The sequence below is a fragment of the Okeania sp. SIO2C9 genome, from assembly GCF_010672455.1.
Taxonomy (GTDB): Bacteria; Cyanobacteriota; Cyanobacteriia; order Cyanobacteriales; family Microcoleaceae; genus Okeania.
On record NZ_JAAHGO010000001.1, the window covers coordinates 171,266 to 228,936 of the forward strand.

A 57,671-nucleotide genomic window follows, 5' to 3' on the forward strand; every position below is an offset into this window, starting at 1 on the left:
CCTTTGATTACTTTAACTTACCAGTACAAAACTTTTGTCAACTAAACAGCAAGAAATAGATATTAATCATATTCTTAAAGAAACTCTCTTCTCTGTTTGCGCAGCATTTCGCAGGAATAGAAAACATAATTGCAGTAATTGTGGGGGTACAACTCAACTTGTTTGATTTGTTGCCTAGGTAAGAATTTATATTTAGCTGGCGCACAACTTTCCTAAGGTCATGCTACCACAAACGTTAACCCTCCACGACATGTTTGCGCAGCATTCCGCAACGAAAACGCCTAGCGTTGCGTCAGCACTCGCAACAATCTCCCATTATAATCTTTAGATTTATACGGTGAGAGTGTCAATAGCTTGATACTATTGCATTAGGAAAATTTCATAGCGGGACTTTGATATTTTTGATGGTAAAAATGGCTTCCAACTCAACGGTAGCAAGGAAAATACGAAACTCAGGCTAAAAATTGCTCTTTGCGTAGCATGACCCAGGAAAACCTAGTGCCGCTACGCGGAAGTTAAAAGTCAAAATTCATGCATCGAGTGCGTAATTCTGAGGACACCTCAGAATGTAAGACGCATATCTGACAGTCAATCATTTTTGATTTGTAATTGTTTTGGGATTTTGTAACTGGTCAGTTATTTCCGCCATCCTGCACTAGATATATCAAGAAATAGGCTATTTTGACGTTAAAGTATTATACAGCAAGGGTTTAATACTTTTGGCGTTTTTTGCTAAAGTCCCAATAGTAAAAAAAAATTCAGAAACAGGAATATCTAGAGAAAAGTACATCTAATGCTGGATTAATCTGGGATAATTTGTCAGCAAAATTATGATTTCTCTTTTGATATTAAAAATCTAAATAACTAAAATCTATTACTCTGGCAACCTTGCTCTTAACACAAAATAACCAATGAATCGTATAGTGGAATTGTGGACAAATTTCTCAAAAAAATATGAAAGCAATTACAATCTTGGGATCTACAGGGTCTATTGGTACTCAAACCTTAGATATTGTTACTCAAAACCCAGATAAGTTTCGAGTTATTGGGTTAGCTGCTGGAAGCAACGTAGAAATGTTAGCCCAACAAGTACGACAGTTCCGCCCTGAAATTGTTGCTATTAACAATGAGTCCCAATTTACAGAGTTAAAAGAGGCCATTGCTGACCTGACACCTCAACCCATATTGCTTGCAGGCCAAGATGGTGTCATCGAAGTTGCTAGATATGGTAATTCAGAAGCTGTAGTAACAGGTATTGTCGGTTGTGCTGGTTTATTACCTACTATTGCCGCTATTGAGGCCCGAAAAGATATTGCTTTGGCAAATAAAGAAACACTTATTGCAGCAGGCCCAGTTGTTAATCCCTTAATTGAAGAACACGGAGTAAAATTGTTGCCTGCCGACTCAGAACATTCAGCAATTTTTCAATGTCTTCAAGGTGTACCTAAAGAGGGTTTACGTAGAATTATTTTAACTGCTTCTGGTGGTGCTTTTCGAGACTGGCCAATTGAGAAATTATCAAAAGTCAAAGTGGCAGATGCCATTAAACATCCTAACTGGTCAATGGGTCGTAAAATTACCGTGGATTCTGCCACGATGATGAATAAAGGTTTGGAAGTTATTGAAGCTCATTATTTGTTTGGATTAGATTATGAAAATATTGATATAGTGATTCATCCTCAGAGTATAATTCACTCTTTAATTGAGTTACAAGATACTTCTGTTTTAGCTCAGTTGGGTTGGCCAGATATGCGTTTGCCTCTACTTTACGCTTTATCTTGGCCGGAAAGGATTTATACTGATTGGAAACAATTAGATTTAGTTAAAGCTGGTAGTTTGACTTTTAAGGAACCCGATAATTTGAAATATCCTTGTATTCAATTGGCTTATACTGCAGGTCGTATAGGTGGTTCGATGCCGGCGGCTTTGAATGCCGCAAATGAACAGGCTGTGGCATTATTTTTAGAAGAAAAAATTCCTTTTTTGGATATTCCTAAGTTGATTGAATATGTATGTGAAAAGCATAAGTCAGATTATCAGAAAAATCCTAGTCTAGATGATATTTTAGCTACAGATAAATGGGCAAGAAAAGAGGCTGTAGCTGGAAGCTTGATAGTAGCTAATTCTCTAAAAAATGTATTAGTTAATGTTGAAGAAAAGCTAGCAAATGCAGAAGAAAAAAAAATCGAATATGATGCATATACAGAAATAAAAAGTGAAAATGATCAGCTAGGATTTAATGATTTTTATAAAAAGGGATTAGTAGAATATGAGCAACAAAATTATCAATTAGCTTTGGCAGAATTTAATCATGCAATAGATATAGATAAAAGTAACTCAGATGCTTATATTTATAGAGGTGATGTTAAAGAAAAATTAGAAGATTATCAAGGAGCAATTGATGACTATAACCAGGCAATTAAATTAGATGCGACTCATCCAAAAGCTTATTATCGACGGGGAAATGTATTGCGAAAAGTAGGAGATAATTGGGGGGCGATCGCTGATTATAATCAAGCAATTAGACTCAACCCAAATTATACATCTGCCAAACATCGTAGTTATGTTCGTGTTGATACAGGAACGACAGAAAAATTTATGCAAGAGTGATCGGAATTTTGAATTTTGAATTACCTCTTCTTATAAATTAAGAGCATTGGAACAAAGAATTTTTTTTCTTTTTTCTCTATGAATGGAGAGCGCTTTATACCTGAATTTTTCGGTAACAAATTAATCAGCTCAACAGATTTTCCAAAAAAAAATACTTAGGCAGATTCAGATTGAAACCTAATTAATAAAATACTGTTTAAATAGCTACAGTAGTGAGAAAAATTTTGATTAAACTCCTGAAAATTTATGTATGAAATACAAAGAATTTCGATCAGAAAATTCTTTCCTTTGTTCGCAAAAATATAATATAAAATCTATTTCATTCCATCTTGGACTTTTGAATTGCACATACAATTATGTATAACATATCTGAAAACATAACCACAGTAATAGTCGCTTTAATTATTCTGGGAATTCTCGGGTGGGGATACAACAGAGCAAGACCTTATGGTAGAGTAGGCATTCTAGCCTGGTTACAATCAGTAGTATTAATGTCACCTTGGCTACTATTTTTTGCTCTATTTGCTGCCGGAATTTATCTTAACTTAGTATTTGTTCTATTTTTGCTCGTAACTTGTACAGGATTATACATATATTTGGGACGACAGCTACGAACAATAGCAGCTAAAGATGCAGAAAACCAACCCGGTCTCAAAACCCTCGGCGACTCCTCACAACTATCTAGCAATGAAGAAGAAACTCAACTAACCCAGGATAAAATAGCAAACACTGAACCACAAAAAGAACAAACTCCAGAATTTCTCCCTATTCCTAGTGAAGACCTCCAGAAAATCAAAGATATTTTTGGTATCGATACTTTCTTCACCACCGAAACTATTCCTTATCAAGAAGGAGCTATTTTCAAAGGTAACTTACGGGGAGATGTAGAAAAAGTCTATACTAAATTATCAGTAAGTTTAAAAGAAAAACTAGGCGATCGCTACCGACTATTCCTCATAGAAAGTCCTGAAGCTAAACCAGTAGTCATCATTTTACCAAGCAAAAATGACCCTCAACCTGCTACTACATCCCAAAAAATTCTGGCAGTTGTGCTGGCGATCGCTACTATTGCTACCAGTTTTGAAGCAGGTGGTTTGTTATTAGGGTTTGACTTTTTCAACGAACCCACACGGTATCCAGAAGCATTACCCATTGCACTTGGTGTATGTGCAGTTTTAGGTATTCACGAAGTCGCCCATCAAATCTTGGCAAAACGTCACAATGTTCGCTTTAGTTGGCCATTTTTTCTCCCAGCTTGGCAAATTGGCAGTTTTGGGTCTGTTAACCGTTTCGAGTCAGCGATACCGAATAGGAAAGTGCTGTTTGATGTAGCTTTTGCTGGACCTGCTGCTGGAGGAATACTTTCTTTGGCAATGCTATTGGTGGGTTTGTTGCTTTCCCACGAAGGTAGTATGTTTCAGATGCCATCCGAATTTTTCAGAGCTTCTGTTTTAGTGGGAACTTTAGCACGGGTGATTTTAGGTTCGGCGGTAAATCAAAATATAGTAGATGTTCACCCACTAGCAATCATAGGTTGGCTGGGTTTGGTCATTACAGCGCTAAATCTTATGCCTGCGGGTCAGTTGGATGGCGGTAGAATTATTCAGGCAATTTATGCTCGGAAAGTTGCAGGTAGAGCAACATTTTTCACTTTTGTAGTTTTAGTCATTGCTTCTCTGGTTAATCCTTTAGCATTATATTGGGCGATTATTATTTTGGTATTACAGCGAAATTTGGAACGTCCTTGTTTAAATGAATTAATCGAACCTGACGATCTAAGAGCTACTTTGTGTTTGTTCGCTTTGTTTATGGCGATCGCTACTTTATTTCCTTTAACTCCTGCTTTAGCTGGTCGTTTAGGGATAGGTGGTTAAGTTGAAGTCAGAAGTTAAAAGTTAAAAGTTAAACACAGGAGTCGGCATTCCCATGGAGCCGAAACTTTGCCTGGTTCCGACCGCTTTCGACTAGCCTCTTTCAGAGGAACTAAAGCTTTTTCCTTCCGAATACTGCCTAAACATGTCGCGCAGCGTGAACACCAGTTGTGCGGTAGCAAAACGTCGTCGCGGGGTCGAATCCGCATTTATAGAACCCATTTGGTATTTTTGCCTGGGATTAAGTTTTTGAGTTACTAGTCGGGAGTGCAATAGAAGTAATATAGCAATGTGCGCTGGCATATTTACAAATTACAGGAGGTGTCCAATAGCTAAAATCTTATATTATCAGCTTTTTATCCCCCCCCTGTTGCCTGTTGCCTATTGCCTGCGCACAGCGCTATACAGGAAAAAGATTGAAAAATGCTTCCTTATTCCTCTACTTTTCAGATTAAAATCAGATTTTTCCGGATCGATCTATACTTCCTTACTTAGTTTAGTGGAAAATTACCAACATTTTCATTGTTGGAAGCTCCTAAGAAATCGCGCGCCAAAGGAATTTCGGTTGCATCCTCACAATTTTTGTGATATATTATAAAGTATAAGGGGTTGTTCGGCTATACCCATGACTTTTTATTCAACCAAAAGATAGTATAGTGAGCGCGATCGCGAATGTTGTAGAAAGGAAAATCAATGTAAAAGATACGCTTAGGGGATCTATAAATAAATGTCTGCGCCTTTATAACAAAAATAGGAATAACTACCGCGTTCTCCTACAGATAAAGAGTGTGGAGACCCACCCCTAACCCCTGCCAAGAGGTAGGGTCAATTTATTGTCACGCTTAGAAAAATTGTATCCTTTGAAATTTCGTACATCTTCCTAGGATTAGTTAACTAAAAATATAGAGTCGCACATATTTTCCCCAGGCAAAAAATTAGCCCTGCTCCCAAGAGGGGAATATCTAGAAAGATTTGGTAATGGCGCTCGTGAAGAGAACATTTTTTGGTAGTCCTGCATACTAATGGTATACAAGGAACAAGGGAAGCTTGGCACGGGAGCAAGATGCTCACACTGCCGTACCTCGTAACAAAAATAATGCAATGCACGACCATGACAATGCACCACCACCCATTTTTTTATACGGAATAAACCGATTTTATATCAAGTCCATAAGTTATACTTAAACGGAGAGGGTGGGATTCGAACCCACGGAAAGTCACCCTTCAACGAATTTCGAGTTCGCCGCATTCGACCACTCTGCCACCTCTCCATAAAAAGTCAAAAGTCAAAAGTCAAAATTTCAAAGTCAAAAATGATAATTAAATTTCGATCTTCAGAAAATACACATTCTCATATTATATAGCTAATATGATTGATTTGTAAAAAATTCTTAATCTATAGCACTAGGCAAATAGGTTATATCAAATCCGCTATTATTCGGTATAAAAAAATGTTCCATCTTCACCCAAAGCCCAAATAATTCAGAATTCTCTTCTCTCCTGAATTCTGACTCCTGAATTCTAATTCACTATCTTAATTACACTAATGCTACATATTAATTACACTAATACTACCGGATTTGATATGACGATGGCCGTTTTTCCTAGTTTTGGTGGAGTTACATTTTGGACATTTCAATTTGGAACATTTATATCATGTCCGGATAAGAGCGTGATAAAAAAACTTTCTCCTTCTCTTCTTCTTTCTTTCCTCTTGAATTCTGTTTGCGGAGCATTCCGTAGGAAATTCTGACTCCTGAGTAATTTATTTATAACTGTTCAACCGGACATAATACTATCATTACTTTTCAGCAACACTCAATTTTGTAGTACAGTTTTTGAACTGTCTACTCCTACAATGTTATCTTGTCAATCTCAAAGCTTATTTCAGCGTTTTGAAAAAGCCAAAATCAGAGCGATCGCTTGTGTATCTGTACAGACTGTCACTCTACTATCGTGTTTATAAATTTATACACCTAGAATTATAAGAAATCAGCAAATAATTGTTGATAGAGGTGAAAATGTTATAACTAGAAAAGATGAGTCTGGTTAATGACAATTATGTTGAATTTTAGACTAATATCATGTCCGGATAAGAGCGTGATAAAAAACTTTCTCCTTCAAATCCAGTTCTTCTTCTTCCTTCTTCTTTCTTCCCTCCTGACTCCTGACTCCTGACTCCTGACTCCTACGCCGTTATTTATTTATAACTGTTCAACCGGACATGATATAACTATTTGAATTTTGGACAAATCACCTACTGATTTAAGCTTGAATTGAATGATTGTGTATTGTCATTAGCTACGTCCAGCTTTGCTTAACGAATAACTTTTAAGTTTCTTATGTAAAAGAACAATGAAATCACAATTAATTAACAACAAAGAGCTATCATCTCAGCAAAAAAATGAGATGTATTTACTTCTTTCGACTCATTTTGTAGGAGTAAAAAGAGATGTTTTTGATGAAGATTTAGCAGAGAAAAATTGGATACTTCTTCTCAAAGATAAAAATTCTCATCAACTGCAAGGTTTTTCTACTTTATTAATTTACAATACTGAATTTAAAGGAGAAACGATATCGGTTGTTTATTCGGGAGATACAATTGTAGACCCTTCCGCTTGGTCTAGTTCTGCACTATCTAAAGCTTGGATCGAGGCGATAGATTTATTGAGTCAAGAGTTTGCTTTAGGGAAATTGTATTGGTTGTTAATTTGTTCTGGATATAGAACTTATCGGTTTTTACCTGTGTTTTGGCAAGAATTTTATCCCAGATTCGAGCGGGAAACTCCAAAAGAAATTCAAGATTTAATCGATTTTTTGGCAGCTAAAAAATTTGGCAAAAATTACGATCGAGAAACCGGAATAGTTCGCTTTCTTCATCCCCATCAACTGAAAGAAGGTTTAAAAGGAATACCTCCTGAACGATTGAATGACCCTCATATTAGCTTTTTTAACAACAAGAATCCTTGTCATATTAATGGCGATGAATTGGTTTGTTTGACTGAAATTTCTCTAGAGAATTTAACAAAAGCTGGAAAGAGAATGTGGAAAAATAAAAAGACATCTCTGAAAAAGAATAGATTTTTTGCAGTAGCAGGCAGCAGGCAACAGGCAACAGGCAACAAGGAAGAAAATTTATGAAATAAAGACACAAAATAGGCAACAGGAAACAGGCAACAGGCAACAGGCAACAGGGAGGAAAATTTATGAAATAAAGACACAAAATAGGCAGCAGGCAACAGGCAACAGGCAACAGGCAACAGGGAAGAAAATTTATGAAATAAAGACACAAAATAGGCAGCAGGCAACAGGCAACAGGCAACAGGCAACAGGGAAGAAAATTTATGAAATAAAGACACAAAACACGATCCATAAGTATAATTTCTGGAGATGTCTAAAGTAAAAATCAGAATTATTTGAGTAGTTTAAGCAGATGAAAGAGCAATTGAAAGTTTTTAATAACTCCGATTGTTTTATTGAGGGATGGTATTGGGCAATTCCGGCAAAAGAGTTGGGAATTGGCAAGATAAAAGCAGTTAGTTTGTTGGGCAAAGAATTGGCGATTTTTCGTAACTTTGAAAAACAAGTTATTGCTGTTGATGCTTATTGTCCTCACATGGGGGCACATTTAGCAGAAGGAAAAGTGGAAGGAGAAGGGATAAGATGTTTTTTTCACAATTGGAAGTTTGATAATGAGGGTAAATGTATTGAAGTTCCTTGTTTAAATAAATCTTTACCTGTTAATTTACAAATCCATCCTACAGCAGAAAAATACGGTATAATTTGGGTTTGGACAGGAAAAAAATCACCAAAATCTTTACCTTTTGTCCCAGAATTAGAAAAAGAAGAATGCGATATAATAGTCGCTAATAGCTTTATTAAAAATTGCCATCCCAACGTATTAACAATTAACGCGATCGACGCACATCATTTTAATACAGTTCACAATTTACCTCTAGAAATAAATTTCGACAAAGAAGAGATCAATGAAAATGCGATTGCTTTTAACAATACTACTAGAGGAGGTGACGATTCTTTCTTAATTAAACTGATTCGTCCTTTTTATCGCAACGAAGTTACTTATAAAATCTGTTACTGGTACGGTAGTACGGGTACTGTAACGATTGGCCCTGACTTCCTTCATTTTTATATTATGTTTGCTTTGCGTGGGTTGGAGGGAGGGAAGACAGCAGGAAAAACAATCTTGATCGCTAAAAAACGTTTTGGGTTACTGGGATGGTTATTTAATCGGATTGTACTTTGCTTAACTTGGTTGGTAGGAAATTATTTTGCTAAAGGGGATACACGGATTTTTCAAACCATTAAATTTAATTTACAAACTCCGACACCAGCGGATCGAGCTATCGTTGATTTTATTAAACATACTGAAGCTCAACAAGCTTTAAGTTGGGGAAGTTGGGGAGAAGTTGATGGTTTCAACAATTAATAATTAATAATTAATAATTAATAATTAATAATTAATAATTAATTAGTAAGATTTGACATGGGGACGCGGAGACGCGGGGACCTGGCGTGTCAGTGACACCCTATCTCGCTATCTCTGTGTCTCCGTGTGGGGAGTGTGGGAAGTACAGGATTTAAAAAATATGGGGTTGTAAATATTCTCTGACGACAATGAATTAGCCTTGCTTTCAACAATTAATAATGAATAATGAATAATGAATAATGAATAATTACCTCTCCTTGAAAAGAAGAGGATTGACTAATAATGAAAAATTTTCTTTATTATCCCCTTACAGCGGTTTTCATTTGGGTAGACCACAGTAGGGACGTTCCATGGAACGTCCCTACAAGGTTTGATGTGTGAAGATGTGGTTCATCAATTTGAAAAGCGCTGTAAAAGGGGAGGCGCATACCCACAATTTTTCGGTAAAGAGGGAAATGAAAAAAAATAAGTTTATGATGAAAAAAAATATAGCTGGTTTTGATTTATCTCAGACAAAATGCGCTAAACTTAAACGCATATTAGATTCTCGGTTAGATAAGGTGTTGGCGGAGCCTAGCGACAGCAGTAATCACATTTACTGGGATGCTGGTTATTTTAATTTAGACAATAGCACTGTTTTTCAAAATGCTACCCTCCAGCAAAAGAAAGACATTCTCAAAGTAGCTAGTCGAGAGTTGTTAGAAGAAGCTTATTTTATCGAAAAAGCTGGAATGGGTTATATGGCAAAAATGGTGCTATTGTCGGAGACTACAGAAGAAAGGATGCTTTATTCTCTATTTGCTGCCGATGAAACTACTCATTTAGCTAAGATTATGCCCTTTCTCGAACGCATCCCTCTAGATACGGACGATCTTTTTTTACAGTTATTGGGGGATGTCGTCGAAAGTGAGGATAAAAGTGTAATTTTATTTGTACTTCAGGTGGTTTTAGAAGGATGGGGTTTGAGTCACTATCGCAGTTTAGCAAAAGGTTGTGGCGATCGAGATTTAAGTATTGTGTTTCGCAGTTTTTTGGATGATGAGTCTCGACATCATGCTACTGGGGTAACTTTATTTCAGCAACAACATCTTGATTTGAGTAGTAGAAGGGCGATATTAGAAATTCTAGCATCATTTTTAGAGATGATTCGGGTTGGTCCTCAAAGAGTCTTAAGTGCTGTTGAGATGGTTTTGGGGGATTTATCTCGATCGCAAAAAATCAAGTTATTTGAGGAGTTGGATGCTGAAAGTCATAGCAGTAGTCGTTTGAGTATACTTCGTTCTTTAATTGGTCAGGAAGGAAGTGTATTTGTGACTGAATTGGAGGAAAAAGGATTATTTAGTGCTTATCAAAATAATTGGGTCTAAAACCCCACCTAAGCAAAATGTTTTTGGAGACTTGCTCAAATCCCCGTTACAAAAACAACTTCTGACTGTGATGAAGTGTGTCTTACATTCTGTTTGCGTAGCATTTCCTCCAGAAAGGGGACCTCAGAATTACACACTCGCTTCTGACTTCTGTAGGGGTGATTCGCGAATCACCCCTACAGACTTCTGACTTCGTTATCCTGCTCATTTATGCATTTTTTAGAATTTTGTGTTATGAATAATATTTTCGAGGAAGTTAAGGATAATCGTTTGCCTTGCGATTCCTACGCAATGGGGAGTAAACACCCATTCTATCACAAGTTAAAAGTTAATTATAAGCGCAATCGTAAACAGGATTGTACTGAATTGTTGGATGCTGTTGCTGCTGATTTTTGTTACCAAGATTGTCAAAATGAGTATTGGCATCCAGAAGAGTTTTCTTTACTTTATGGAACTCGTTTATGGCAGCAATCTAGTCCCAGTCAAAGGATTATTTTAAATCAGCTTTATTGGGTAGCTTATTATTCTCAAATTATTTCGGCTGAAATTGCTACTATTTTTTTTAATCAGACTAGCGCTGCTGGGCTTTATGCTCAGGAAGATTTTCGTTTAGTTTGTGATACTTTAGATTTGGAGTCCAGTCAAGAAAGGGCGCATATTAATGCTTTTAAGATTATTTGTGAACGAGTAGAAGCTAGTTTATTTGGAAGGCGTATTTTTTCTTATCCGATGCGATCGCCTTTTTCTGAAACTATGATTTTTGCCGATACTAATCGGTTAAAAAGTTGGTGGAAGAAGGTACAGTTACATTGTTTTGGTTTGCTTTCTTCTGACAATACTTTTTTAGCTTGTCAGTATTTTACAGTTCGCGGACTGAGAACTTTAAATGGGAAAATAGTTCAGCATCAACTCAGTCGTTATTATCAAAATTATGTGGATAAAAATCAAGTACCGATTCCGAGCAAAATTTCTTATTATCATTTTCTTGATGAGAGTTTTCACTTTAATAGTTCGACTATTATCTCTCAAGATGTTATAAATTGTTTGCCAAAACCGACTAAATTTGAAAAAATGGTAGCTAATTTAGGAATAAGAGGTTGTCAAAAAGACCACTATCATTTTTCAGTAGCAATTAACGGGATTTTTTGGTACGATCCGGCACTATATTCAGCGATTTATCAAGTTCTTACAAGTAATATTTTTGGCATGGACTCTCGCGAAGCAAAAGAAATAATGTTGGCTTGTTTTACAACAGAATCGGAAGGATTATATAGAAGTTATAATACCCATAAAGAAGCTGTCGAATCTTACAAGGTTTATATCGAATCTCTCGATTATATCTGGCCGAGTAATCGAGAAATGTCTTTAATGAGTTCTAACTCTATAGATAAATATTTGGCAGTTCAAAAACGATTGTTTTCTAAATGGGAAAAAAACCATGAAAATCTTTAATAATTGGGATGTAGTTGCTAAAGGTTGGTATATTGCTTGTCCCAGTCAAGAAATACCTTTAAATAAGGCAAAATCTGTAGAAATTTGCGGGCAAAAAATTGTTTTATTTCGTGGTGAAGATGGCAAAGTAAATGCAATAGAAGCTTATTGTCCCCATTTAGGAACGGATCTAGGAATTGGCAGAGTAGATGGAAATTATATTCGCTGTTTCTTTCACCATTGGGCGTTCGATGGCGCTGGTAATTGTCAAGATATTCCCTGTCAAAATACTATTCCTACTCGAGCTAAGTTACAAGCTTATGTTACTGATGAAAAATATGGCTTTATTTGGGTATATCCAGATAAAGAAGCTCCGGCAGGAGTAACAGAATTTGATGAATTAAAAGGTAAAAAATTATTATCAGTAGCAGACAAAGCATTTACGCGCAGTTGTCACCACCATATTTGTATGATGAACGGTATCGACTCACAACATCTACAAACAGTCCATAAGATAAATATCGAAATGGATTTAAAATTGCAGCAAAATCGAAGGGGAAATATTATTGATTTTACTCTCAGTGGCAAATTTCCTAACCAGACTTTTAGAGAGAAAATCGGACGGAAATTTTTAGGCGAAAATTACGAATATACGATGAGATATGCTGATGGTTGTATGGGACTTTTAACCATAATGAAAAATGTGAAATTATTTCCTCAGTTACATATGATTTATGCTTATACTCCTCTCGATGGAAAGACTCGCATTCAACCTATTTATGTTACTGAAAAGCGCGGAGGTATATGGGGAAATTTAGTTGCGAGATTCTTAATTTTTTGTACTCGACTTACTTATTATGCCTTACGAGATGAAGACGGACAAATTTACGATAATATTCGTTTTAATCCAAATATTTTGCTCGATATAGATACACCATTGGCAAAGTATATGGAATATGTGAATAAATTAGATATATCTCTCTGGAGTAAATTTAACCTTGAAGAAGGCAGAAGGCAGAAGGCAGAAGGCAGAAGGCAGAAGGGAAGGAATGAAATTAGAAGGTAAAAGGTTTTCGACAACTAATTATCCGGATTTGATATAAGGGAAAATAGCAAAATATTTCCGCTCAAACTGAAGGAGAATAAAAATGAATCAAAATACTTACAATATCAGCTTTTCAGATACAAAATATCCAACTTTAGCCTTAGAAAGAGACTCCCAACTTTCCCAACATCTAACAGTACAAAATTCTCCCGTATTATTTGGATGTCGAACGGGTATTTGTGGAACTTGTTTAGTAGAAGTAGAAGGAGATATCCCACCACCAAATTCAGAAGAATTAGAAATACTAGAAATATTCTCACCCGGAAATAAACAAGCAAGACTAGCTTGTCAAATAAAACTAACAAATAACATCAAAATCATTGAAGAAGGAAGAGGGAAGAAGGAAGAAGGAAGAAGGAAAGAAGTAAGGAAGGAAGGAAAGAAGGAAGAAAAAGTGGATGGGGATAGTCTCTGATCGGCCACTCCGCGTCTTATAACCCCAACCAATTTTAAACACTCCCATTGACGGTGGGATATTAAACCCAAAAGAAAAATATGAAATTTGAAGATTTTTGGTATATAGTTGCATTAAGCAAGCAACTTAGGAAAAATCAAGTATTAAGTCGAACAATATTAGGAGAATGGTTAGTAGTATTTCGTGACGAAGATGGTAAACCAGTTGTGTTGCGCGATCGCTGTATGCACAGAAATAATCGTTTATCTTGGGGTAAAGTAAATGCAGGTAAGATTCAATGTCCCTATCACGGTTGGGTGTACGATGGCACTGGTAAAGTTGTCTCTGTACCTGCAGAAGGGGATAATTTTAAACAATTAAACTGTCGTAGTGCAAAATCTTATCAAACCAGAGAAGAAGACGACTATATTTACGTCAAACTTTCAGATAATAACGAGTTTAATCCTTTTCCCATGCCTTATTACCGTCAACCTGGTTGGGAAACTGTACGAGTAATTAATCGCTTTCACAACAATATTACCAATTGCGCCGAAAATTTTATCGATATTCCTCACACTGTAACAGTACATCCGGGGATATTTCGCAACCCCCGGAAACAAAAATTAACGATGACTGTGGAGAGGAAAAACGGATCGGTATTTGTCGAATATCTACAAGAGACTAATAATTTAGGATGGTATGCCAAATTTCTTAATCCCAGTGGTGCAGAAATTCAACATACAGACAGTTTTCAAATGCCTAATATTACCAGTGTCGAATACAACTTGGGAAAAAATAGAAGGTTATTTATTACCAGTCAATCTATTCCCGAAACAGAGGACTCTACTTTAGTTTACACCGACGTTACCTATAACTACGGCATTTGGAATAAAATTGCTCGTCCTTTTGTATATTGGACTGCTCAATATATTATCAGTCAAGACGTGCAAATTTTGAACCTTCAGCAAGAAGTAATAAAAAAATACGGGACTAATTTTGCTAATACACCCGCAGATACTATTCACATTTTTGTCGAATCTATTATTGATAAAATTGCTATTGGAGAAGATCCTAGACAATTAGCAAATAAAGCAGTAAATGTAAATTTTTGGGTTTGAAGAAGAAGTCAGGAGTCAGGAGTCATATCAAATTCGGTTGAATACTTATCATATATTTGGGGGTGGGAAGTGTGGGGAGGGTGGGGAGTGTGGGGAAAAGGGGAGGTCGAGAGATTGAAGACTCCGAAAGTGTGGATAGAATTATAAACATAAATTTTTACCGAAAAATAAAGGTTTAAAGCCTCTCCTTTAAAGGAGAAACAAGAAAAACTTTTCCTTTGATTCAATCCTATCCGTTTTCAAGAAGAGGTAATTATTAATTATTAATTATTAATTATTAATTATTAATTATTGAAGACTACCTCCTCTATAATTTCCATTTCTCCTGTCTCCTGTCTCCTGTTTCCTGTCTCCTACCACTCATACTTTATTCAGCAAACCCTATCTAAAAATGATTGTTTTTATTACTTTTTGGGTTTTGACGATTTTAACTTTAACTCGTCAAGATGTATGGAAAACAAATTGGCAAGATTGGTTGCTAGATATGACTGGATTATTATTTCAGGGTTTGGTCATACCAGTACTACAAATTACAGTAGTTTACCAAGGCTATAAATTTCTTCTCCCTCACTGGGAAAATAGTATAAATATTACTTCAGTCCCAGCTTTTATTCTCAGTTTTGTGTTAATAGATTATCTCTATTATTGGAACCATCGTCTATTACACAGTTCTTGGTTTTGGCATCTGCATAAAGTGCATCATACTGTCACTCAGAGAAATGTTTTTGGAACTTCTAGAAATACTCTATGGACGAGTTTTTTCATTATCTATCTTTGGGTACATTCCTTATTTATTTATCTACTAATAGATCCGAGTTGGTACATTTTAGGAGTTAGTCTTACTTCTGCTTTAGATTTATGGAGGCATAGCGAAATTGAACCGAAATCTAACAATTTTCTCGCTCGCTTTTTATCTCCTTGGTTGATACTTCCTCAAGACCATGCTTGGCATCATAGTAATAATCCCCAAATAGGTAATTATGGTGCTAACTTAAAAATTTGGGACGTAATTCACAGGACTAATTTTACTAGCGATAAACCTCCTCAAAATCTGGGAATTACAACTCAACTTACTCTTAAACAAAAATTATTTTTTCCTTTTAAATAGCTATCAGCTTTTAGCATTCAGCATTCAGCATTCAGCATTCAGCTTTTTGACCTTGGGTTAAATCCCCAGCTTCTATAAGCCGGATAGTTTAATATCAAGTCTCATTAATTAGCCATAATAAATTAACTATCGGGTGCATCTCAATTTTGAATAGAGCCAAAAATTTATCGCTTTTAGGCAACAGGCAACAGCTCATCTGGCAACAGGGAATATATAGGAAAAAAGTATTTTTACAAATATGAGATGCACCCTAGCTATCTTTAGTCATCTTTTAGATGACTTCTGCTTTGAGCCAAGAAATTTATTTCTTGGCGGATGACATAGCTCGCCAAGGATTTCAATCCTTGGCTAATAGTTTAAGTCATCTTAAGATGACTCTTGAGGAGTGGTTAATCAGTGTTTGATATAAGAGGGATATCCCCTCTTAAACATAAAAAAATACTAATGCTGAGTGCTGAGTGATATTTCATTATTAATTATTGAAACATGACTTTATTAAGTATCCTACTATCTTGGTTTCCCAGTATAATAATCTCCCTCGCAATCGGTTCCTTTATCTCGATTTGTTTCCATCCTAATTTTTTGAATATATCTTGTCTAATTTTTATTCTTTACGGAATACCTCTAATTATCTATCGAATTCATAATCTTTTTTATCCCCTCGAAGCTGGAGTAACTTATTTATTAGACAAAAAATATTCACCTTGGTGGGGCAGTCATCAAATTCAAACAATATATATTGCCTTTCCATTTTTAGAAACATTATTACGTCTCATCCCCGGATTATTTTCAATTTGGTTACGACTTTGGGGCGCAAAAATTGGTAAAAATATTTATTGGACTCCGAAGTTAGAAATAGCCGATCGAGGATTAATTGAAATCGGCGATAATGTAATTTTTGGCTACGGAATAAGACTCTATTCTCACGTTATTAAACCTAAAAATAATAACCTAATGTTGTATGTCAAAAAAATTAAAATAGGCAACAATGTCTTTATCGGAGCTGGTTGCCGTTTCGGCCCCGGTGTCAATATAAAAGATGAAACATTTATCCCCGTAACTACAGATTTATATCCCAATAAAAATGCGAATATTAATTAACTTATTAGCTAAAATATTAACCCCTACTGCCAACAAATTTGAGCAAAGTTTGTTAAATTCAGAAACAACACAAAAAGCAGTTCAAAAAGAAATATTCGATCGCTTTATAAATAGTGAATATGGCAAATATATCGGCATAAAATCTTTAGAAGACTGGCAAAATATCCCGGTTGTCAACTACGAAGATATAAAACAATGGATCGAACCTGGTAAAAATAAATTATTAACCCCAGAAACAATCATATTTTACGAAAAAACATCGGGAAGTAGAAGTCAAGCCAAATTAATCCCTTATACAAAATCTTTACGAAAATCTTTTAATCAAATGTTTTGTATTTGGGCACAAGATTTGATTAAAAATGGTCCCAAATTTACTACGGGAAAAATCTATTTCTGTATCTCCCCTCAATTAGAAGAAAATCAAGAAAATTTAGGATTAGAAGACGATTCAGAATATTTAGATTCTTGGTTGAGATTGTTTTTGAGTCCTTTTATAATCTTCTTGCCAAAAAGATTCAAAACAGTAGAACAATTTAAAGAAAAGCTCTGCCTTAAACTCCTAGAAACAGAAAAATTAGAAATAATATCAATTTGGAGTCCGAGTTTCTTAAAAATACATCTCGAATATATTCAAACCCATCAAAAAAGATTAGCAGAAAAATTAAAACATCGTATTTCAGAGAAACGTTATAAATTGTTACTGCGATCGCCAATTCCTTGGACAAAACTCTGGCCACAACTTAAACTAATATCCTGCTGGGATAATGCTTCCTCGAAGGAACAAGCAGATTATTTACGAGGATTATTTCCAGGAGTAATGGTACAAGGCAAAGGACTGCTAGCTACAGAAGTACCGATGACTGTACCCTTAATTAAAGCTTCTGGATGCGTACCATTATTAGATGAAGTATTTTTTGAGTTTGAAGGTAGGGATAAAAATATCTATCCACTGCATCAACTAGAGAAAGATAAAATATATTCCGTCATTATTTCCCAAAAAGGGGGATTATACAGATATCGGAGTGGCGATCGCGTATTAGTTACAAAATTTTACTTGAATACTCCTTGTCTAGAATTTATAGGTAGAGAAGAAAATACTAGCGATTTAGTGGGAGAGAAATTACATGAAGATTTTGTTGCAGAAGTAATTAGAAAGTTATCAATTACAAAAAGTTTTTTTAAGAGTCTAATTCCCATAAATAGTTCTCAACCCCATTATGTCTTAGTAGTCGATAGCCTTGACGAACCCCGATCGGAAATTGCTAAAAATTTAGACCAACTTTTAATGCAATCGTACCATTATCGTCAAGCTAGATTATATGGCCAATTATCACCAGCAAAAGTTGTAGTTTCTCCTGATATGCTAGAAAAAATTTTACAACAAAAAATAGCCTGTGGAAAAAAATGGGGAGATATCAAACACGAAATTTTAATGACTACGGCCTATCTTTCAATAATGGATAATTGATAATTAGGGTTTGCTGATTAAATACCAAAGCATTGGGTGATATAGGTTTTAGCGTTTTTCGATTCTAAAAAAGTACCAGCTTTTCGCAAGAATAAGCTCGTGCATGCTAGTATTTTGGGGTGATTATGGCAGAAAAATTGAGAGACAAAACGCCCGCTCCTATCTCCTCGTTCCCAAGCCATTTCTCCTGTCTCCTGTCTCCTGTCTCCTGTCTCCTACCCCAACAAAAAGACTTTCCATAAGCAGACCCTAATTACCTCTTCCTTTTAGGGAGAGGATTGAATAAAAGAAAAATTTTTTCTCTCTTGGTCGATTGGATATGGCGCAGGTTTCCTCGCCATCACCCGACCGCTTGTTTCTCCTTTAAAGGAGAGGCTTTAAACCTTAATTCTTTGGTAATGTGTTCCTCGAGTATTTTCCTGCTTCATAAAACTGATATAAAACGTCACATAGCGTGACATTTTAATGTTTACTTCCTGCTTTCCTACGGAATGCTACGCAAACCACCGGAACTGTCGGCAGCAGGACCTCCACAGGCATTAACGGTCAAGCCGACCGCATCTGTTAAATTAATTGAGGCATTCAAGTCTCGGTCTAGAGTTTTTTGTTGATTATTTAATTTGAGTTTGGTTCTAATGGATTTCATAGAGATTGAGGGCATACCATTTAAATAGGATGCTTAGATACGTATTATATCGTTATTCGTTGATTAAGTCAATGCTCTTCTATCCTGGTCATATAGATCAACAGTCTGAAATTCTTATCTGTGCTAGTGCAGGATGGCGGAAATAACTGACCAGTTAAAAAATCCTAAAACAATTACAAATTAATACTTTTAACTTTTGACTTTTGACTTTTAACTTCCGCGTAGTGGCACTAGCCTGCTCGTTCGATCAAAGTAGAGAACTATCAACCTTATCTGATTCTAAAGTAGTTTGAAAGCCCGTAGCAGGAGTCCATTGAATTGCACCATCACGACCAGTCCAAAATAGAAGAATATCATTTTCCTGGCAAAGTTCAACCATATCTGGATGGACAGAATCAGACGAAGCGATCGCTACTTTTGGCCGAATAATATTTAACAACTCTGGATTTAGTTTATTCCCAGACCACCAAAGCACCTGAGTCTGCGGAAAACTTCTTGCCGATAGTAACCGACTCTGTTCGGGCAATTTCACATCTCCCAATAATAACCATTTTTGGCCATGAATCAGAAATTCCACGATTGGGGTCTCAGAATTAATTAACTTCATCTGTATCGAACCCAATTCAACAGTTTGATTATTTACTAAAGTATAGTAATCAGCCCGACTAGCTCCCACAGCATCTAGCACAGGTTGGTTGTTAGTTTGATAATTCTTTTCATCATCAGCTTCCACATCATAAAATATCTTCACTCTCAAGGTATTCAAAATATCTGACCAACCACGACTCAAACCTTTTTGAGAATGAAGGGCAATAGACCAATTAATTCTATTAATACCTTGCTGGCGTAAAAATGGTAATACCATAAACCTGGCCGTATTTTCACCTCCAGAATTAATCAAAGTTACTTTCCGTCCATCTTGAATCACAAACACTGGTTCCTCAGATGAATCAAGAATCGTAGCTTGAAACACAGAAGCTCGAGTATACCAAAGAGGAATAATAATGATGGCGATCGCCAAAATCACACCCCACTGCCAAGACTTTAGAGAAAACTTTTTCTTTTTTCTCTGATTCGCTTCTGGCGGTCTATTCCTCCACAACCATATACCACAAATCAACCCATAAAGCACAACCAATTGATAAATTGATATAGCACCCACCGCCACTTGATTTCCTGGCAACACGCTAAAAAAATTTACCACCTCTATTAAAACTCTGACTGGAAAATACAATATTCCAGCAATAAGACTACCTACATAAGGAGAAATCAAAGCCACGATGGCGCTGATAAAACCCCCCAGTGTAATCACCGCAACCAAAGGTGCAGTAATAACATTCACAAAAATAGTATAGGGAGATACAACATGAAAAACATACAGTAATAGAGGTAAAGTCCAAATAGAAGCAGCGATCGGAATAGCAACTAGAGATGCAATACCAGAGGGCAACCAATCCAAATATTTCATTAATGGTGGTGCTGTTACCAACAATCCGAAAGTTGCCAAGAAACTCAACTGAAATCCTAAATCCCAAATCCATAAGGGATTAATTAATAGTAGAAAAGTTGCAGCCACAACTAGAGAAGCTAATGGTTGAACTTGACGTTGGGAAACGATGCCAACCAAAGCAGCTAACCCCATAAATGCTGCTCGTAATACTGAAGGCGAAATACCTGCTAAACCAACGTAAATAATTAAAGTTAGGATGCCAAAGCTAAATCTTGCTCCGGGAGGCAATCTTTTAGTCAAAGTCAGCACCACACCTAAAATTAACGAAATATGAAAACCTGATGCTGCTAATACATGAGCCAACCCTACTTTGACAAACTTGTCTCGTAATTGATAAGATAAATCTACAGCTCTACGTCCTAATACCATTGCACTCACAAGGGGACCCTCTGGTACTCCCAATGAACTCACATGAGAGCGAATAATTCGTTGGCGTATCCGACTTAATCCCCAAGTATTAGTCTTTTCTTGGTTAGTGATGGTGAGTTTATAACCTGTAATGCCAGCAAAAGCACCTTTTCTACCCAAGTAGGCACGAAAATCAAAACCTCCGGGATTAGTTGCTGGTGATGGTTTGTATAAAGAACCAGTAATTGCTACCGCTTCACCAGGATAGACACCTGTTGCATGTAATAGGGGAACTGTGACATAAAGTTTGCCTGTAACGTCTTGGTGTACATTGGCCGAACCATCAGTACCTACTATTTCACTAACTTGAGTGACATTTAGCCAAAGTTGTGCTTTTTCTGAGCGAGTCTTGCGGGAGAGAGAAAGCACTTTTCCACGAACAGTAACTACTTGTTGTTGGGAGTCACCATCAACGGGAATAATTTTACTGACATCATCTATTGATGGTTGGGGTACTCGGACTGAAAAATAAATACTAGCAAGAAAAGCGATCGCTCCAGCGGTGATCCACAACCAATTGGAATTTAGCAGAGATTTTCTCGTTCTGTTTGGGAGTAAATCTGGAAACTGCCCATTTCTGAGTAAGTCTTCAGTATTAATTTTTTGCTGAGAAGTTGCTATGATTTTAGTAGACCTTCGTAAGTTTTGTCGATATCCTTGTTGTACGATAATTGCTAAGACTAACCCCACAGTTAGCATACCATATATACCCCAAGGAACAATGGTAGATACTAGCCCTAATATGTAAGCTAGACTGATGACGATCGCTACAGCTTGATTCATATTTCATTGAAGAAGGTAGAAGGCAGAAGGTATAAGGCAGAAGGGAATATTGCTTATGGATAGTCAACTAAGGCCACTTCGTGTCTACAAACCCCACACAATTTTGGCGTTGCTGAATACTGGGATGATTTTGGCGCTCCACGGAGACACGGAGACAGGGAGACACGGGGATTATGGTTTGTGCTCTGGTGACAAAATCATCCCGCAATTATGCAATGCCCAATTTTAAGCACCTCCGTTGACGGTGGGGTATTAAACCCGCAAAAGAAAAGATCAAACTATTAAACCTAAATTTGAATTTGGCAAAATCTCAAATCCTTTTCAATTAATAGACATCTCTAGAAAAGAGGGATTAGGCAGTAGAGAGAAAGAATTAATAATTTCTTTGTGAGAATTAATTTTATTTTTGATTTTTGGAGATGTCTAATAGTTAAGCGTTTCATCTCGAAATCACCATCCAATAAAAATTATAGCCATACATTAGCAATGCTTTAGAAAGATTAGTTCTCTAGGACTTACCGAATAATTAACTAATTAATAATTAAATAATTCGCGCCTTGAAGCCTCCCCTTGGATAGGGGAAAAAAGCGGTCGTTTGCGGAGCAGTCCGTTAGGATGGGATGGCGAGGAAACCTGCGCCATATCCAATCGACCAAGACAGCGGTCGTTTGCTTTTGCTTCGCAAAACTGGCGTAACGCAACGCTGACGCGAAACGCGACAGCGGAACGGAGTTCTCTCTTCGCAGCTTCCCCGTTGGGTGGGATGGCGCAGGAAACCTGCGCCATATCCAATCGACCAAGAAAAGAAATAATATTTCCTTATATTCAATCAAGAGCGGTTAAAACCCGAGGTAATTATCAATTATCCATTATCAATTATCCATTAATGAAGCACTTCAAGGTATTTCCGTCATTGCGACCGATAGGGTTTGCGGAGCATTCCGGAACGGAAGGCAATCTCCAGTCCTAGTTTTTCGTACCTCATGCGTAAGTCCTAATTTAGATAGCTAAACCAAGTCTTAGACCCAACACTGCATGAACAAACATGATACAAAGTGCAATGCTACCAAGGTAAGCGTGAGTAGTACGTAATACAGCTTGATTTCCACCAAATTTTGTCAGGGAGATAAAACCATTTGTTGCTAGTAGGGATAATACTGCCGAACCAGTCCAAAAATGAGGACTTTCAAACATTTGCTGTTCCTGCATCACTAGAGATAATATTCCACCCGTATAACCTAATGCCATAAATAAAAACATAAATGGTGCCATCTTACGGTGGTTAGAGGCACTTTCAACAGCTATGGCTTCATCAGTAACTACTCGTCTACGCCATCCAGTAAAACCTACAAAGCTACCCATAACAAATACAACGATCGCCATCATTAATGGATGTCCCCAATGTACAATTGGTTCTGGTGTACCGAAATTGCGGAAGATGTCAGCTATTGGTTCTAAATATTCTCTGATTTCCATTTCTTTCTCTCTGGTGGTAGTTTTTGCTTTCTTGTTCAAAGTTTAAGTTTATCAAAATAATTGGGTCTAATATTATGTCTCTTTGAATAACCACAACAGGACTTACGCAAATTCACCTTATAAAACGCCATTTGTAGGGGCGAATGGCATTCGCCCTCAAATGTTTTCGGAGGCTTGCTCAAATTCCCGTTACAAAAACAGCTTCTGACTTCTGTACGGGCGAATAGCCATTCGCCCCTACTGATTTCTGACTTTATTAAGCTGCTGCTTTAGCCTGACCTTCTGGGTTAGCTTTCAGCAATGGAAAGTTAAGACTTTCCCGTTGTTGTAAATAAAGTTGACCGACTTTGCGTGCTAGATTACGAATTCTGCCAATGTAACGAGTGCGTTCAGTGACAGAAATTACCCCTCTAGCATCAAGTAAGTTAAAACTATGAGAACATTTGAGAACGTAATCAAGACTAGGTAAAACTAATCCTTGTTTTGTTAGTTGTTCGGCTTCTTTTTCATAGAGACCAAAGAGGGTAAATAAAAACTCAGGATTAGATGCCTCAAAATTATAGGTACATTGTTCAATTTCTCCCTGAAGATAAACGTCTCCATAAGTTACCTTATCAGTCCAAGCTATTTTTGTAATCGCATCTACTTCTTGGAGATACATCGCAAGGCGTTCTAAACCATAAGTAATTTCGATGCACACTGGTCGGCAATCAATACTACCACATTGTTGAAAGTAGGTAAACTGCGTAATTTCCATGCCATCAAGCCAAACCTCCCAACCTACTCCCCAAGCTCCTAGAGTAGGAGATTCCCAGTTGTCTTCTACGAAACGAATATCATGGTCTTCTGGGCGAATACCCAGAGCGCGGAGAGAGTCTAGGTAAACATCCTGAATGTTATTGGGAGAAGGCTTGATCAGAACTTGATATTGGTAGTAGTGCTGGAAGCGGTTGGGGTTTTCCCCATAACGCCCATCAGTAGGACGACGACAGGGTTCTACATAAGCAACTGACCAAGGTTCAGGACCGATCGCCCGCAGAAATGTGTGGGGGTTCATTGTACCTGCTCCTTTTTCAGTATCATAAGGTAGAGCGATGAGACAACCGCGATCGCTCCAGAACTGATTTAAGGTGGCTATGACTGATTGGAAATTCACAGACTTTTATTTGATTTTGAGTTTATTTGAAATCAGAGATTTTTCAACATCTTGGGAGCTAACACTTTTGTGATTTTCCCAATTCACACTTTTACATAACATAAAACAATTACCTTGTCAACTTCCATTATTCCCAGGGCTGTTTCATTCTAAATTTTTGCACTTCTCTCAAAGCCTTATGGGGAGAAAGTTATAGGCTGTTATACTTCTTTGGGTGAAAAGTCAACTTTTAATCATAAATTAAAAGCCTCCATCCCCGTGTCTCCGTGTCTGGTGCGTCCCCGTGTCTATCGAGAATGAAACAGCCCTGCATTATCCCTGTTCCCTGTTCCCTGGGCGAAAAATTAACGTCGTACCTTACCTAAAGCGATCGTGACATCCACAAGCATATTCATTGCTACATCTTTACCAGGACAGATGCGTCCAGCACTACGATCGCCTACAGAATGGAAACCCATGTGGAAAGGGCAAAGATTTTCTCGGTTGGCATCAAATTGATAGGTTGTCGGACCCCAAAAGCTCTCGTCTAACAATCCTAAGCTCATAGGAATCAATATTTTTGTACCAGTAGGAAAAGTTCTATATCTGCCAGCTATTGTCACTGTAAAAGTATCGGTTGCTATTCTATGGGAGGCACTAACGGGTGCCCAGAGACGGGAACATTCTAGGAGATAGAGTCGCACAGACTCTCGGTTGTCTAGGTCGAGTTCATCCCAATAATGAGTAGGGTTAATTTCAGATGTATTTCTACCTTTGTAGGCGGGAAGAGGTCGATCGCCCATAGCAGTTTGACCAAGATGTAGAGGACCTTGTAAAGCGGCTATACTCATAATAGATGTCATCAGTTTGGCTAATTCTCGTCTTGTCATGCCATTATACTGATCGCTCTGTTCGTTAAAGTTGGCTAATACAGGAGAATTTTCATATATGGTTGCTGCTTGCTCGATGGACTCTGAAATTTTTCCATGCCTAAATATGTTTAACTCCTCTAAGATAGTACTAACACCTGCAAAGTAGCGCAGTGTACCCTGGCGTGTATAGTGTAAATCTGTGAGGAAGTCCATTGTAGCTTGATCGTTAGGGTCTAACTGAAATAAAACATAGTGAAGATATTCAATCAGAAACCGTTTCCAACCCCGCTTATCCTCGCTAAAGAAAGCCCCACCAGGGCCGTGAGGCATATCTATATAATCTGCTGCTAACTTTTCAATAAGTTGTCTGGCGATCGCATCTTGCTGACGTGCTATTGAGGAGTCATTGAGAATATAATCCTGTAAACATCTACGGAAAGCTTCATGGCTATTACTACCTGTTGCTTCTTGGTCTGAAAGTGCTAGTAGGAAAACATTTCTGCCACCTACATCTTGGTTAGGCAAATGATTTGCTTCTAGTACAGTAGTCCCTAAATGCCATGTTCGAGCTTGAGGAGAAGTCAATGCTGTTTCTATGGCTTCAAATTCTCCCATTACTACCTGGCCAGCACAACAAAAGTTTGGTCCTAAAACTAGGCGTTTCTGGTCTAGGTATGTAGGAATATTTGCTACTAAACCTTCTATGAAGATAATTATTGGCAGCAAGACTTTGCTAAAGATATTTTCTGGATGTTGAAGTGCCCAGATTTGAAAATTATTCAGCCCAATATCTATCAATGATGCTGTATGGGTTGGTTGTTGTCTTGGCGGGGTGGTTGAAGTCATATTGTTTTTCTCTGTGGTTGTTGAAAAAATAGGGGCATAAGTAGTAATAATTAGTAAACAGTCTAGCATTTGATGCGAATTTTATAACCTACATTTCGCATCTCAAATACAGTACTTACGACTATATATGGCGCTACGCGCTAGGGAACAGGGAATAGTTGACTTTCAAAGGGTTTCAGCATTGGAAAATATCCTAACTTGAACGGGTAGTGCTATATAATAGACATCTGTTGAAAAAGATGTAGACTTTTTGTAACAGTAGGGAACAAGGAAGATGTTTTTAGGAAAAAAATACGGAAAATGATTTTGTGAGTAACTTTTACAACCCTAGTTAGTTTTTAGTAAATAAAGGGCAAGTTGATTTTCCGGAGATGTTTAATAGTTGTAGCGATCTTCACTGTCATCTTATGCGATTGCCTGACTATTAGACCAACCACAAAATAGCTGCTGCTAGGCTCCGCCAACGCTTTCTTTTACAAAACTTTACAAAAAGTCTCTAACTTTTAGATATAGGATATAAATGTTCAGCTTTGCACACAAAAATGTGGGAGAACTATATGACACCAAATAATGGACCTCACTCAACTAAAGTGAACCACACAAAAGCTCACCGAAAGTTGATGACAGCTATTATCGCTCTATTTGCTTTCACTTTTGTCCTATTTGGCTTTTCGGGGGTGACTTCCCCAGCGTTTGCTGGGCCTGGCGGAACCTATACAACAGGATGGTTGATACGGTTTAACGTTAGTAATGGAGGAGAGGCAGCTCAGTGGTATGAGGAAAAACTTGATATGATCGTCAATGATGAGAGTTCCGCATTCCCTTATTATGTGCAACTTTACTATGAAGATTTTCCTGAAACGCAAATTGGCCTGAGTCAGAGTACCCCTGTTCAATCTGGAAAAGCAACTGCTACGATCGCTGTAGATGATATTGAGGAAGCGGTAGGTAACCTAGAGGAACAAGGGGTTGAAGTTGGGCCACTTTGCAACGCGGGGGACGGTTATACGGTACTCGCCTTCTTTTGCGATCCTGATGGCAATAATTTGGCTCTTCGTGAGGATGGTTTTCCGAATGATTTTGATGATTGTGGATCGCCTGTATGCAATAATTGCGACTACTAGGGATGTCGATCATGAATTGCCCTGCAATTATTTCTGATTGACTGCTAATATCAAGTTCGGATAAATAGTTGATTGTCTGAACTTGGTATTAGTAACCGCTAGGTGAAAATCAAGTTGAAAATCAAATCCCACTCCACTCCCTTAAAATTGGTAAAACAAAAGTAATAGGCGCTCTTTCTTCTACTTGTACTCGTGTTGTTGTGGTTGTACCAGCGGTTAATTTTTGTTGAGGTCCTTTTGAAGAAGACCATTGATAACCACTAAAGGTATTGGAGTCCAATTTTAGTTGAGCGATCGCTTCAATTTTTCCTCCACTTTCGCCGATAATATTTTCTACTATTTCGGAATTTCCTACTACAAAGTTTGCACCTTCTTTTGTTACAGGAAAATCAGATACAGAAATAATTTTGCCGATAATTCCACCAAACCTTTCCCGTTTTACGGTATCAGGAGTGATTAAAATTTCCATTTCTGGTGTGATGCGTTTACCATCTGAAACAGCAAAATAACTGACTGCTTGTAGTTCTCCTGATTTTCCTTTGATATTAATTTTACCTAGAGTTGTACCTGGATTAACAAATTGTCCGAGAGTTGTTTGAATTTCCAAAATACATCCATCTACAGGACTAAGAATTTTACTATTATCAGCAATTTGTTTTTCTAATTGAGCAATTTCTCGTTTAACTTCTTCTATTTGATTTTTGCGTGTATTAACTGCTTCTAAATTTTCTTGTTCTAAACGTTTTCTCTGAGTCTCTAAATCTTGTAAATCTGCTTTTATTTGAGTTATTGTATTCTGATTTTCTAAAAATTTTTGCTTTGTTTCTGTTTCTTGCAGTTTGAGTTCTTGTAACTGAGTTTTAATTTCATTAATTTTGTTGGTATTCTCTAAAAATTGTTCGTCTGTTTCGGTTATTTGTAAATCTAATTCTTGGATTTGGGTTTCAATTTCTCTAATAGTATTGAGGTTGTCTAAATATTGTTGATTAACTTCTGCTTCCTGCACTTTTAATTCTGCTAATTCAGTCTCAATTTCTTTGATATTATTGAGGTTTTGTGCATATTTTTCTATAGCTTCTGTTCGTTCTACTTCTAGTTGTTTTAGCTCTGCTTCTATTTCTGTAATATTTTGCAGATTTTGTTGATATTCTTGTTTGCTTTGCAGTAGAGTATCTTCAGAAATAGCTCCCTGTTCATATAAGTCTTGACGTCTTTTTAGTCTCTCTTCAAAAGTAGGAGCTAACTCTCGTGCATCTTGTAAACGTTGCAGTAGACTTTCTCGTTTCTGTTGCAATGCTACTTCATTTTGATTAAGCAAAATAGGGGTTAAAGCTTTGGTATTTTCTAACCTTTGTTCCAGGGCAACTTTTTGTTCAGTGAGTGCTGCTAGTTGTTTTTCTTGTAGCTCAGGAGTTAGTGCTTTAGCATCTTGTAAACGCTGTTGTAAGCTAGTTCGTTGTTTGGCGATCGCCTCTAATTTTTTCTCTTTTAATGCGGGAGTTACTGTTTCTAGGTCTGACAAACGTTTTTCTAAACTCTGACGTTGTTCTCGAATGGCATTTAAAGTATCGTTTTGTAGTATTGGCGCTATTGCCTGAGTATCTTTCAAGCGTTGTTCTAAACTGTTTTTTTTTCCTGCTAAAGCTTCTATTTCGAGTTGAGTTCGTTGATTTTGTAGTTGTTGGGTATCTTGAGCTTGAGATTCTAATTGAGTTAGTTTATTCTGTTGTAATTCTAATTGTTTTTTAAGCTGAGATGGATCGATAGTTGCCAGTACATAATTTTTTTTTATGCACTGCCCATCTTGTATATTTAAAGATTGTAATCTACCAGCGATCGCTGACTGAAATTCTATTACTTGTCGGGGGCGAATTAATACTCCTTTTCCACTAATAGTAATAGGTATTTTGCCGAAAATACTCCATAATAAACCCAGAATTACTAGACTACCTAATGTTGCTAAAGGTAGCCAATCTTTGAGAGTAACTACTTGCATTAATTGGTCTAGTCGTTCTGGGGAAGAAAGCCGTTCTAAAGATTCTTTACGGAATATACGGCGCTGTTTTTCAGACATTAATAACTGTATATGAACTTCCCATGACTTTTTTTTACATTAGCTCATACCAATGATAAAATAAACAATATTACAAATAATTTGAGTGAAGTAAAAACTTTACGCATGATGTCTCTTTTACTAAAAATTAAGTCTTACTTATTCCTTTTTGATAGATGTTTTATGCAACGTTATTACCGAATAATTAAGATTTAAAACCTCTCCTTTAAAGGAGAAAAAAAAATTCCTACCGCGTCAATCCTCTTCTTTTCAAGGAGAGGTAATAATTAATTATTAATTGTTGAACTACTCCCCTATTCAATAAAATTTAGCAAACATTTATCACTCTTGGCATTAGAAATTATACTATTTTAAAAAAAGAATGTTACGAATAGTAAGGGCGATCATGCATACTTTAAAGAAAATATTCTTTTGACTAATAATATTATGTCCGGATAATTACTGCTCAAAAAACTTTCTTCTTTTATTCCTCTTTTTTCTTGCTTCTTCCTTCTTTATTCCCTCCTGAATCCTGAGCGAAAAATTATTGTCAATAGCCTCCTGTTTTGTTTTAAGGGGATAAAAAAAGAGAAGATTCCAGATTTAAAGTCTCCTTATTGCAGAAGTACTAATAACTGATAGTCGAAGACTATCCCCATTCCATTTTCCCTTCTGCCTTCTGCCTTCTGCCTTCTTCAACAAACTGATCTTATTCAAAAATTCCATCAGGAATAAGGGGAAACAAATACATCTTAATGATGGATTTTTAATCAAATAAAATCAACTTTTACCAATTAAATCTTGGCTTCTTAAAAGTGTTTCTGTCATGGTTGCCAATTTCTGCAAACTAGCTTCTAATTCATCAGCACGTTGTTGATGTTTTTTCTTACGCATTAAGGCTGCACGAGCTAAATCTTCCCGGTCTTGTTTTACCGCCGCCACTGCTACTTTTTGCCAGGTATTTATTTCTTGTTTAACTTGTTTATATTCTGGTTGAATATTTTCCCAAGCTATTTTTATATCCGCTAAAGCTTTGTTGACCAATTCGGCAGTATCTACGTCAGTTTTTACTCCTAAAATTGCTTGTTTAATTGGTTCTGATATTTGCTCAACATTAATGTGATAAAGCAGAGGAATAAAGTTTTTTACCTGTTGACTGTGACTAACTCCAGTTATGCACCAAGTAGCAAAATGTTCGCAATTATTAAAAACAATATTATATTTTCTTTCTCCTAGTCTACTTTCTGCTCTTTGAATGACTGTATCAGCAATATAACGAACTGGGTAACGTTTAACATAAACTTTTCTTCTATCAGTAAAATATTCTTTAGAAGTTCTTTCAATAGTTTCTGTTCCTTTGCGATAATGAATAACTGTTCCATCACCATAGTCAATGCCATGATGTTCGTAAACACCATCTATATTTAGAAACTCTCTAAGAGTATATATTTGCTCTCCTCTTGCCATATTATTTTTTCAAGTTTTACTTAATTTAACTAGCTATCAGCTATTAGCTATTAGCTATTAGCTATTAGCTTAAAAAGGTAGTACATAGATAATGGTATCTGTTTGCGAAGCATTCCGTCAGGAAACGCTTTTTAACCTAATTCTATTTTAATCTGATTGAGACAAGTTTTACACAAACTAAAACCACTAACCCTAAAGCTAAAATTCCAGCAGTAACTGCAATTACTGGCATATCTAAATGACGAATTATAATAGCTACAAGTGCCCAAACAAATACTAAAGGATAAGCAATATCTTGCTTTTGTATATTAATAATTGCTGCAATAATTGCTCCAATTATTAACATAACTATTGTCCAAACTATTGCAACTTGCCCTATACTATTCCAACCTAAGTAATGTAGGGCGCTTGCTATATTCACAATTGTTGCCACACTAATCCAAGCAAAATATATACTTATCGGATGATGAACTAACCATTTATCTTTTTTGGGCACTCTTTCATAACTAATTCCTAAACTTAGATATAAGCAAATTAAACAACCTAAAATTCCTAACATTGCCAAAACTGAAAAAGTAAATAATTGATATTGAAATAAAAATACCCAGATAATTTGTGCCAGACTCGCACCTACTAAAAAATATCCACATCTCTGTAAAATCGGATTTTCTCTTTGTACTGGTAATACTTGATAAATTCCAAAACTAATTAAACCCAAATAAATTAATCCCCAAATTGCAAAAGCATAACTAGCCGGAATAATCAAAACATCCTCAAATACAGTGTTAGAAATTTCACCAATAGTTTTGCCACCAGGAGGAGCAAGATTAACATAAACATTCAGAAAAAAAGCAGCAATAATTCCTATTAAATTAGCCCACTGTCGAATAATGTTTGAATTAAATTTGTTAGTATTAGTTTCCATAATTGTCTTTACTCTTATTAATAAATCCGATTAAGCAAAATTATAACTTAGCCCGGAAGTTGTTACCTCTACAACTCACCGGGCTACTTGATTTAAATAATTAGTTAATCTTAATCAAATTATAACATTTATATTTGTAGAATTAATCTCTAATTACTTCTAGTCCACAAGCTTCTGCCAGTTGTTGTGCTATGCTCTTATATTTTCGAGGTGGAGTGTGAGTATCTAAATCTAAATTAAAACCTTCTATAACACGCTGAATTAATTTTGAACGCCATATAGCTTCTATTTCATAATCAGAACTTAGACTGCCTTCAGATAATGCTAACCTCAATTTATCTAATATTTGAAATTGTCCCACTAAAATTGCTGCTTTAGTAACATCATTAGAATCAGTATCAAGAGCATCTAGTTGCCTACTAACTCGATTCCATTCACTATCAATTATCTCGGTCAAAACTGCAGCAAGTTTAGCATTACGTTGCTGTGTCAATATCTGAAATTCGTCGTTAGTCATCATTATTAACTCCTAAATATATGATTATCGACTATCTAATTTTATATATCACATCTACACTGTTGACTCCCATGAATATAATCTTAAATTTTGAATAATTTATTTCCTATATGGCCTCTTGATTTTATTTCAGATAATCAGTTAATAAATAGACATCTCGAGAAAAGAGGCAGTAGGGACGTTGTATGCAACGTCCCTACAGAGTAGGGGGAAATAATTGATAATTTATGGATAATAATTGATTTTATTTTGGATTTTTACCAGATGTATTATTAATAAATAATGAATGGCTGATTTTTACATATTTCATAAATTGCTGATGATTAAGCTAATTTTTTTACAAAAGAAAAACAAGGTAAATTTTCAATACTATATGAACTATTTGTTATTCAAAAATGAAGATTTATTTACAGTTTTGTGGAACACTTAACCTCAATATCTACGAAATTAAAAACAAAGGAATGTTCAAATTTTTGCACCAACTATTAAAAGCGAAAAAGACACAGTTAACATCAAACAGAAGTAGATAACAAAAGGAGGAAAAAAGATTTAATTTTGACTTTTGCAATAGGTATAGTCAAGAATCAAGGTAGAAATAAACTTTCCTGAATTTTTCTGATCATGACTGATTAACCTGAATATGATAATCTATCAGCAATAAAATTCTATTAAAGGAATCTAAATAATGACAAAATTACGAGTAGGTTTATTATTTGGTGGTTGTTCCGGGGAACATGAAGTATCCCTTAATTCGGCAAAAGCGATCGCTAGTGCTTTAACTCAAGGTCAAAATACAGACAAATACGAATTGATGCCAATTTACATTCAAAAAGATGGTCGTTGGCAAGCAACTGATTTTTCTCAACAAGTTTTGGAGTCTGGCAACCTACCATCATTGCCGCTTATAGATGGAAATCAGAATGATAGTTCCGAGACTGAAACCACCTCCTCTCTTGCTTCTCAAACCTCGTCTTACCTCTGGCAAACTCCTCCTCAAGCAGCTCAGATAGATGTGTGGTTTCCAGTGCTTCACGGTCCCAATGGCGAAGATGGTACTATACAGGGTTTACTGAAGTTAATGCAGGTTCCATTTGTGGGGTCTGGGGTTTTGGGGTCCGCAATGGGTATGGATAAGATCGCGATGAAAATGGCTTTTGCTCAAGCAGGTTTGCCCCAGGTAAAATATCAGGCAGTGACGCGATCGCAGATTTGGTCTAATCCTTGTGTGTTTCCCAAACTGTGCGATGATATTGAGGCAGCTTTAGGATATCCCTGTTTTGTTAAACCTGCTAATTTAGGTTCGTCAGTGGGTATTGCTAAGGTGCGGTCGCGCTCGGAATTGGAAACTGCTTTGGATAATGCTGCTAGTTATGACCGTCGCATTATTGTTGAAGCGGGTGTAGAAGCGAGAGAGTTGGAATGTGCGGTGCTGGGGAATGATTTGCCGAAAGCTTCTGTGGTGGGAGAGATTACTTTTGACAGTGATTTTTATGATTATGAAACTAAGTATACAGAAGGAAAAGCAGAGTTATTTATTCCAGCGCGAGTCAGTGAAGCGATCGCTGCTCAAATTCAAGAAATGGCAACTCAAGCATTTTTAGCTGTGGATGCTGCGGGTTTAGCTAGAGTAGATTTTTTCTATGTGGAGAAAACAGGGGAAATTTTTATTAATGAAATTAATACCATGCCTGGTTTTACTGCGACAAGTATGTATCCTATGCTTTGGAAAGCTAGTGGCATTCCTTTTTCTGAGTTAGTAGACTGTTTAATTCAGTTAGCTTTAGAAAGACATTCTCATTGAAGAAGGCAGAAGGCAGAAGGCAGGAGGCAGAAGGGAAAATTGCTTATGGATAGTTAAAATTTTGATGTAGGTTGGGTAGAGCGACAGCGAAACCCAACATTTATCATTATTAGGACTTACGCAAAGAAACCCGGTTTCTACGAGAAATCCTTGTTTTGAACAGTAAACGTATACGAGAAACCGGGTTTCTGGGTTCACCTGCGTAAGTCCTGAGGAATTAGTCGTACAATGAATCTAGCCTACAATACAGTGGTTAGTTTGATCAGAGCAGCTTCTCAAAAAGGGCAAATGATTCATAATGCCCATGTACAGAATATAGAAACCTCACAAATCAGTAGTGACGAATTTTGGTCATTTGTTCAAAAAAACAAAAACACTCTGAGATCAATGAATTGACACAAGGGGATTGTTGGATTGGGATGACTCAAGCATCATCAACGGGATTAATTTTGGCCACTCGTGTCGGTAAACACACTGACCAGTTCATCACAGAATTAATCACCAATACAGAAGGGAAAACTAACTGTAAACAGTGGCATACTGATGATTGGGGAGGGTATGAACGAGTTTTACCTCCAGAAGTCAAACATATTATCGGTAAAGACCAGACTCAACATAAGGAGCGAACTAATGGTATTGTCCGACAGCAGATAGGTCGCTGGCATCGCCGACAGAATAAATTTGGTAAGGTCTGGGAGCAGACAGAGATAACAGTTAGGTTAGCGATCGCCTACTTTAATTGGATCTGGGTTCATACTCGCAAGAACAATACTGCTGCCCAAAGGTCGGGGTTGACGATCGCTCCTTGGAAGTGGAATGATCTAATTACCTATCCCACACTTTGTTGATGCACTACCGATTATTACTGGTGCGAGGGCAAGTTCATCTAAATAATTTGTCACCCCGTGAGGAAAAATACTTCTAACTTCTGACTTCTAACTTCCTTCCGTGTCAGGTATCAGTGAAGGAAAATTTTCCTTCTCCTGACTCCTGAGTTCTTCTCCGTTAGGCTTTTACCTTTCTAGTATTTCTTGTTCCAGCTAGCATTAAACCGCTAAGTGCGATCAAACCTAATGTGAGGCTCGGTTCCGGGGTCGCTGCTACTACTGTAGTGTCTGTACCTGCCCCCGGGTTTGCGTTTATGGTTTCTTGAGAAATATAGACATGGCTCTCACCCGCTACAGCCGCATTCAATTCAATCCTATTATCGCTTGTAGCATAAAAATTCACATCAAAAAAGTTAACATAGTCTACTACATCGCCCACATTCAGGGTATCTAAATCTATTTTGCCTAGGTCTAAATTATATGTAAAACTGCGGTAGTGGTATCTGTCTGGGTCATCTACGTCCCCCAACTCGTATGTCGTGCCATCCCATACTAGAGTCATTTCCCCGTACAACTCATCAAAGGTAATCAGATTGTCTGTGTCATCAGTCGCATCTTCACCACTCCACGTCAACGTCACGTCTCCTTGGGTAGTGGTAAATGTGGTGGTAAATGATGCTGCTTGGGCTGGGGCGAGAAAGAGGGAAAAGGCGGCTCCAAAGAAAACGGTCGTCGCGCCGAGAGCTGTCAGGATCTGCTTGCTTATGTTGCTGAAATTCATGTTCATTGTACCTGTATGTGTGTGAAAAAAATGTAAAAAAAACACTTATAATAATTTTACCTTACATGATCGTACCCCCCCCAATTTTATATGTCAAGACGATTTAGCAAACTTCATTGAATTTTTAATAATTGCGTAAATATACTGAAAACAATGTAAAAAAAATTTTTTATAAATAAATTGGCAAAGCGAATTTGATATTATATGCCTATAATATTCTTACATCCATTTATGACAGAAATTACTAAAACATCGTCATTTGACAGCCATTTAGAAGCTGTCAGAGGCCAAAGGGACATTTATCAGGAGATGTTAGACCACAAGCGATCGCCTCAGACTAAACGTGCTTATGCTAGCGACATAAAAGATTTTTTCGGATTTTTTGATATGCAGCCAACTCCTGCAACTATTAAGGAGTTCCTAAGCTTAACCAAAGTAGAAGCAACTGCATTAGTTTTGAAGTGGAAAAACCATCTAGTAGAACGCGGTCTCAAGATGTCGTCAATCTCTCGTAAAGTAGGCAGCATAAAGGCTTTAGTTAAATTCAGCAATGATATAGTGGCTTGTGATTGGGTGTTGACTTCTGAAGCTTTGGTTTGCAGTAGGGGTATTCAAAAGTATAGAGATACCACAGGAGTCTCACCAGATTGGATTAATAAAATGTTGCTGCATCCAGACCGCTCAACCTTAATTGGCAAGAGAGATTACGCTATATTGCAGCTTCTATGGGGCAACGCTTTGAGACGTGCTGAAGTTGTCAGTATTAGTCTTGATGATTGGGATGGCGTTCGTGGTAACGATGCGGAGCATAATCGCTATTTATGGGTTATGGGTAAAGGCAGAGCTGACAAGGAACGAATAACCCTAAACCCTAATACTATTAATGCTTTGAAAGTGTGGCTAGATGCCAGGTTTAGATATGTTGGAGATACCAATAAGGCTATGTTTATCAGCCTAGATAGAGTGAATAAAGGTAATAGATTGAGAGACCAACATATACAGGACTTACGCACATACACTATATATAGCGTCTATTAATCTAGGCGATCGCTTGAAAAATTATAGGGATCGCCTGAACATCAAAATTATAATAACTAATACAAAGATACGCTAATATAATTTATTTTCGCTCTATTTAGATGTTGCTAATTGTAAATCATTTCCCCCGCTCCCCTACTCCCCTACTCCCCTACTCCTGAAAAAGACTTTTTCAGCAAGCCCTACTTAACCCCTCCAACTTCGCCACTTCAAACCGAGTCTTCAACACAGAATCAGGATTCAAACTAATAGAATCAATCCCCAACTCTACCAACAACTGCGCAAACTCAGGATGATCGCTCGGCGCCTGACCACAAATACCAATCTTACGCCCACACTCATGAGCAATAGTAATCGCAATCTTAATCATTCGCCTCACAGCATCATGGCGTTCGTCAAAAATATCTGCTACTAATGCCGAATCTCGGTCTAAACCCAACACCAACTGAGTCAAATCATTCGACCCAATAGAAAATCCATCAAACACTTCAGCAAACTGTTCGATTAAAATCACATTACTCGGTAACTCACACATCACATAAACCTGCAAACCATTGTCACCCCTCTCCAAACCATACTTAGCCATCTCCTCTAAAACCTTCATTCCTTCTTGAGGTGTACGACAAAACGGAATCATCGGAATTACATTTGCCAATCCCATTTCATCCCGCACTCGCTTCAGCGCCAGACATTCCAAACCAAATGCTTCCCGATATTTAGGATGATAATAACGAGACGCACCCCGCCAACCAATCATCGGATTTTCTTCATCAGGTTCAAACTGTTTCCCTCCCAATAAATTGGCATATTCATTACTCTTAAAATCGCTCATCCGCACAATCACAGGTTTCGGATAAAAAGCAGCAGCGATCGCTCCCATCCCATAAGCTAGGCGATCGATAAAGAAATCTGCCTTATTTTCATATCCCATAGTCAAATCAGAAATTTGTGCCTTTTCCGCCTCATCTTCCACTTCATCAAAATGCAGCAATGCTAAAGGATGCACCCCAATATGATTAGCAATTACAAACTCCAATCTAGCCAAACCCACACCATCAACAGGAAGTGCCGATAACCGAAAAGCTTCCTCTGGGTTGCCCACATTCATCAAAATGCGAGTGCGAGTTTCTGGCAAATCATCCAATACTGTTTCCACAACCTCAAACGGGAGCAACCCATCATAAACTATCCCCACTTCTCCCTCAGCACAGTCAACAGTTATCGCCTGACTATTGTACAATAGTTTCGTAGCATTTTCGCAACCAACAATCGCCGGAATACCCATCTCCCGCGCAATAATTGCAGCATGACAAGTACGACCACCTTGGTTAGTAACTATAGCGCTAGCCTTTTTCATAATGGGTTCCCAGTCGGGGTCAGTTTTGTTAGTTACTAACACCTCCCCTGGTTTAAATTCAGAAATGTTATGGGTATCCAGAATAACGCGCACTTTACCTTGACCGATCGCCTGACCCACAGCACGACCTGTTAACAACACTTTCCCTTTCTCCTGCAACTGATAACTACGCAGCATATTCTCAGATTTTTGAGATTGCACTGTTTCTGGTCGCGCCTGAACTATATATAAACTCTCGGTTATGCCATCCTTTGCCCATTCAATATCCATCGGCGTATAACTACCGCGTACTTGGGAATAATGGTCTTCGATAATTATCGCCCAATGGGCAAGTTGCAGAATTTCATCATCACTTAGAGCAAACTTTTGTTGCTGTCGCTCTGGTACGGGTACGTTTTTAATCGAATTACCGCCATCATAAACCATTTTCAGAGCTTTAGTGCCCAGGCGTTTGTTGAGAATAGTACGGAAACCTTCCCGGAGAGTTGGTTTAAATACTAAGTATTCATCGGGGTTGACTGCGCCTTGTACGACATTTTCCCCTAAACCATAAGCTGCTGTGATTAGGGCAGCATTTTTGAACCCAGTTTCGGTATCTATAGAAAACATGACACCAGAGGTAGCAAGGTCAGAGCGCACCATTTTTTGCACCCCAACTGAGAGGGCAACATCGAAGTGGTCGAAACCGTTGATAGTGCGGTAGGAGATAGCACGGTCAGTGAATACTGATGCGAAACACTTATGGGCTGCTTTAAGTACATTTTTGACCCCGTGAATATGGAGGTAAGTTTCCTGTTGTCCGGCAAAACTGGCATCTGGCAAGTCTTCGGCAGTAGCACTGGAGCGCACGGCAACATCTGTGTCTTGACCGTAGAGGTAACAAAGGGTTTCATAGCTGAGGGCGATCGCTTTTTCTAGTTCTGCTGGAAAGGGTGTATTCATTATCAATGCTCGCGCCTTTTTGCCCCGTTGTTGCAAATTTTTCATATCTTCAACATCAAGGTCGGCAAATAGTAGACGCAGTTTTGCTTCTAAACCAGCAGATTTGATGAAGTAACGATAGGCGTAAGCAGTGGTAGCGAAACCATTAGGAATATTGATGTTTTTGGGGGTAAGTTGTTGCATCATTTCTCCTAAAGATGCGTTTTTACCTCCTACTAAAGGAATGTCATTAATATTAACTTCATCAAACCACAATACTAAGCTTTTCTCTTTAGCAGTAAAAGTCTTATTTTGAATTGTTACTGTTTTTAGCATTGCTTTTATTTCTCCTAAAATTAAGCTGTTTCATCACGTCACGGTGCAGCTTGGATAGAATTTTGTCACAAATTTATATTCAAGGCAAATCACTATATTTTTGCCTTTTAAAAACTTTTATTGTTAACGATCAATAATATATATCACATTGATCCCTGATAATCATTTACTGATTTATAGTTGTTTATTATCCATCTATATTATTAAAGGAATTCTGTTCAAATAATTTATTCCTCTATTAATATTTTAATTAAACTCTATGTGACCGACAACTTTTATGAGGTATACATCTTAGTTACCAAAAGTAAAAAAATGTTGATAGGAGTAGTGTAGAGGTACTTATTACAAAAGATTAAGCGCTTTAATAATTCTATAAAGGGGGTTTGACTGCGACTCATCTGAGGCAGACACATTACTGAGGCTTATAATTAACCTTAAACAGGAATCAAATAACGATGGTTAATCCCTTTTTTTTAATACCAACTATAGTTAAGTTAATATATAGCAGAAGGAAGAAGAAAGAAGGAAGAGGGAAGAAGGAAAAATATTGCTTTGTCTGAGTTTTAAGCTGTCGATCTGTCCTAACCTTTCCTTCGACTGCTATATTAAGTTTCTTTGGCATTTTTACTTACATAAAAGGTATTAAATAACCTTTATATATCTGTAAAAATGTTGATTTTAATCTCAAAAATATAGCAACTGTCAGGTTAGTTAGAACAATTAGTGCGAGCATCTTGCTCGCGTTATAAATCATCATAATTAGGGCGAACGGGCAAGATGCCCATTCCACAAAACTATTAAAATTATCCAGCATTTATGCAACGAGGGAAAAAAGTAGAAAAATTCTCCCCATTCCCCTACTCCCCTACTCCTCCACTCTAATTCGCTGCCGCCTCTGCTACAGTCGTAATTACTTCCTGGAATATCACCTCATCTTTACGAGGGTCCGCATGAGCAACTTTTACCTCTAGACGATCGCCCACATTGACAGACCGACCAAACCTCATCGCCAACTCTAACCCCAACTCTTCCAATAACACCAAGCCTAAATTAATTTCTTCTTTCAACCACCGAATTATCAATGCTTGCCAAACCTCATCAGAATTACGTCGCAAATATTCCAATCCCCAGTAACGGTTAGTAAATCTTTCCACACTAGAAGCTTCTTTGACAGCAGGAACTAAACTCATTACTATTTCTTGCATCTGGTCTCGACTAAAAGGTAACTCCTCTCCTCGTAAATGAGCTTTAATTTGAAAGTGAGCCAATAGATCGCTATAACGCCGAATCGGAGAAGTAACCTGAACATAAGTTTCTAAGGCCAAACTAGCGTGACGAGCTGGTATAATCCCCATTTCACTTTTAGGCATACATCTACGCATGGCACAAGAGCGAACTGGCCCAGCAGGCAATAATATTAGTTCGGCCTCTGGTGGAAGTTCCGGTTGAGGTTGACTGCGATAAGGAAGTGGAATATTATTTTCTTGACCATATTTTGCCCCAACCTCTCCTGCCATAATCATCATCTCTGCCACGAGCTGTCTTGATGGTGAATCATCCAATACCTCTACTTTTACTTCCTCACCCTCAACTTTAATCACTGACTCTGGCATATATATACTAATAGAGCCTTGTGACTGTCGCCACTGAAATCTTTGTTTAGCCAACTGATTGAGAACATGAATTTCTGGCTCTAGCTTAATCTGTAACTGTAACATTTCATCTACATCATCATAAGTCAGACGGTAGGTAGGTTTGATTAAGCTAGCGTGAATACTGTAGTCTACAACTTCCCCACTTTCATCTAAAATAACGCCAAAACTCAAAGCACTACAAATTTGTCCCTGAATCAGACTCATTGGTCCTGTGGCCAACTCTGAGGGGAACATGGGAATTATACCAGTGGGTAAATATAATGTAGTAGTTCTTCGCCTTGCGTCTAGGTCTAACTCATCACCAGGAGTAAGTAAGCGAGTCGGATCAGCAATATGTACCCATATCTTTTGTCGGTCGTTTTCTAAAAATTCGATACTGAGGCCATCATCTATTTCTTTTGTGCTTTCATCGTCTATGGTATAGACCTTTAGATGAGTTAAATCCAAACGGTTTGTGTCTGGATCTGGCGGGGGAAATTGCAGGCAGCTTTGAGCCACTTCTAGTACCTTGGTAGAAAAATGTTTTGGAATCTGACTACGTCGCAGAAATAGATTTTCATGTTCGCTCCATATACCTAGATCCATTAATAGTTTAAACGCTGCTTCTGGAGTTTCGGGTAATTCTAAGACTGCCAAGGTATCCATTGCCTGGGTACGATTAGAAGCTTCTTCTCCATAAGTCGCCAATTTTTCTATTACATCTAGGCGGTTATAATCGCTTGGTTGCCACTCTACCTCTTCTCCTGCTAGTCGGTTACGCACCCGGAGTAAAAAGTTTTCTAGTTCTTGTTGTTTTTGTTTTTGGACTTCTTGCTGATGTTTGATTTCTCCTACTTGAGCTATAGGTCGGGGTTCGTAGCGATCGCCTTTTTGCTTAAAGTAGAGTTTATCGTCTGATAGTAATATGTATGCTGCGTAACATTGGGCTGGTGTTTGTTCTGAAAATAGCAGTAAGGCCATTTCTTCTGGATTTACTGTTTCTGCTTCTTCTACCAGTAGTTCCCATGCTAATTCTATACTTGAAGGGTCTATATAAGTTTCTACTTCCTGAAGAAATTTGGGAATTTCTGATGATTTGTAACTTTCTCCTGCTACTTCATAACTGATTTGCTTTGGAGGTATGCTGTGAGATTGACCATTTGCTTCCACCACGACCCAGTTTTTTTTACCATCTGGACGTTCTGCTATGGCTAGTCGCCGTTCTCCATGCAATCTAAATTCAATTAATTTTCCCTTCTCCACTTTTCCTTATTTATATATCCCTATAAATTTTCAATTGCCTTGGCTTGGGTTGTGGTTTTTGCTAGTTTAGTTTGAGATTTTTTGACTTTGGCTTTTTTCTTAATATTTAACTTTTTCAGATTTTTCCAAAATCTCAAATCTCAAACACTCTATCTTCAGGTTTCTCTATTAACGTAGGGTAATAAAGCTACTAATCTAGCTCTTTTGATACTTTTCGTTAAATCTCTCTGCTGTTTTGAAGTTAAACCAGTTATTCTTCTTGGCAGAATTTTACCTCTTTCTGTAACATATTTCTTTAGTAGTTCCACATCTTTATAGTCGATTGGATCTCCTGGTTTAATTGGTGATACTCTTTTACGGAAGTAATTCGCCATTTCTAATTATTTGTTAGTTATTTTTGTTTACGTTTTAGTTATTTACTTACTATTTTTAATACTCACTGAATTTTTACTTAATTTCTTTGTGAACTGTATGTTTATTACAGTGAGTACAGAATTTCTTCAATTCTAATCTTGAGGTTGTATTCCTGCGGTTTTTAGTTGTTGTATACCTAGACACACCTTGTGAACGTTTATTGGAATTTGTTCTACACTCTGTGCATTCTAGTGTAATAACAATTCTGACTCCTTTAGCCATTTTTCAGTTTCCATGAATGTTAGACACAAATTACTATCTTCTCACATAGCGCTTGGCTTCGTCAACTAGCCACTTTACCTTAATATCTAGGGAGTAACCACGCATTGTCCCTACTACTATTGTCTGAGCTATTCTGTCATGGAAAGCTTGTTGATACCTTTCAATATCTACTAAAGCTACTGTAAAGTCCAAAAATAAAGGCATTATTAGTAGTAAGACAGCAGCATTTCCTGATGTTAAATTACTAATTCCTAACATGGCCAATGCCCCAGACAATGCTAAAATTCCTTCTCGCTTTGATAACTCTAGGATACCTGGATTTCTTTGGTATCTAGTATCTAAAACTTTCATATCTAGAGCATAGTGACCTATACTCTGACCATAGTTTTTATAGACCACTAGTACTCGTGTTATTATCCAAAGTACCATAAAAAATAAAATAAACGTGAACCAATTATTGCTAATTATGGCACTCAAAAACCAAACTACTACAGCATCTATACTGAATGCTGCTACGCGACGGGATAGAGGTGCTTTTGGCAATTGGGGTATAATATTGTCACTCATAAGATAGACCTTAATTATTTTTTGGTCTGGTTAGGAGAATATGTAACTGTTTTATTGGCTTTTGTTACTGTTCTATAATTTTATCATGTTTTTTATTTGTCAATTTTTCCGGGTTTTTCAGATATGAAGCTAATATACATAAATTATTACTGGTAGCTATGGGTAGGACTAATCCGATCTGATGGCTAAGTTACTAAGTAGTTATTAACTTGAATATGAAATTCTATCTAATTCAATCACAATATTCACTACAATTGAGGAATTACTATGATTTTACATTTAAGATAAAATGAGATTTTTGCTCTGGTCAATAATCAGTATAATTACTCCATAAATTCTCAAGTTTTGCTTTTAACTTTTAATTTTAAGTTTTACTGAAAAATTGAGCTTAAATCCTATTCTTTAAATGAGAAAACCGGTCGTTTTGCGCTTCGCACAACTACGTTAAAGCCTAGCCTCTTACAGAGTAGCTCAACCTCGCCGACATGGAAAGCGCAGCATGAAAAATGGAACAAGCGGAGCTGCTCTACATTCTTAGGATCTACTTTCCCTAAAGTCCCGAAGGGAAGGCTATATCCAATCTACCAAGAGAAGAGAAAAAATTTCCTTAAGGGTCAATCCTCTTATTTTCAAGGAGAGGTAATAATTAATTATTAATTATTAATTATTAATTATTAATTGTTGAAGATTTTTCTTGTAACCTGTTGTTTTGTTATTTTGTACAGTCACGACAGTGAAGATATTGAAGAAAGTTGTAGACGGTAGGTTAATATTTCAATTTAATGGGAATTCAACCCCAAAAATTGTTGACAACGCAGGTGAAATGTGGATATTTCTACCCAATTGTTTGTGCAAATATTACAAATAATAGATTTTAAGTAAACGTTTTTCATCTACAAGCTAAAACTTAAAACCTAAAACCTACTACCGACTACCGAAAAACTCATGGAAGTGTAGTAAAACAAAAATAATATCGGAACAAAAAAATTAATAGTTAATGCTAATCTTGTTTTATACAAAATCCGCCTTAGTAAAAGGGTATTTTTGAAAGTTACAGCCATTGCTAAATCAAGGATTGGGAGATGAGAAAAATCTGCTTTTATCGCTGGATTTGGTATTATCTAAAAGGTGTTGCTCAATCAAGCTATGAAACTTAAATTTGGCAAAATATAAAATGATTTTCAGTTAATAGCTAGGCGTTTCGCTGCACGATATGTTTGCGCAGCATGACCTAGGAAAACGTAGTAGCGATGCTGAACATTATCGCCATTGAAGAAAAATCATAGCCACCCATCAGCAACGCCATCTAAAAAAAACACAATTAGAGCTGATTTATAAAGTAAATATCAAGAGGCTGAATTCCTTGCAATACCAAAGGTTTTGGGAGTTACAACCAAACAATGCTTAAATCCCTGAGAGTTCGATTAAATCAGGGTTTTAACTAAGTTTACAAATCAGCTCTTAAGCTAGTACAAAATATCTTGAATTTATCATCAATGAAAGTCAGTTTTAATATCGTTCGTCAACATCAAAATACTACTCCTAGAGTTCAAACTTACACCTTAGAAGTTGAACCAGGCAATACAATTTTAGAATGCCTTAATCGGATTAAATGGGAGCAAGATGGTAGTTTAGCTTTTCGTAAAAATTGCCGTAATACTATCTGCGGTAGTTGTGGAATGAGAATTAATGGTCGTTCAGCTTTAGCGTGTAAAGAAAATATTAGAAATGAAGTAGATAGAATACAACAAATAGCTAATAATAGTAATAATAATTATGCTAATACTACTGAAAAATCTATTCCAGAAATAACTATTGCTCCTATGGGCAATATGCCAGTAATTAAAGATTTGGTAGTAGATATGAACAGTTTTTGGCAAAATCTAGAAGCAGTTGAACCTTATATCAGCACAAAAGCACGACAAATTCCAGAACGAGAATTTTTACAGACTCCCACTGAACGGGATAAACTAAATCAAACAGGTAATTGTATTCTTTGTGGAGCCTGTTATTCTGAATGTAATGCTCGTGAAGTTAATCCAGATTTTGTTGGTCCACACGCTTTGGCCAAAGCTTATAGAATGGTTGCTGATTCTCGTGACAGTCAAATAGAGAAAAGATTAGAAGAATATAATCTTGACACAGCAGGAGTCTGGGGTTGTACCCGCTGTTATTATTGTAATTCTGTTTGTCCTATGGAAGTAGCACCTATGGATCAAATAGGTAAAATTAAACAAGAAATTCTTGATCGTCAAGATAAACAAGCTAGTCGATCTATTCGCCATCGAAAAGTATTAATTGATTTGGTTAAAGACGGGGGTTGGATTGATGAACGAAAATTTGGTATTCAGGTAGTGGGTAACTATTTTAGAGATATTCAAGGATTATTTAGTTTGGGTCCATTAGGATTAAGAATGTTGGCAAAAGGTAAGTTTCCTTTGACTTTTGAACCTTCTGAGGGAACTGAAATTGTGCGATCGCTGATTGAATCAGTAAAAAAATTGGACAATAAATCTACTGGGATAATTCAGTAATTTTATCCGTAATAAAAAATCTTTGGTGGTGGTGCATAGTAATGGTAAAAGTTAGGGGGAGCGATAATTTTTTCACAACCCATTCTCAAAATACTGTTGAATATCTGGGAGAATAAATGTTTGGGTAAATACCAAGTTTTGTTCTTCAAATATTACTATGCAGGACTACCAAATCTTCAAAGCTAATAAAATTCTATCAATATTATGTCTGAAAATTTGACTTCTCAATCCACATCAGAATCTGCTAAAAAAGTTGAAACTACCAAGTCTAATGAACCTGCTTTTGGTTGGAATACTTATGCAGAAAGAATCAATGGTAGGTTTGCTATGCTAGGATTTTTCATTTTGTTATTACTGGAATTATTTACTCATCAAGATTTTTTTTCTTGGTTAGGTTTGCGGTAAAAAATAAAGTTTAATTAGGGTTTGCTGAAAAAGTATTTTTGTGGAGGGTAGGAGTCAGGATTTAGGATTCAACCCACCCCTAACCTCTCCGGTGGAGGGGAAGTCAGGAGTCAGAATGAATGCGAATTACAGAGAAGGCAGTCGAAAGAATTGTCGCTAAATTTTTCTGTCTTTGTCTGCTCAAAATGTGAGTATTTTGGGCGATTCGGAGCTAAAAGCTGACACTTTTTTTCGCAGCAAAAAGGCTAAAACCTTTATCTGTAAATGTTTTTATCCCACATTCCGCACTTCAATTTTTAACATAAAAATTAGTATAAAATCCGTAGCTTGCTTAGGTATTTATACTATATAAATTATCTTCATTTACCTCGATTGGGAGTCAAATTCTCAGTTAAATATTAAGCATAAATACTTGCAGTATTGATTACTCAATCACGGTAGCTATGATTTTATTCTAAAATTCTGTCTCCTGTCTCCTGACTCCTGACTCCTGATTCGATACTACATTTTGTGGTGCGGAATGTGGGTTTTATAGTTAATCATCAAGTCCTAATTAATGCTAATAGCTAATCTTTAGAATGAGATTTAGCTATTAGCTATTAAATAGTCAAAAAATTAGTATTTATAAATCTGATGCTTGACCTGATTCAATTACTTGGAGATTATACTTTATCATGAATTATTACTGTTTTATCACTGGAATTTCTCTATCTATATTCTGATTCTGGTTGAGATTTACCGAATAATTAATAATTAATAATTAATAATTAATTATTAAATAATTCGCGCCTTGAAGCCTACTCTTTTAAGGGGAAAAAGCGGTGGAGGGATGGCTCCGAAACCTGCGCTATATCCAATCGACCAAGAGAAAAGAGAATATTCCCTATATTCAATCAAGAACGGTTTTAACCAGAGGTAATTATCCATTATCCATTATCCATTATCCATTAATGAATGTCTATTTTATGCATCGCAAATTGCGATGCTTCTTGTTTCATAAATCGGCGATTATTGAAATTCCTCAACTCCCCAACTCCCCAACTTCCTCTACCATTACTATGCACCACTACCAGATTTTTTTATTAGGTTTGTACTAGGATAATTTAGTTTTATTTGTTTTATTTATTCACAGCTAAATGTTAATGGCTAATCTTTAAATGGCATTTAGATATTAGCCATTAACCATTAAATTTTTTCAATTATAAATCTGATGTATGACCTGACTCAATTACTTGGAGATTATACTGACCCCTACCTGTTTTATCGTAAGAATTAACTATTACACGATATTTACCTGTAACAGTTAGAGTAATTGTTAGTTGAGAATTTGTATTTTTTTGACTAACATCATCATGTTCTCCCAGTAATTCACCAGTAGGACTAAATACTGCTAAATAAGTATCAAAGTCAGGACTTTCTAAGATTACAGTTACTACTTGACCTGTTGTTCCTTCAAAAGTATGTTCATCATAAATACTTTCATCAGATGGAAGTACTAAGTCTCCATCACTCAGTGTTCCTTCTAGCTGTAATATTTCTTTTCCAACTTTTTGTTCTTGGGTAGAAGGAGTAGTTTCTTCTGGAGTTGGAGTAGTTTCTTCTGGAGTTGGAGTAGTTTCTTCTGGAGTTGGAGTAGTTTCTTCTGGATTTGGAGTAGTTTCTTCTGGAGTTGGAGTAGTTTCTTCTGGATTTGGAGTAGTTTCTTCTGGAGTTGGAGTAGTTTCTTCTGGAGTTGGAGTAGTTTCTTCTGGAGTTGGAGTAGTTTCTTCTGGAGTTGGAGTAGTTTCTTCTGGAGTTGGGGTAGTTTCTTCTGGAGTTGGGGTAGTTTCTTCTGGAGTTGGAGTAGTTTCTTCTGGAGTTGGAGTAGTTTCTTCTGGAGTTGGGGTATCCTGAACTAAAATTTCATTAGCATAGCTAGAATTGATAACCACCGGATGAAATAGAAGGACAGGGAAAAGTAAAGTTTTTCCCATAATACTTAGTAGACCAAAAGGAGCGATCGCCCAAAATCTTGCTTGACGCATTAATCACCTCAAATAAATATACTACTTAAATTCTCCAACTAGTCTACTAGCATAGTGGGAAATAATCACGAATAATTATTAATTGAAAAAGTTTAGGGTAAATTTTAGTTAGTAGTTACAGAGTATCACTATAATCATCTTTTTTTTATTTTCAAACCAATACTTGTACTTAACTTATTAACTGTTTGATTTTGCTGTAATACAATTTGTTGCACTTCCTAGAAATTCATGTTTCCTATAAATAAATTTTTTGAGAAAATTGCTATTATCCGCTCATTATGACATTTTAAATCAATTTAATATTTCATATAAACAAAATACACTCCCTTGATTCTCCTAACCTCTAGCTCATCTCTAAAAAAGGGGAGAATATGTGGCAAGAAGTTTTAGTATTTCATCTCAATACATCTTATTGGGTTTCCGTTCCTCAAACCTACTTATATCTACTAACTACTGTACTGGCAAACAACTATTTACTATGTAGGTGACTTTAAAAGTCAAAATTTTTTCATCCTCCTTTGTCGATCTTTCTGGTCAAAAATTTTTTTTAATCTTCATATCCCTATCTATAAATCAGTAGATAAAATTTCAGACAATTTATCTATAGTAATTTATCCTTTCACGCTCAAAGAAAGGTCTAATTCTGGGTGAAACAGACTCAATTTTCAACTGATATTCTCCTGACTCTCCCGCTTCATAAGAATTTGCTAATAACTTGTAAGTTCCATTTTCTGGTAGCGTAATCACAATTCTGGCATTTTTTTCTCCACCACTATCATCATCTTGAGCTAATTCTTGACCATTTGAACTTAATAAAATTAAGTAAGAATCTATTTTATTACTACTCATATCAATAGAAATCTTTTGACCTGCTAAACCTTCAAAAGCGTAAAGGTCATAATAACTATTGTCTACAGGTAATACATTAGATTCACTGTCCAAATTGCCCTTTATTTCTATTAAACCATTAAGGTCTAATTTTTCAGCCTGCCTCTCATCAAACATTCCTGTTTGCTGTTGAGCTACTAAAGGCGCTCTTCCTTCTCGAACCGCTCTTAGAAACTCTGGGACTCTATCTATAGATATAGCAAAACCAATGCCAATATTACCCCCTAATTGACCACGAGTAAATATAGCAGTATTGACACCAATAAGTTCTCCAGAACTATTCAATAGTGGTCCCCCGGAATTACCAGGGTTAATAGCTGCATCTGTTTGGATAAATCCTCTTTCTCGGTCTATACGACTAACTATCCCTACAGTAAGAGTACCTTGAAATCTGCCAAAAGGATTTCCGATTGCAAAAGCTCGCTGACCTACCTTTGTAGAACCTGGACGAGCTATTCTAATAGTGGGAAGGTTTCTTTCGCCTCGAATTTTGAGAACTGCTAAGTCTAAATCTTCTTCACCAAAACCTATGACATCTGCTGTAACTTTTCTACCATCTGCTAAGGTAATTTTGACCACACCGCCTTGAGATACGACATGAGCATTTGTTAATACCATTCCGTCGGGACTGATAATGGCACCACTACCATTAGTTTTATCTGTATCTATGGAAACTACTGCTTGACTAGCTTGTTCATAAACACGAATATTAGTTTGTTCTTCTAGACTCAGAGAAAGTAGCGTTTCTTTTCGGTTTTTATTCAGGGGTCTGGGAATTGTATCCAATTTTATTTGAGCCTTGACTGGAGGAAAATTACTTAAATTTACACCAACTGCTACTACTACTATAAGTATTCTTAATGTGGTTTTTGACAAAAATTGGGCATTCATTGTTGCTTGTCAAGTCTAGTTTATATTTAATATTATTACGCAGTAATTTTTTGAAAAATAGAGTTAGGAGTTGAGTAGCCAATAGACAGAATTAATGAGTGAGTTATTCAGCAGTTGCCACTAACTAAAGACCACCCAATATTAATATTTGGTGAGGGTGTATAACTTATTTATTTATCCTCATTCTATGTGAAAAAATCAATTCTGAATTCTTTAAATCGCAAACTAAATTTATCGTCTACCTGTTTCCTGAATTATTTATTAATAAAATTTTTATTCAATTGATAATTAATTCCATAGATTAGAATCAGCTACCTATTAAGACATTTTAAAAGTTATACCAATCCCTAAAAATAATGCTTCTTTTATAGAAAACTTCAGTTATTAAGTAATAAGTAAGGTTTAGTAATGTTTTTAGCAATTATTTGTATGAAGTAAAGATATCTTATTCTTGATTGACCTAGGACTTGGGAACGTTGCATGTAACGTCCCTACTAATCCCTGCTCTCAAGAAGATGTAGCAAAAATGCGTGAGATTTGGCATTATTTTGTCTCTATAAATTTTAGCGTGGAAACAATGTAATATTAAAACTATTATCATTTTTATTGTAGCTCTTAGATTAGCGTTGCTGAGTGGTAATGATTTTTAGATTAAGTATCAACGAAAAACATAAGTTTTTCAATTTTACCTTCAGCTACTTACTATTACATTTGAGCAACTTTCTCAGATTAAGTACCTAGTCATAAATAAAATTAACTTTGAAGAGGAGGAGTCCCATAGGAGAATTGTCATATGTGCGAGGTACAGGAGTAAAAATTTGGCCGGGGTTGGGAAAAATTTACTATAGCAGTGGAAGGAAAGGTTAGGATATATCAAAAGCTTAAAACTCAGACAACGTCAGATTTTTCCAACTTCAGTCCTCTCCTAGATAACTAAATCGCCTAGATAACTAAATCGCCTAGATAACTAAATCGCCTAGATAACTAAATCGCCTAGATAACTAAATCGCCTAGATAACTAAATCGCCTAGATAACTAAATCGCCTAGATAACTAAGGGCCTTCTTCCTTCTTCCTTCTGCTATATCAGTTATTTTAGGTTTCATTTGGCCGACTTACTTATTCTAATAATTATTAGCACTAGACTGAAAAGTTATGGTAGATTAAATTTATCTCTTCTTTAACTATTGTATTGGGAATTGGCTTTCAAGTATTCTAGGCATTAGCTTCGCGCAAGCTTTGTAGATAAAGTTATTAATAATTATAGCAATAGCACTTTTCACTTGAGTGAAACATATAACTTTTACCATTAGACATCTGGTGGGAACTAAGTTTTTGCCCATGCATGTATGATCAGGGTTTGAGATTAATTATCACCACAGGTCTATGAGAAGAGGTTCGTTCTAATTTTAGGCTAAAGTCTATGTACTTTGTATTTTTTACTAAATTGAAAACTGCTAAAATTTCTATAGTTGTAGAGCAAATTAAACAAGAAATTTAATCAATTAGGGCTTCATTTTACCACAGCAAAGTATTGGGGTTATAGTTCACTGAAAATGGATAGAGGAGTTCATAACATTTGAACAGTTTGAACTATTGTTTATAAACTAATAGAAAATTAGTAATAAGCCAAGAATCATTTAGATTCTATATTTCCTCACAGGAGTGCGCATTCCCTCTCTTGGTCAGCATTCCCATGGCTAGGATACCTCGCCGGGTTCCTTCAGCTTGCATCTGTCGCACCCCACGGGTTTGCAACGCTTTTCCCTTTGAAAAAAATTTGATATATGGCTTGAATACAAAACAGCTTATTAATGAGTAAATTAGGAATTTTGTGGTGAAGCTTTGATGATAATTTTTTAGATTCAGCAAAAATTTATTTTATACATTTTATACAGAAGTATTGATATTCAGCTACTAAATAAATAATAGAATGGGCGGGGAAAAATGGGATTTTTTTATTTACTCTAAAAAGACAAATTATCCCCACCTAATATTCCTACTTCTATTATAAATTTATTTAACCATTAACATCACTATCAACAGAGTCCATAGGAGTATACTCTACATAATTTTCTGATGTTGCTTCTCCATCAGTAGATGATGCTTCTGGTGGACGACGTTTTCTAGTTCTAGAGGATATTTCTTCCGAGTAGCTTGTTTCAGGAGTAGGACGACGAGTACGGTTATTAGATGCTCTTTCTTCAGTACTAGAAGTCTCCCAGCTATCTCGACTACGAGGGCGAGGTAGTCTATCTTCTGGCCTATTAGCATCACCAAAATTACCGCGACTGCGAGAAGTAGGTCTCTTATCTTCTAAATCTACAGAGTTTTCCCAATATTCAGAAGACGATCTAGTAGAATAATCTTCTGAACGAGGACTACGTTTGCGTAATCTTGGGTTTGTTTCTCCTGGTCTATCATAACTACTTCTACGATTGGGAGGACGACGACGGTAGTCATCCTCAAAATTATCTTGCCTAGAAGAACGATAATCTTGAGTACCTCTGATACGACGGTTAGCAGGATATTCTTCATAAGGTTCTAGTTCATCTAAGTCTGTTTCTGCATAACCATAAACAGGACTTACCGATCTTTCTTCATCTACAATAGGAGTACGTTCCCTAGCTTGCTTAGTTGTAAGACCTCTCATTCTGATAGATTCTGCTGCAAAAAATATGGCACTACCAGTTAACAAAAACTGACCGAAAGCTAAAATAGGGTCTAGTCTCCAGCCTTGGAATATAAGAATACCTCCACATAGTAAGCCAATGGCGGCAAAGAAAATATCGTGGTCTCTAGCTAGCTTTGGACGCCATGTGCGGAGGAAGTATAGTCCTGCTCCTGCTACGGCCAGGATTATTCCTAGCAAACTACTCCAATTTAATCCTAAGTTGACCATTCTAAATCTCCTAAGTAAGTCATAAATTAGTAATTCAAGTTTAAAATTTCTACCCTGACTTGGTATCTGGACTTGAAGTTACTTGGTAGAATAAAGCTTATTTAATATTTAGTTGGATATTGTATAGCAGTCGCCATTACTATATTTGACATATCAAAAGCTAAAAACTCAGACAACGCCAGATTTTTCCTTTTGCCTTCTGCTATATCATCAATTTAACAAAGAAAAACCTCAGCTTGTTAGGTTTGGACAATTATATCACTGTCTTCCCTATTCTATAGTCTGAGGCTTTAACTTTGTCTTTGCAAAAAAAAATTAGGTGAAACTTAAACCTAAAATAGTTTGCTTTTCGGCTCTTCACATAACTGTTAAGTTATTGCAGAAAAAAGTTTATTCCTAAGAAGAATTCATGATTTTTAGACTTCTAGGAAATGGTATTCTGACTTAACTTTTGCTCCAAAAAGAAAAATGTCTAGTATCTAGGGTCTAGGAACGAGTAACTTTATCCTTTTGGCTGACGAATATCAGAAAAATTGTAGCAGGAATAACTACAATTAGAGTTCCCGCCAGTAGACTTAATAAGAAGTTTGATAAAGAAGGAGTCATGGATTATTGCCCTTTGCCACAAAATTTGATTTACTTTATTTTAGATATTATAGCGGTTTGCGATTTTTTTCAGTACAAATTTTGGTAGTAGTAAATTAAGTGGGGATGGAGAGCGCGAGTCTTCAACCTTGAGATAATTTGAAATACAATTCAAGTAACTTAAAGCTAATTTTTAATTGACAAAATTTCATTTTTTTATTGTCTTATGGACTATTTGACATTAGCTAATTGGACTCTAGGTATTGCCCTGGGGTTAATGACTTTCTTATTTATCTTCCGAATTGTTCTTACATGGTATCCCCAGGTAAATATCAATCAACTTCCGTTTAATTTGATTTTTTGGCCGACAGAACCATTTTTAGCCCCCACTAGGAAAATTGTGCCTCCTCTAGGTGGAGTAGATATTAGTCCGATTATTTGGGTAGGGATTTTCAGCTTATTACGAGAGTTGCTTTTGGGCCAGCAAGGTTTATTGAGAATGATGCTGTAGCTAATAATAAAAATTATTTACTACTATCAGGCTTCATCACGGTTTCAACAAAGTTTGTATATACTTGCCCTTCCAGAAATTCTGGAGTCTCTAAAATTCTTTGATGAAAGCTTATAGTTGTGGGAATTCCTGTCACAGCACATTCCCTTAGAGCACGTTTCATCCTCTGGATAGCAGTAGGACGGTCTTGTCCCCAAACTATTAGTTTACCAATCAAAGAATCATAGTAAGGTGGAATCTCATAGTCTGTGTAAACATGAGAGTCCATCCTCACTCCTAAACCTCCCGGTGGTAAATAACCACTAATGCGACCAGGATGGGGGCGAAAATTATGGTCTGGGTCTTCAGCGTTAATTCGGCATTCTATTGCATGGCCATTAAAAGTAACCTGCTTTTGGGTTAGTCGCAGTTTCTCTCCTTGGGCAATTCTAATTTGCTCGGCAATTAAGTCAAGTCCTGTAATTAGTTCTGTGACTGGATGTTCTACTTGAATCCTAGTATTCATTTCCATGAAGTAGAATTCACCAGACTGGTCTAGGAGAAATTCCACAGTGCCAGCACCTATATAATTGATGGACTTGGCTGCTTTTACTGCAGCTTCTCCCATTTTCTGACGTAGTTTAGGACTTAATGCTGGACTGGGAGCTTCTTCTAGTAACTTTTGATGGCGACGCTGAATAGAACAGTCTCTCTCTCCCAGGTGAATCACGTTTCCGTGACTATCGGCCAGGATTTGAAATTCAATGTGACGCGGACGTTCAATGAATTTTTCTATGTAGACTCCAGAGTTGCCAAAGGCTGCTTCTGCTTCTCCTTGAGCTGCCTGAAGCAGTTTTAATAGTTCGTTTTCTTGGCGAACCAGTCTCATTCCTCGTCCTCCACCTCCGGCAGTGGCTTTGATCATCAGGGGAACGCCGATTTTTTTGGCGATCGCTTCTGCTTCTTTTTCGTCTGTGAGAAGACCATCACTTCCTGGAACTGTGGGAACTCCGGCTTTTTGCATGGTTTCTTTGGCTGTAGATTTGTCTCCCATTGCCCTAATCCCTTCTGGTGATGGGCCAATAAAAGCAATGTCGTGGTCAGCACAGATTTCTGCAAATCGGGCATTTTCTGCTAGGAAGCCATAGCCTGGATGGATGGCAGAGGCGTCCCTAGTTAGGGCTGCTGAGATAATATTGGGAATGTTGAGATAGCTTTTGCTGCTGGTTGGTTCACCAATGCAAACTGCTTCGTCCGCCAGTTGCACATGGAGAGCATGGCGGTCTATTGTTGAGTGGACGGCTATGGTGGCTATGCCCATTTCTTCGCAGGTGCGGAGAATGCGTAGGGCTATTTCGCCTCGGTTGGCTATTAGGATTTTAGAGAACCGCATTTCAGTTATCAGTTATCAGTTATCAGTTATCAGTTATCAGTAACTCTGGCTAAAGCCAAAGGGTTGAAATACTGAAGTTTATTTTCTCTTGGTCGATTGGATATGGTTAGGACACCCATCCATCCCACCCAACGGGTGCGCTCCGCTAACGACCGCTTTTTTATCCCTTTGAAAGGGGGAAGCTATTGACCTTATTTTTTGTCATAAGCGATTGGGAGTCAATGACCCTTTGCACATTCTTAACTGTGACTAAATTTTAGAGGAGGGATAATGTCCTAACCAACCCAACGGCTACTACATTAAAAAGATTTTAGAAAATTTCTTGTAGACATTCCAGAATTTTATGTTATTATTGTATATTGTTAGCTAAAATTCCATAATTTTCTGGAAGTTTGGTTGATAGATGCTAACTAGAGCGGATGTGGCGGAATTGGTATACGCGCACGTTTGAGGGGCGTGTGGCTTTGCCTTGCGAGTTCGAGTCTCGCCATCCGCATTGGAGAATAGTCAGGGGTTGTTAGTTTAACCTCTGATTTTCTCTTTTTTGGACTCAGGAATTAATTTTAGATATGGAGAATTAAAACTATAGCGCTATATCTTTAGTGCTATAGCTTTAATGTTTTAGCTGGAGAAATACCTCAAGGTGTCTTTTTGGCATGAGGCGATCGCCTAGAAAGTTTTTCTGGCTAGATAATCGAAAATTCTTCTAGTCAGGACTAAGGGATTTTTCCGACAAAACCACTATATGTACCATAGTGCTATAGTTTTTATCTACTGTATATAGTGCTTTGACCTAAGTCCTGTCTAGTAAATAACTATAGTGCTATAGCTTTAATGTTTGAGATTGAGAAATACCTCAAGGTGTCTTTTTGGAATGAGGCGATCGCCTAGCAAATTTTTGTGGCTAGATAATGGAAAATTCTTTTAGTCAGGACTAAGGGATTTTTCCGACAAAACCACTATACATACCATAGTGCTATAGTTTTTATTTACTATATATAGTGCCTTGACCTATTCTTGGTAGCGTTCAGAATGATTATGTGGGGAGTGGAAGTATCTTAAACTCAAACGTTATAGTTTTTTCATAGCAGTCGCTCACATTTTGTGAGCCTCCAATTATTGTGGGTGAAGGGGAGATTTATTGCTCCCCACTTACCTCAGTCTCCATTTTTTGGTGGCGTTCAGAATGATTCCGTGGGGAGTGGAAGTATCTTAAACTCAAACGTTATAGTTTTCTCATAGCAGTCGTTCACATTTTGTGAGCCTCCAATTATTGTGGGTGAAGGGGAGATTTATTGCTCCCCACTTACCTCAGTCTCCATTTTTTGGTGGCGTTCAGAATGATTCCGTGGGGAGTGGAAGTATCTTAAACTCAAACGTTATAGTTTTCTCATGGCAGTCGTTCACATTTTGTGAGCTTCCAATTATTGTGGGTGAAGGGGAGATTTATTGCTCCCCACTTACCTCAGTCTCCATTTTTTGGTGGCGTTCAGAATGATTCCGTGGGGAGTGGAAGTATCTTAAACTCAAACGTTATAGTTTTCTCATGGCAGTCATTCACATTTTGTGAGCTTTCAATCAAAAACTATAGTGCTATAGCTGTTCTAATGTTTGAGCTGTAGAAATGCCTGAAGGTGTTTTTTTGGGAAGAGGCGATCGCCTAGAAAATTTTTCTGGCTAGATAATCGAAAAATCTTCCAGTCAGGACTAAGGGATTTTTCCGATAAAACAACTATATGTACCATAGTGCTATAGTTTTTATCTACTATATATAGTGCTTTGACCTAAGTCCTGTCTAGTGAATAACTATAGTGCTATAGCTGTTCTAATGTTTGAGCTGGAGAAATACCTCAAGGTGTGTTTTTGGGATGGGGCGATCGCCTAGAAAATTTTTCTGGCCAGATAATTGGAAAATCTTTGAAATATACTCCGCAGCAAATACGACGAACTATCTAAAAGCAAAAAAGTAAAGTTTTAGATGTGATGAAGTGCTTATTTTGGAGGAGTAGTCCATTCACAATCAAAAGTCTTATCTAGTAATTTCTTTAAGCTAATTACTTTAATGCTTTGGTTATGAATTTCACCTGTTTGACTTTCAACATCAACTATTTCATAACCAATATTATTTAATTCTTCAGTTAAAGATACATATCCAAAATAGCCATAAGCATCTTTAATTAGTTCCCGCTCTTCTGGTATGGAGATATGCTAACAAACTATAAAATTGGTCACAATAAAAGGATGATTATATTCATCTGTCGGTGAAGGTGAAAAAGTGTGTTTATATTCTAGTCCTCTGTGAACTGTGTCTTTTAAGCTCTTTTCTTTTAATTGAGTAGTAAAAAAAATCTTGATTTAATTTTTTAAGTATATTTTTTGTTTGAGATTTTGCTGTAGGAAAAAGTTCAGTTAAAATATTCCAAGGTTGATCGTCAAACTGAGAATAAATATTAAAAGACTCATTAATATTTTTTTGTGGATTATCTATTGATATATATCTCCACCAAGGTTCATCTGAACATTTAGTAATAACAGTAATTTTTTTAGATGCAAAACAAAGTTTAGAACCTTGACATTTATACCCTATAGACTCTCCTTGAATTTTTGTGGATTTTCC

General features: G+C 36.7%; 39 protein-coding genes, 2 tRNA genes and 3 pseudogenes (1 of these 44 cut by a window edge). 21 read left to right on the top strand and 23 right to left on the bottom strand.

Features of this window, described 5'->3' with window-relative positions:
- Positions 1 to 954: 954 nt before the first annotated feature.
- The 3 genes and pseudogenes from dxr to F6K23_RS00710 form a co-directional block, all read left to right on the top strand.
- A pseudogene (dxr, locus tag F6K23_RS00700) lies at positions 955 to 2,109 on the top strand (1-deoxy-D-xylulose-5-phosphate reductoisomerase); the annotation flags it as partial.
- Positions 2,110 to 2,610: a tetratricopeptide repeat protein gene (locus F6K23_RS00705; protein WP_293149786.1), complete on the top strand. Its 501-nt coding sequence runs from the start codon at positions 2,110 to 2,112 to the stop codon at positions 2,608 to 2,610.
- A 356-nt stretch (positions 2,611 to 2,966) separates the two neighbouring features.
- Positions 2,967 to 4,484: a site-2 protease family protein gene (locus tag F6K23_RS00710; RefSeq protein WP_293149561.1), complete on the top strand. Its 1,518-nt coding sequence runs from the start codon at positions 2,967 to 2,969 to the stop codon at positions 4,482 to 4,484.
- A 1,183-nt stretch (positions 4,485 to 5,667) separates the two neighbouring features.
- Here the strand turns inward: F6K23_RS00710 and F6K23_RS00715 are convergent.
- Positions 5,668 to 5,752 (bottom strand) — tRNA-Ser (locus F6K23_RS00715).
- A 1,084-nt stretch (positions 5,753 to 6,836) separates the two neighbouring features.
- Between F6K23_RS00715 and F6K23_RS00720 the strand changes: the two genes are divergently transcribed.
- From F6K23_RS00720 to F6K23_RS00765, 10 genes are all read left to right on the top strand, one after another.
- Positions 6,837 to 7,622: a hypothetical protein gene (locus tag F6K23_RS00720; protein ID WP_293149563.1), complete on the top strand. Its 786-nt coding sequence runs from the start codon at positions 6,837 to 6,839 to the stop codon at positions 7,620 to 7,622.
- Between the two features lie 292 nt (positions 7,623 to 7,914).
- Positions 7,915 to 8,928, top strand: a complete 1,014-nt coding sequence (locus F6K23_RS00725; protein ID WP_293149565.1) for an aromatic ring-hydroxylating dioxygenase subunit alpha — start codon at positions 7,915 to 7,917, stop codon at positions 8,926 to 8,928.
- Positions 8,929 to 9,383: 455 nt separating this feature from the next.
- Positions 9,384 to 10,295 carry a ferritin-like domain-containing protein gene (locus F6K23_RS00730; protein WP_293149567.1) on the top strand — a complete coding sequence of 304 codons (912 nt, stop codon included), beginning with the start codon at positions 9,384 to 9,386 and terminating at the stop codon, positions 10,293 to 10,295.
- A 234-nt stretch (positions 10,296 to 10,529) separates the two neighbouring features.
- The gene (locus F6K23_RS00735; protein WP_293149569.1) at positions 10,530 to 11,747 is read left to right on the top strand and encodes a P-aminobenzoate N-oxygenase AurF; all 1,218 of its coding nucleotides are present in this window, start codon (positions 10,530 to 10,532) and stop codon (positions 11,745 to 11,747) included.
- A complete protein-coding gene (locus F6K23_RS00740) occupies positions 11,734 to 12,792 on the top strand; it encodes an aromatic ring-hydroxylating dioxygenase subunit alpha (protein ID WP_293149571.1) in 1,059 nt (352 codons plus the stop codon). The genes F6K23_RS00735 and F6K23_RS00740 overlap by 14 nt, the downstream gene beginning before the upstream one ends.
- A gap of 82 nt (positions 12,793 to 12,874) precedes the next feature.
- Positions 12,875 to 13,246, top strand: a complete 372-nt coding sequence (locus F6K23_RS00745; protein WP_293149573.1) for a 2Fe-2S iron-sulfur cluster binding domain-containing protein — start codon at positions 12,875 to 12,877, stop codon at positions 13,244 to 13,246.
- Between the two features lie 80 nt (positions 13,247 to 13,326).
- The gene (locus F6K23_RS00750) at positions 13,327 to 14,343 is read left to right on the top strand and encodes an aromatic ring-hydroxylating dioxygenase subunit alpha (protein ID WP_293149575.1); all 1,017 of its coding nucleotides are present in this window, start codon (positions 13,327 to 13,329) and stop codon (positions 14,341 to 14,343) included.
- A gap of 391 nt (positions 14,344 to 14,734) precedes the next feature.
- Positions 14,735 to 15,451 (top strand): sterol desaturase family protein, encoded by a 717-nt coding sequence (locus F6K23_RS00755; RefSeq protein WP_293149577.1) that lies wholly within the window; start codon positions 14,735 to 14,737, stop codon positions 15,449 to 15,451.
- Positions 15,452 to 16,033: 582 nt separating this feature from the next.
- Positions 16,034 to 16,552: an acyl transferase gene (locus F6K23_RS00760; RefSeq protein WP_293149579.1), complete on the top strand. Its 519-nt coding sequence runs from the start codon at positions 16,034 to 16,036 to the stop codon at positions 16,550 to 16,552.
- A complete protein-coding gene (locus tag F6K23_RS00765; RefSeq protein WP_293149581.1) occupies positions 16,536 to 18,020 on the top strand; it encodes a GH3 auxin-responsive promoter family protein in 1,485 nt (494 codons plus the stop codon). Before F6K23_RS00760 ends, F6K23_RS00765 begins: the two co-directional genes overlap by 17 nt.
- Positions 18,021 to 18,504: 484 nt before the next feature.
- Here F6K23_RS00765 and F6K23_RS00770 read toward each other — a convergent pair whose 3' ends face one another.
- The 5 genes from F6K23_RS00770 to F6K23_RS00790 form a co-directional block, all read right to left on the bottom strand.
- Positions 18,505 to 18,666, bottom strand: a complete 162-nt coding sequence (locus tag F6K23_RS00770; RefSeq protein WP_293149583.1) for a hypothetical protein — start codon at positions 18,664 to 18,666, stop codon at positions 18,505 to 18,507.
- Between the two features lie 247 nt (positions 18,667 to 18,913).
- Positions 18,914 to 21,367, bottom strand: a complete 2,454-nt coding sequence (locus tag F6K23_RS00775; RefSeq protein ID WP_293149584.1) for a ComEC/Rec2 family competence protein — start codon at positions 21,365 to 21,367, stop codon at positions 18,914 to 18,916.
- Between the two features lie 999 nt (positions 21,368 to 22,366).
- Positions 22,367 to 22,843 carry a DUF4079 domain-containing protein gene (locus tag F6K23_RS00780; protein WP_293149788.1) on the bottom strand — a complete coding sequence of 159 codons (477 nt, stop codon included), beginning with the start codon at positions 22,841 to 22,843 and terminating at the stop codon, positions 22,367 to 22,369.
- Between the two features lie 256 nt (positions 22,844 to 23,099).
- Positions 23,100 to 23,999: a glycine--tRNA ligase subunit alpha gene (glyQ, locus tag F6K23_RS00785; protein ID WP_293149585.1), complete on the bottom strand. Its 900-nt coding sequence runs from the start codon at positions 23,997 to 23,999 to the stop codon at positions 23,100 to 23,102.
- A 344-nt stretch (positions 24,000 to 24,343) separates the two neighbouring features.
- On the bottom strand, positions 24,344 to 25,696 hold the full coding sequence (locus F6K23_RS00790) for a cytochrome 450 (RefSeq protein ID WP_293149587.1): 1,353 nt from the start codon (positions 25,694 to 25,696) through the stop codon (positions 24,344 to 24,346).
- Positions 25,697 to 26,238: 542 nt separating this feature from the next.
- Here F6K23_RS00790 and F6K23_RS00795 point away from each other — a divergent pair.
- Entirely contained in the window at positions 26,239 to 26,820 is a 582-nt protein-coding gene (locus F6K23_RS00795; RefSeq protein ID WP_293149589.1) for a VOC family protein, read from the top strand.
- A gap of 121 nt (positions 26,821 to 26,941) precedes the next feature.
- Here F6K23_RS00795 and F6K23_RS00800 read toward each other — a convergent pair whose 3' ends face one another.
- From F6K23_RS00800 to F6K23_RS00815, 4 genes are all read right to left on the bottom strand, one after another.
- A complete protein-coding gene (locus F6K23_RS00800) occupies positions 26,942 to 28,894 on the bottom strand; it encodes an NHLP bacteriocin system secretion protein (protein WP_293149591.1) in 1,953 nt (650 codons plus the stop codon).
- Between the two features lie 759 nt (positions 28,895 to 29,653).
- On the bottom strand, positions 29,654 to 30,340 hold the full coding sequence (locus F6K23_RS00805; RefSeq protein WP_293149593.1) for a lecithin retinol acyltransferase family protein: 687 nt from the start codon (positions 30,338 to 30,340) through the stop codon (positions 29,654 to 29,656).
- Between the two features lie 142 nt (positions 30,341 to 30,482).
- Positions 30,483 to 31,265 (bottom strand): tryptophan-rich sensory protein, encoded by a 783-nt coding sequence (locus F6K23_RS00810; RefSeq protein ID WP_293149595.1) that lies wholly within the window; start codon positions 31,263 to 31,265, stop codon positions 30,483 to 30,485.
- A 142-nt stretch (positions 31,266 to 31,407) separates the two neighbouring features.
- Positions 31,408 to 31,785: a hypothetical protein gene (locus F6K23_RS00815; protein ID WP_293149597.1), complete on the bottom strand. Its 378-nt coding sequence runs from the start codon at positions 31,783 to 31,785 to the stop codon at positions 31,408 to 31,410.
- A 682-nt stretch (positions 31,786 to 32,467) separates the two neighbouring features.
- On the opposite strand from F6K23_RS00815, the gene F6K23_RS00820 reads away from it, so the two are divergent.
- Positions 32,468 to 33,583, top strand: coding sequence for a D-alanine--D-alanine ligase family protein (locus F6K23_RS00820; protein ID WP_293149599.1), 1,116 nt, complete (start codon positions 32,468 to 32,470; stop codon positions 33,581 to 33,583).
- 213 nt (positions 33,584 to 33,796) lie between these two features.
- Positions 33,797 to 34,431 (top strand): annotated as a pseudogene (locus F6K23_RS00825) (IS1 family transposase); the annotation flags it as partial.
- Between the two features lie 157 nt (positions 34,432 to 34,588).
- Here the strand turns inward: F6K23_RS00825 and F6K23_RS00830 are convergent.
- Positions 34,589 to 35,050 carry a hypothetical protein gene (locus F6K23_RS00830; RefSeq protein WP_293149601.1) on the bottom strand — a complete coding sequence of 154 codons (462 nt, stop codon included), beginning with the start codon at positions 35,048 to 35,050 and terminating at the stop codon, positions 34,589 to 34,591.
- 345 nt (positions 35,051 to 35,395) lie between these two features.
- On the opposite strand from F6K23_RS00830, the gene F6K23_RS00835 reads away from it, so the two are divergent.
- Entirely contained in the window at positions 35,396 to 36,229 is an 834-nt protein-coding gene (locus tag F6K23_RS00835) for a site-specific integrase (protein ID WP_293149603.1), read from the top strand.
- A 172-nt stretch (positions 36,230 to 36,401) separates the two neighbouring features.
- On the opposite strand, the gene ppsA is transcribed toward F6K23_RS00835, so the two are convergent.
- The 5 genes from ppsA to F6K23_RS00860 form a co-directional block, all read right to left on the bottom strand.
- Positions 36,402 to 38,843 carry a phosphoenolpyruvate synthase gene (gene ppsA, locus F6K23_RS00840; RefSeq protein WP_293149605.1) on the bottom strand — a complete coding sequence of 814 codons (2,442 nt, stop codon included), beginning with the start codon at positions 38,841 to 38,843 and terminating at the stop codon, positions 36,402 to 36,404.
- A gap of 878 nt (positions 38,844 to 39,721) precedes the next feature.
- Entirely contained in the window at positions 39,722 to 41,740 is a 2,019-nt protein-coding gene (locus tag F6K23_RS00845; RefSeq protein WP_293149607.1) for a ribonuclease catalytic domain-containing protein, read from the bottom strand.
- Positions 41,741 to 41,895: 155 nt separating this feature from the next.
- Entirely contained in the window at positions 41,896 to 42,114 is a 219-nt protein-coding gene (gene rpsR / locus F6K23_RS00850; protein ID WP_124147575.1) for a 30S ribosomal protein S18, read from the bottom strand.
- 73 nt (positions 42,115 to 42,187) lie between these two features.
- Positions 42,188 to 42,376 (bottom strand): 50S ribosomal protein L33, encoded by a 189-nt coding sequence (rpmG, locus tag F6K23_RS00855; RefSeq protein ID WP_124147576.1) that lies wholly within the window; start codon positions 42,374 to 42,376, stop codon positions 42,188 to 42,190.
- 33 nt (positions 42,377 to 42,409) lie between these two features.
- Entirely contained in the window at positions 42,410 to 42,943 is a 534-nt protein-coding gene (locus F6K23_RS00860) for an RDD family protein (RefSeq protein WP_293149610.1), read from the bottom strand.
- 1,496 nt (positions 42,944 to 44,439) lie between these two features.
- On the opposite strand from F6K23_RS00860, the gene F6K23_RS00865 reads away from it, so the two are divergent.
- The gene (locus F6K23_RS00865) at positions 44,440 to 45,477 is read left to right on the top strand and encodes a succinate dehydrogenase/fumarate reductase iron-sulfur subunit (RefSeq protein WP_293149612.1); all 1,038 of its coding nucleotides are present in this window, start codon (positions 44,440 to 44,442) and stop codon (positions 45,475 to 45,477) included.
- A gap of 204 nt (positions 45,478 to 45,681) precedes the next feature.
- Positions 45,682 to 45,882, top strand: coding sequence for a chlorophyll a/b-binding protein (locus F6K23_RS00870; protein WP_293149614.1), 201 nt, complete (start codon positions 45,682 to 45,684; stop codon positions 45,880 to 45,882).
- 1,199 nt (positions 45,883 to 47,081) lie between these two features.
- Here F6K23_RS00870 and F6K23_RS00875 read toward each other — a convergent pair.
- The 4 genes and pseudogenes from F6K23_RS00875 to psbX form a co-directional block, all read right to left on the bottom strand.
- Positions 47,082 to 47,906 (bottom strand): pre-peptidase C-terminal domain-containing protein, encoded by an 825-nt coding sequence (locus tag F6K23_RS00875; protein WP_293149616.1) that lies wholly within the window; start codon positions 47,904 to 47,906, stop codon positions 47,082 to 47,084.
- A gap of 642 nt (positions 47,907 to 48,548) precedes the next feature.
- Positions 48,549 to 49,685 (bottom strand): annotated as a pseudogene (locus tag F6K23_RS00880) (trypsin-like peptidase domain-containing protein); the annotation flags it as partial.
- A 2,019-nt stretch (positions 49,686 to 51,704) separates the two neighbouring features.
- Positions 51,705 to 52,586 carry a Ycf66 family protein gene (locus F6K23_RS00885; RefSeq protein ID WP_293149620.1) on the bottom strand — a complete coding sequence of 294 codons (882 nt, stop codon included), beginning with the start codon at positions 52,584 to 52,586 and terminating at the stop codon, positions 51,705 to 51,707.
- Positions 52,587 to 53,072: 486 nt separating this feature from the next.
- Complete coding sequence (psbX, locus tag F6K23_RS00890; RefSeq protein ID WP_124146589.1) at positions 53,073 to 53,192, bottom strand: photosystem II reaction center X protein; 120 nt, start codon at positions 53,190 to 53,192, stop codon at positions 53,073 to 53,075.
- A gap of 205 nt (positions 53,193 to 53,397) precedes the next feature.
- On the opposite strand from psbX, the gene F6K23_RS00895 reads away from it, so the two are divergent.
- Positions 53,398 to 53,682, top strand: a complete 285-nt coding sequence (locus F6K23_RS00895) for a YggT family protein (protein WP_287520618.1) — start codon at positions 53,398 to 53,400, stop codon at positions 53,680 to 53,682.
- A 13-nt stretch (positions 53,683 to 53,695) separates the two neighbouring features.
- Here the strand turns inward: F6K23_RS00895 and accC are convergent, their stop codons facing one another.
- Entirely contained in the window at positions 53,696 to 55,054 is a 1,359-nt protein-coding gene (gene accC / locus F6K23_RS00900; RefSeq protein WP_293149622.1) for an acetyl-CoA carboxylase biotin carboxylase subunit, read from the bottom strand.
- A 415-nt stretch (positions 55,055 to 55,469) separates the two neighbouring features.
- Here accC and F6K23_RS00905 point away from each other — a divergent pair.
- Positions 55,470 to 55,550: transfer RNA gene (locus F6K23_RS00905), tRNA-Leu, on the top strand.
- A gap of 1,108 nt (positions 55,551 to 56,658) precedes the next feature.
- Here F6K23_RS00905 and F6K23_RS00910 read toward each other — a convergent pair.
- On the bottom strand, positions 56,659 to 56,799 hold the full coding sequence (locus tag F6K23_RS00910; protein ID WP_293149624.1) for a hypothetical protein: 141 nt from the start codon (positions 56,797 to 56,799) through the stop codon (positions 56,659 to 56,661).
- A 536-nt stretch (positions 56,800 to 57,335) separates the two neighbouring features.
- Positions 57,336 to 57,671: the 3' portion of an ATP-binding protein gene (locus F6K23_RS00915; RefSeq protein WP_293149626.1), read on the bottom strand. 255 nt of this gene lie beyond the right edge of the window; 336 of the gene's 591 nt are visible here — the last part of the coding sequence; its start codon lies beyond the right edge, outside the window — the gene reads right to left on this strand; its stop codon occupies positions 57,336 to 57,338.

Excerpts from the sequence above, each read along its gene's own strand:
- F6K23_RS00710 (WP_293149561.1), top strand. The coding sequence starts at position 2,967 with ATGTATAACATATCTGAAAACATAACCACAGTAATAGTCGCTTTAATT.
- F6K23_RS00720 (WP_293149563.1), top strand. The coding sequence starts at position 6,837 with ATGAAATCACAATTAATTAACAACAAAGAGCTATCATCTCAGCAAAAA.
- F6K23_RS00725 (WP_293149565.1), top strand. The coding sequence starts at position 7,915 with ATGAAAGAGCAATTGAAAGTTTTTAATAACTCCGATTGTTTTATTGAG.
- F6K23_RS00730 (WP_293149567.1), top strand. The coding sequence starts at position 9,384 with ATGAAAAAAAATAAGTTTATGATGAAAAAAAATATAGCTGGTTTTGAT.
- F6K23_RS00735 (WP_293149569.1), top strand. The coding sequence starts at position 10,530 with ATGAATAATATTTTCGAGGAAGTTAAGGATAATCGTTTGCCTTGCGAT.
- F6K23_RS00740 (WP_293149571.1), top strand. The coding sequence starts at position 11,734 with ATGAAAATCTTTAATAATTGGGATGTAGTTGCTAAAGGTTGGTATATT.
- F6K23_RS00745 (WP_293149573.1), top strand. The coding sequence starts at position 12,875 with ATGAATCAAAATACTTACAATATCAGCTTTTCAGATACAAAATATCCA.
- F6K23_RS00750 (WP_293149575.1), top strand. The coding sequence starts at position 13,327 with ATGAAATTTGAAGATTTTTGGTATATAGTTGCATTAAGCAAGCAACTT.
- F6K23_RS00755 (WP_293149577.1), top strand. The coding sequence starts at position 14,735 with ATGATTGTTTTTATTACTTTTTGGGTTTTGACGATTTTAACTTTAACT.
- F6K23_RS00765 (WP_293149581.1), top strand. The coding sequence starts at position 16,536 with ATGCGAATATTAATTAACTTATTAGCTAAAATATTAACCCCTACTGCC.
- F6K23_RS00770 (WP_293149583.1), bottom strand. The coding sequence starts at position 18,666 with ATGAAATCCATTAGAACCAAACTCAAATTAAATAATCAACAAAAAACT.
- F6K23_RS00775 (WP_293149584.1), bottom strand. The coding sequence starts at position 21,367 with ATGAATCAAGCTGTAGCGATCGTCATCAGTCTAGCTTACATATTAGGG.
- F6K23_RS00780 (WP_293149788.1), bottom strand. The coding sequence starts at position 22,843 with ATGGAAATCAGAGAATATTTAGAACCAATAGCTGACATCTTCCGCAAT.
- F6K23_RS00790 (WP_293149587.1), bottom strand. The coding sequence starts at position 25,696 with ATGACTTCAACCACCCCGCCAAGACAACAACCAACCCATACAGCATCA.
- F6K23_RS00795 (WP_293149589.1), top strand. The coding sequence starts at position 26,239 with ATGTGGGAGAACTATATGACACCAAATAATGGACCTCACTCAACTAAA.
- F6K23_RS00800 (WP_293149591.1), bottom strand. The coding sequence starts at position 28,894 with ATGTCTGAAAAACAGCGCCGTATATTCCGTAAAGAATCTTTAGAACGG.
- F6K23_RS00805 (WP_293149593.1), bottom strand. The coding sequence starts at position 30,340 with ATGGCAAGAGGAGAGCAAATATATACTCTTAGAGAGTTTCTAAATATA.
- F6K23_RS00810 (WP_293149595.1), bottom strand. The coding sequence starts at position 31,265 with ATGGAAACTAATACTAACAAATTTAATTCAAACATTATTCGACAGTGG.
- F6K23_RS00815 (WP_293149597.1), bottom strand. The coding sequence starts at position 31,785 with ATGATGACTAACGACGAATTTCAGATATTGACACAGCAACGTAATGCT.
- F6K23_RS00820 (WP_293149599.1), top strand. The coding sequence starts at position 32,468 with ATGACAAAATTACGAGTAGGTTTATTATTTGGTGGTTGTTCCGGGGAA.
- F6K23_RS00835 (WP_293149603.1), top strand. The coding sequence starts at position 35,396 with ATGCCTATAATATTCTTACATCCATTTATGACAGAAATTACTAAAACA.
- ppsA (WP_293149605.1), bottom strand. The coding sequence starts at position 38,843 with ATGCTAAAAACAGTAACAATTCAAAATAAGACTTTTACTGCTAAAGAG.
- rpsR (WP_124147575.1), bottom strand. The coding sequence starts at position 42,114 with ATGGCGAATTACTTCCGTAAAAGAGTATCACCAATTAAACCAGGAGAT.
- rpmG (WP_124147576.1), bottom strand. The coding sequence starts at position 42,376 with ATGGCTAAAGGAGTCAGAATTGTTATTACACTAGAATGCACAGAGTGT.
- F6K23_RS00860 (WP_293149610.1), bottom strand. The coding sequence starts at position 42,943 with ATGAGTGACAATATTATACCCCAATTGCCAAAAGCACCTCTATCCCGT.
- F6K23_RS00865 (WP_293149612.1), top strand. The coding sequence starts at position 44,440 with ATGAAAGTCAGTTTTAATATCGTTCGTCAACATCAAAATACTACTCCT.
- F6K23_RS00870 (WP_293149614.1), top strand. The coding sequence starts at position 45,682 with ATGTCTGAAAATTTGACTTCTCAATCCACATCAGAATCTGCTAAAAAA.
- F6K23_RS00875 (WP_293149616.1), bottom strand. The coding sequence starts at position 47,906 with ATGCGTCAAGCAAGATTTTGGGCGATCGCTCCTTTTGGTCTACTAAGT.
- F6K23_RS00885 (WP_293149620.1), bottom strand. The coding sequence starts at position 52,586 with ATGGTCAACTTAGGATTAAATTGGAGTAGTTTGCTAGGAATAATCCTG.
- psbX (WP_124146589.1), bottom strand. The coding sequence starts at position 53,192 with ATGACTCCTTCTTTATCAAACTTCTTATTAAGTCTACTGGCGGGAACT.
- F6K23_RS00895 (WP_287520618.1), top strand. The coding sequence starts at position 53,398 with ATGGACTATTTGACATTAGCTAATTGGACTCTAGGTATTGCCCTGGGG.
- accC (WP_293149622.1), bottom strand. The coding sequence starts at position 55,054 with ATGCGGTTCTCTAAAATCCTAATAGCCAACCGAGGCGAAATAGCCCTA.
- F6K23_RS00910 (WP_293149624.1), bottom strand. The coding sequence starts at position 56,799 with ATGGTACATATAGTTGTTTTATCGGAAAAATCCCTTAGTCCTGACTGG.